Here is a 57,671-nt window from a genome sequence, read left to right as displayed (position 1 = left end):
TGCCCGGCGCAGCACTGCCCAGCGGAAACTGGACAGCAGGCATGACGCCCTGCGCGAGGGGGGCTGCGAACCGGTCTTCTCCGAGAAGATCAGCACGCGGATCAAGGCACGGCAGGAGCTGGCATCTCAGTACCGGCAGGACCGTTTATGGAGTGATCTGTATTCGAGCCGGTCGCGCTGGCGCTGGCTGTAGGCTGCCTTGCGCACGGTCCCGTCGTCTTCGAGCCCGGAGCCGAAGGCGCCGCCCACCATCGCGCTGGAGGTCAGGAACCAGGCCAGCGCCAGGTAGTCGGTGATGCCTGGTCGATGGTTCAGCGTCTCCGCGAGGGAGGCGGGGACCAGCACGAGCGCGCCGACCCCGGTGAGCACCACGAACAGCACCGTGTACAGGCAGAGCACGCCCAGCGTGATGGTGATTAGGGTGGCGGTGTTGTAGAGGTGGGCGCGGGCCTTGGGTACCCTGCCGCCGGGACGCTCCCACAACTCGTGGTCGACGATGATCCACGCGGTGAGGGCGAGGATGGACAGCACCATGATCAGGGACAGCCGCCAGGTGTCCAGCGCGGTGGAGAGCTGCCACGCGGTGTCGTTGATCATGCCGAACGCGGCGGTGGCGAACACGCCTGCCAGCGCCCGCGACAACGAGGTGAACAGCCGCCATGGGTGGTTGGCCCGCACCATGCCGGCGAGCAACCGCGTCCGCCCGCGCAGGCCGGAAATGACGTAGCGATCGGGTGTAGTCCGGTCGGGCTCGGCGTCTCCTTCCACTCTGCGGCCGATCGCGGGGACGCGGTCGCGGCCGGTGGGTGGGAGGACGAGCAGGCCGACGACGTTCACCACGGCCTCCAAGGTCCGGCCGGCCAGGTGAAAGGTGCCGAGGGCGGGCAACGACAGCAGGGCGACGTGGTCGCCGCTGCTGACCTCTGCGCTCACCGCGTCCAAGCCCAGCCGGCGAGGGAGGTCGGTGAGGAATACCGCGATGTCCCAGCCGGTCTCGGGCAGGTGCGGGCGGACAGCGGTGAGCATGGCCGAGATGTCGACCTGCTCCTCCGCCGCCAGGGGAGCGGTGTACGTGCGCACCTGCCAGTCGAAGCTCGGACCGAGCCGCTCCCGCAACCGGCCGGGCAGGTCGCGCGCCACCCTCACGGCCAGTTCGGTGGGTAGGTCAGGATCGGCGACCAGGGCGACACGCATGTCCAGGCCCTACCCTGAGCGGCTGGCTCTGACCAGGGGTTACTGGCTCAGGTCGGTGACGAGGTTGATCGCCACGGCCAAGATGCCGGTGTTGAAGAAGTAGGGCAGCAGAGCGTGCGCGAGGGCGACTTTGCGAATGTGCGTGCTGACCACATGGTTGTCGGTGACGCCGAAGGTCACGCCGATCGTGAACGCGAGGTAAGCGAAGTCGCTGTATGCCGGCGGATCCTCCTGCCCGAAGTCGATGCCGCCGTCTTCGTCCACGTAGTAGAGCCTGGCGTACTTGAAGGCGAACACCGTGTTCACCAGGCTCCACGACACGATGACCGTCACCACGCTCAGGATGACCAGGGCCGTCGTCAGCGGGGTGTGGCTGGCGGTGCGGACCAGGGCGAGCGCGACCGCTCCCAGGCTGGCGACCGCGCCGATCAGCACGCCGGTGTCGGTGGAGCGGGCGTCGCCCTCTTCCGTGGCCAGCCGCTTGGTGTCATGGTGATCCTTCGGCCAGCTGATCAGCCACACCCAGGCCAGGCCTACCGTCGCGGTCACACCCCAGCCGAGCAGCGGCGACAACTCCGGGAACCCCAGCCGCCAAGCACCGGCCGCCGTGACGATCCCGGCCCCCAGAGACGTCAGCACACGCCGCACCGACATGACGCGCTTCCCCGCGCGTCTCCTGGGCACCGATCTCACCGCTCCAGCATCCCAACGGGCGCCCGCAGCCGAGGTACCCCGGCCGGTGTGTCGCCGATCGGGGATCAGGCCGGCGATCAGGGCAAGATCGAGGCCAGGTCCTTCGGCATGGTGGACTTCACGTCCTCCCACTCGCCATCGCTAATGTGCTTCCTGAGCGCTTGCAAAACCTTCTTGACCAGATCCTCCTCGCTCTCCTGGAGCTCGAAGGCCAGTTCACAGGAGACGCGGTCGAGGAACTCCTTGCGATGGGCCTTGACCGGCACGGTGCTCGGCCGCCAGCCGTCGTAGTAGACCCCGCGGATCAGCAGCGGCAATTGGGCGGCGAGCTGGGCGCTCTCGTCCACGGTCAGCCGGTCGCGCAGCGCGTGCAGCACGGCGCGCAAAGCGGCGTAGGACTGGTTGCGGCGCTCAGGCGTCCAGCCGTGCGCCTCCTCGATCTCCCGCAGCACGCGGTTCGTCTTGTCCACCGTACGGTTGAACGGCGCATAACCGGTTTCCGCCATCTCCTTCGCCCCTTCCCTACCTCGGCGGGCACGCCTCTGTTCGAGCTTCGGCGAGGCGGGCGTAGATCACATCCCCCAGCCGGGTAGTCGTCCCCGCCGGGAGCGAAAGATCTTGTCGGACATGGGATTCCCCGTTTCCTGTCGTGGCAGGCGCTCCGTGGGAGGAATCATGCGGGGACGCGATCGGGAATGGCGTCTCGTCGATGGCCTGCTGCAGAAGTTGCGGCGAGGTGGGGGCGGGACGCTGCTGGTGGACGGTGAGCCAGGGTCGGGAAAGAGCCGGCTGCTGGCCGAAGCCGTCGCTGAGGCGTCCGAACGCGGGATCGGGGTCGTGCAAGGCAGGGTGGAGGAGCTGGGCGAGCTCGCCCCGTGCAGCATGTTGCTGGAGGCCCTCGACCTGCGGTCCGAGCCGGGAGACGGCGATGGCTCCGCCCGCTTTGGCCCGCTGGTCCTGGAGCGGCTGCGGGTTGGCCTCGAGTTGCTGGCCACGGGGCCGGTGCTGGCCGTGCTCGACGACCTGCAACGGGCGGACCCGGCGACGCTGAGGATGGTGCACACCCTGCACGACCTGCTGGCCAACCGCCCCATCAGCTGGCTCATGTCCCGCTCGACCGCGCCGATCGCGTGCCAGGCCGTGTCGCTGTTCGACATCTTGGAGCGGGAGGGGGCCGACAGGGTGACGCTTGCGCCGCTGTCACCGGCTGCGGTCGCGGCGCTGACGGCGGACACCCTCGGGAGATCGCCCGACCCGGCGACGCGGGCGCTGGTGGCGGGTGCCGGCGGTAATCCGCTGCTGATCACCGAACTGTTCGCGGGGCTGCGCGAGGAAGGGCTGCTGCGGGACACGGCGCGGGCCCGCGCGCCCGGCCGGCTGCGGATCGTGGTGCGGGGCTGGATCGACACCCTGAGCGCGAAGGCCAGGAGTCTGGTGGAGACGATCGCCGTGCTCGGCCGCTCGTTGTCGCTGGAGCACGCCGCGTCGCTGCTCGACACCACGCCGGCCGCGCTGCTCCCGGTCACGGAGGAGGCCACGGCCGCGGGCATCCTGATCGTGACCGAGAACGGCCTGGCCTTCCGTCACGAACTGGTCGCGGACACCGTCGCCGCGGGCATCCCTCCATCGGTGCGGCAGACCCTGCTCGACCAGTCCGGCGTTCTCATGAGCTCCGAGAGGGTGGGGTCGGCTCGCCTGCTCACCGGCCCGGCCTCCACCGCCATAGACGCGGCGATCGCCAGCGGGCGGCTGCACGAGGCCGAGGAGATGGTGCGGGGCCGCCTCGCCGAGCACGGCTCTGTGTATGGCTCGGCCGAACTGCGCTGCCTGCTGGCGGACACGATGTACCTGACGGGCCGGGGCGACGAGGCGATCCACGAGGCCGAGACGGTGCTGGCGGTCCCGGGTCTGCCCGGCCACGTACGCGAGCGGGCGACCTTGGTCCAGCTGTACGCCATGGCGCGCCTGCGGGACGACGGCACCGCGCGGGCGTACGCGCAGGAGGTCATCGACGGGAAGAACCGCTACGGTCCCGCGGCCAGGAGCGCCGCGCTGGTCGCCCTGGCCACCGCCGAGCGGCACGAGGGCAGGCTTTCCGGCGCGCTGACCCTGGCGGAGAGCGCCGGCCGGCCGGTCGGCGCCGGCTCTCCGAAGGAACGCCGCTACGAGGCATGCCTGACCGCGGCGGGCGTGCTCGTCGACGTCCACCGGCTGGACGAGGCGCGGGCGATGCTCCGCCAGGCGCGCAAGGACATGTTCGGCCACGGCCATCTGGCCTGGGCCGCGGAGGCCTCAGCGCTGGAGGCCCGCCTGGCGCTGCTGGCGGGCCGTTTCGACGACGCGGTCACTGAGGCGAGGCGAGCCCTGGACCTGGCGGGCGCGCTCAACACACCGTTGTCGGTCGCGGCGGCCTGCGCGGTGCTCGCCGCCGTCGCGCTGCGGCGTGGCGACCTGCAGGGAGCGGCGCATCATCTCGGGGAAAAGCCGGAGGGAGCGGCAGAGGCACGCTTGCGGCACGCCCTGCTCTCCGCGCAGGTCGCGGAGGCCCGCGACGGGCCGCGCAGCGCGATGAGCCTGCTCGCCGACCTGTCCCGCCCGCTGCTGCTCACCATCGAACCCGCGGCGGGCCCCTGGATGGCCCGGGTCGCCCTGGCCGCGGACGATCGGGCGGCGGCCGAGTCCGTGGTCGCCGCCGCAGAGGCACTCGGCGGGGCCAACCATGAGTTTTCGGCGTTGTGCGCCGCCGCGGCGCATGCCCGGGGCCTGCTCGACGGGGATCGCGAAGCGCTCGCCCTGGCCGCCGGGCGGGCCGAGGACGTGTGGGCGCGGGCCTCCGCCGAGGAGGACCTCGGCATGGTGCTCGCCGCCGCCGGGCAGCGCGTGGAGGCCATGGAGAGCCTGGAGTGCGCCCTGGGCACGTACGACGACATCGGTTCACTGAGGGACGCCGCGCGCATCCGCCGGAGGCTGCGCGGCATGGGGGTACGCCACCGGCACTGGAGCTACGCCGAACGCCCGGTCTCCGGCTGGGACAGCCTTACCGAGACCGAGCACACCGTCTCGTTGCTCGTGGCGGACGGCTGGACCAACCCACAGATCGCCGAACAGATGTTCATCAGCGTGCACACGGTCGCGTTTCACCTGAGGCAGGTCTTCCGCAAGCTGAGTATCAGATCCAGGGTCGAGCTCGCGCGGCTGGCGGCGGAGAAGACACGGGATGGCTTCGGTCAGCCGCCCGGCGGAAGGCGCGTCTGAGCCGCGCCGGCACGGGCCGCGGCGCGACTACCCGGCTGGGGGATGTGGCCGCGAAAGGCGTAGGCGAGGCTCGAAATGTAGGGAGTATCGTTCGGCCGCCATCCGGAGGTCCAGCCGGCACTGCTCACAGCGCGCCCTTGGGGCGGGGAGATGTTCCGGCCCGTGAGATCGGCGTCCAGCTCTCGGAGCGAGAGCCAACCGTCACCGGGCAGATCGAGGAGCGGGAGCGTAAGCGGTGGCATCGCAAGATGCGCAGGACCGGCCGGTTCGAGTTCCGCACGATGCTCCCCGGGGGAGTCGACGCCGATCGGGTGGAGGCGCACCTGCCGGACGGTGTGCCGACCATCACCTGCCCAAGGCGCGGGCCCGCCGAGCCCCGGCACATCGAGGTCTCAGTCTGAGGGTCTCAGTCTGAGGCGGGAGAGGAGGAGCCGTGTCTGTTGCGCCGATTGGCCCCATTACGACCAACCGCGAACTGATCGGAAGTTACGGCAGCTACGAGGAGGCGCAGGCGGTTGTCGACTACCTGTCCGATCACGGGTTCACCGTAGGCGGAACGCTGATCGTCGGCACCGGCCTGCACTCGCTGGAGCGGGTCATCGCGCGCATGACCCATCTGCGGGCGGCCGGCTGGGGTGCGGCGGGTGGAGCCTGGTTCGGATTCCTCATCGGCTTGTTCTTGGCGATCTTCTCCACCACGGTTGGAGCGGGGTTGCCCCTGATGTTGTGGGGGCTGCTGTGGGGTGCGGTGGCGGGAGCGATCTTCGGCCTGATCTCGCACGCGATGCTGCGCGGTCAGCGGGACTTCATCTCCGAGAGCGCCCTCGTCGCCGACAAGTACGAGGTCCTCGTCGAGTCAGAGCACGCGGCCAAGGCCCGTGAACTGCTCCGAGGAATGACCCGATAGAGCCCGAAAGGGAGTACGAGGGGGAAGCGAGAAATGGCGAAGGCAGTCGGCATCGATCTCGGTACCACCAACTCGGTGATCGCCGCCACGGTGGACGGCCACCCCACGGTGCTGCCCAACGCGGAAGGCTCGCGGACGACGCCGTCCGTGGTGGCGTTCACCGACCAGGGCGAACGGCTGGTCGGCCAGCTGGCCCGCCGCCAGGCCATACTCAACCCGAAAGGAACGATCTATTCCGCCAAACGTTTCATCGGCCGCCGCTACGACGAGATCCAGAGCGAGCAGCACGCCGTCTCCTTCGACGTCGTAGAAGGGCCCCAGGGAGCCGTGCGCTTCCAGGTCGGTGACAAGCAGTATGCGCCGGAGGAGGTCTCGGCCCTCGTCCTGCGCAAACTCGTCGCGGACGCGGCGAAATACCTGGGCGAGAAGGTGACCGAGGCGGTCATCACCGTTCCGGCATACTTCAACGACGCCCAGCGCCAGGCGACCAAGGATGCGGGGCGCATCGCGGGGCTCGAGGTCCTGCGGATCATCAACGAGCCGACGGCGGCGGCGCTCGCGTACGGGCTGGACAAGAAGTCCAACGAGACCGTGCTGGTCTTCGACCTGGGCGGCGGCACCTTCGACGTCAGCATCCTGGACATCGGCGAAGGCGTGGTCGAGGTCCGCGCCACCTCCGGGGACGGGCATCTCGGCGGCGACGACTTCGACCGCCGGATCGTCGACCACCTGGCCGATGAGTTCCAGCGGGACCAGGGCATCGACCTGCGCAACGACCCGCAAGCCCTGCAGCGCCTGTTCGAGGCGGCAGAGAAGGCCAAGGTCGAGCTCTCGGAGGTCACCCAGACCACGATCAGCCTGCCGTTCGTCACGGCGGACGCCTCGGGGCCGAAGCACCTCAACACCACGCTCATGCGCTCCACGTTCGAGCAGATCACGGCCGACCTGGTCGAGCGCTGCGTTACTCCCGTCAAGCAGGCGATGGAGGACGCCAAGCTCAGGCCTGCGGACATCGACGAGGTGATTCTCGTCGGCGGGTCGACCCGGATGCCCGCCGTGCAGAATCTCGTGCGCCGGCTCACCGACGGCAAGGACCCCAATATGACGGTGAACCCGGACGAGGTCGTCGCCATCGGCGCGGCGGTCCAGGCCGGGATCATCAAGGGCGAGGTGCAGGACGTCGTCCTGCTCGACGTCACGCCTCTGTCGCTGGGCGTCGAGACCCTCGGCGGCCTGATGACCAAGGTCATCGAGCGCAACACGACGATCCCGGCGCGCCGTACCGAGGTCTTCAGCACGGCCGAGGACAACCAGAACGCCGTCGACATCGTCATCCTGCAAGGGGAGCGGGAGCGCGCCGCCGACAACCGGGTGCTCGGGCGCTTCCGGCTGGAGAACATCCGGCCGGCGCCGCGGGGGGTGCCGCAGATCGAGGTCACCTTCGACATCGACGCCAACGGCATCCTCAACGTCTCCGCCCGGGACAAGGACACCGGTGCCGAGCAGCGGATCACTATCAGCGAGAGCTCCAACCTGGATAAGCCGGAGATCGAGCGGATGGTCGCCGACGCCGAGCAGCACCGTGCGGAGGACCTTGAACTCCGTGAGACCATCGACGCGCGCAACGAGCTGGACTCGGTCGCCTACCAGGTGGAACGTCGTCTGGAGGAGCTCGGCGACGCGGTGCCCGTGCATGAGAAGGCGCGGGCGGAACAGCTCGTTCAGGACGCCAGGCAGGCGATCAAGGAAGAGGCGCCGGTGGACCGGCTGCGCGCGCTCAGTGGCGAGCTGCAGCAGGTCTATCACGGACTCGGGGCCGCCGCGGGCGGCGGGCCGAGCGTGCCGCCGCAGGGCAGGACGGAACAAGCCCCGGCCGGTGACGAGGACGTGATCGACGCTGAATTCACGACCTCGGAGCCCGAGTGACATGAATGAGCACAGATCCGAGACCCAGGACCAGGCCGGCCCGGCCACCCCGCGGGGCGAGCAGGCATCCGCGGAGACCGCCGCGCCCGCGGAGACCGACGCGAAGCTGGCGGAGCTGGAGGACCGGTGGCTGCGGGCGGTCGCGGAGCTGGACAACCTGCGCAAGCGCATCGCACGCGACGCCGAGCGGATCAGGGCCGAAGAGCGGTCCAAGGTGGCGGCCGAGTGGTTGCCCATCCTGGACAACCTGGAGCTCGCGCTGAGCCACGCGGTCCGCGGCGACGGCGGCGGGGACGCCGTCCTCGAGGGAGTACGAGCGGTACGGGACCAGGCGGTCACCCTGCTCGACAAGCTCGGCTATCCCCGTCACGACGAGAGCGGTGTGCCCTTCGACCCCGCCCGCCACGAGGCGGTGACGACAGTCGAACGGGCAGACGTCGATCCGGGCACCGTGGTGGAGGTGCTCAGGCCCGGCTACGGCGACGGCGAGCGGCAGCTCAGGCCGGCGATCGTGACGGTCGCGAAGAAGGTGGAGTGATGGCCGAACGCCGGGACTTCTACGAGGTGCTCGGCGTCGATCGGAACGCCGACGCCGACGAGATCCAGCGGGCCTACCGCAAGCTCGTGCGCGCCTACCACCCCGATGTCAACAAGGATCCCGGCGCCGAGGACAGGTTCAAGGAGATCTCGGAGGCCTACAGCGTGCTCTCCGACCCCGAGACGCGTCGCCGCTACGACGCGTTCGGACACGATTTCCGCCAGGTGCCGCCCGACGTCGATCCAGCGGACTGGGCCCGCGCACGCAGTCGAGCGGGCGCGGGTGCGCGGGCCGGCGCAGGGGCAGGAGCCGCGGGTGGCCGGTGGCGCTCGACCGGGGCCGCGGGCTTCGGCTACGGCGCGGACGAGGGCATCGACCTGGAGGACCTGCTCGGCGGCATGTTCGGTGGCCGGGGCAGAGGGCAGTGGGGACCGGTGCCCGGCGCCGACCAGGAGGCGGAGCTGACGCTGACCGTGGAGGAGGCGTATCGCGGCGGGCGCCGCAGCATCACGCTGCCCGGAGGCAAGCGGCTGGAGGTCACCATCCCGCCCGGGGTCACGAACGGGCAGCGGATCAGGCTCGCCGGCCAGGGCGGGCACGGCAGTGAGGGAGCCCAGCGAGGCGACCTCCACCTGATCGTGCGGATCGCCGACCATCCCCGCTACCGCCTGGAGGGCCGCGACATCTACGCCCCGCTGCCGCTGACTCCCTGGGAGGCGGCGCTCGGCGCCACGGTCGCCGTCGACACGCCGGGCGGCGAGGCGAAGGTGAAGGTTCCGCCCGGCACATCCACGGGCCGCCGCCTGCGCCTGAAAGGACGTGGCATGCCCCATCCGCGCGGGGCCGCGGGCGACTTCTACGCCGAGGCCCGGATCATGGTGCCGCCCAGGCTTACCGACGAGGAGCGGCGCCTGTTCGAGCAGCTCGCCGCCGTCTCGCACTTCGACCCCAGGAGGCGCTCATGAGCTACGCGCTCGTCCGCCCGGTCCGGCTCGACCTGGACGCCTACGCGCGGGCCACCGGCCTGCACCCGCAGGCCGTGCGCCGGCTGGTGGCGCTCGGCCTGCTGGAGCCGGTCAGGAACGCCAGGGGTGAGCTGTGCTTCACGCCCGCTCAGGTGGCGGCGGCGGCCCGCATCCAGCGGTTGCACGAAGGACTGTCCATCAACTACGCCGCGATCGGCGTGGTGATCGACCTCCTCGACCGGATCGGGGAGCTGGAGGCTGCCCTGCGCGACCTCCCACGACCACGCTAGGGGGGCTGGAGTGGACCCGAACAGGATGACGCAGAAGTCGCAGGAAGCCCTGCACGACGCCCAGACCAAAGCCTTGCGCTTCGGCCACACCGAGGTCGACGGCGAGCATCTCCTGCTGGCCCTGCTCGACCAGCCCGAGGGGCTGGCGCCCAGGCTGCTGGAGCAGGCCGGCGCCGATCCGCGCCGTCTGCACGCCGACCTGGAGGACGAGCTGTCGCGACGGCCCAAGGTCAGCGGCCCGGGCGCCGCGCCCGGCCAGGTGTTCCTCACCCAGCGCCTGTCGCGGCTGCTCGACGCCGCCGACCGGGAGGCACGCCGGCTCAAGGATGAGTACGTCTCCGTCGAGCACCTGCTGCTGGCCCTCATCGAGGAGGGATCCACGACCGCGTCCGGACGTCTCATGCACGGCCAGGGCCTGAGCAGGGATCGATTCCTGGAGGCGCTCACCGCCGTGCGGGGCAATCAGCGCGTCACCTCGGCGATGCCGGAAGTGGCCTACGAGGCGCTGGAGAAGTACGGGCGCGACCTGGTCGCCGACGCCCGGGCGGACAAGCTCGATCCGGTGATCGGCCGTGACGGGGAGATCCGGCGGGTGATCCAGATCCTCTCCCGCAAGACCAAGAACAACCCGGTCCTGATCGGCGATCCCGGAGTCGGCAAGACGGCGGTTGTCGAGGGGCTGGCCCAGCGCATCGTCCGCGGCGATGTCCCCGAGGGACTGCGCGACAAGACCATCTTCAGCCTCGACATGGGCGCGCTCGTGGCCGGTGCCAAGTACCGCGGAGAGTTCGAGGAACGTCTCAAGGCCGTACTGAACGAGGTGAAGGCGGCGGAGGGACGGATCCTGCTGTTCGTGGACGAGCTCCACACCGTGGTCGGAGCCGGGGCGACCGAGGGCGCCATGGACGCCGGCAACATGCTCAAGCCGATGCTGGCACGTGGCGAGCTGCACATGATCGGCGCCACCACGGTGGACGAATACCGCAAGCACATCGAGAAAGACGCCGCCCTGGAACGCAGGTTCCAGCAGGTGCTGATCGACGAGCCCTCGGTCGAGGACACCATCTCGATCCTACGCGGCCTGCGGGAGCGCCTGGAGGTCTTCCACGGCGTGAAGATCCAGGACAGCGCGCTCGTCGCCGCCGTGACGCTGAGCCACCGCTATATCTCTGACCGGTTCCTGCCGGACAAGGCGATCGACCTGGTGGACGAGGCGTGCGCGATGATCCGGACGGAGATCGACTCCATGCCGGCCGAGCTGGACGCCCTGACCAGGCGGGTCCGGCGGCTGGAGATCGAGGAGGCCGCGCTGGACAAGGAGGACGACCCGGCCAGCGGGGAGCGTCTCACCGAGCTGCGCGTGGAGTTGGCGGCCGCGCGGACCGAAGCCGATGCGATGCGGGCTCAGTGGGAGGCCGAGCGCTCGGCCCTGCGCAAGGTCCAGAGCCTGCGGCAGGAGATCGAGGCCGTGCGGCGGGAGGCCGAGCAGGCCGAACGCGACTACGACCTCAACCGCGCCGCCGAGCTGCGCCACGGCAGGCTGCCCGAGCTGGAGCGCCGGCTGCGCGGGGAGGAGGAGCGGCTGGGCACCCGGCAGAACGGCCACCGGCTGCTGCGCGAGGTGGTGACCGAAAGGGAGATCGCGGACATCGTCTCCCGCTGGACCGGCATCCCGGTGGCCCGGCTGCAGGAGGCCGAACGGGACAAGCTGCTCAAGCTCGACCAGATTCTGCACGAGCGCGTCGTCGGACAGGAGGAGGCCGTGCGGCTGGTGGCCGACGCCATCATCCGCGCCCGGTCGGGCATCAAGGACCCCAAGCGTCCCATCGGGTCGTTCCTCTTCCTCGGGCCGACCGGCGTCGGCAAGACCGAGCTGGCCAGGTCCCTCGCGGCGGCCCTGTTCGACACCGAGGACAACATGGTCCGCATCGATATGAGCGAGTACCAGGAACGCCACACGGTCAGCCGTCTCGTCGGCGCGCCTCCCGGTTATGTCGGTTATGAGGAGGGCGGGCAGCTCACGGAGGCGGTGCGGCGCAAGCCGTACTCGGTGGTGCTCTTCGACGAGATCGAGAAGGCCCACGCGGACGTCTTCAACGCGCTGCTGCAGGTCCTGGACGACGGCCGGCTGACCGACGCGCAGGGCCGCACGGTCGACTTCCGCAACACCGTGATCATCATGACCTCGAACATCGGCTCCCAGCACCTACTCGACGGGATCACCTCCGACGGCGAGATCAAGCCCGAGGCTCACGACGGCGTGATGGCGGAGCTGCGCCGGCACTTCCGGCCCGAGTTCCTCAACAGGATCGACGACATCGTGCTGTTCAAGCCGCTGACCGAGGTGGAGATCGAGCGGATCGTCGGCCTGATGTTCACCGACATCAGGCAGCGGCTGGCCGACCGGCGGCTCACCCTGGAGGTCACCGAGGAGGCCCGCAAGCTCATCGCCAACCAGGGGTACGACCCCGTCTACGGGGCCCGGCCGCTGCGCCGGTTCATCGCCCGCGAGGTCGAGACCAGGATCGGCCGGGCACTGCTCACCGGAGAAGTCCCCGACGGCTCGACCATCGTGGTCGGCGCCGACAAGGGCGAGCTGAACGTCACCTTCTACGCCCCGGAGGGCTGACATGCACACCGCGCGCTGCGCCAACTGCGGGAGGCCGAACAAGGTTCCGGAGGCCGCTTCTGGCACGCCCCGCTGCGGCAACTGCCACCAGCCTCTGCCGTGGATCGCCGACGCCGGTGACGACACCTTCGCAGAGGTCGCCGAACGGGCCGACCTGCCAGTACTCGTCGACTTCTGGGCGGAATGGTGCGGGCCGTGCAAGATGGTGACACCCGCGCTCGAACAGGTCGCCCAAGAGATGGCCGGACGCGTGAAGCTCGTCAAGGTCGACGTGGACCGCTCCCCGGCCCTCTCGCAACGCTTCACGATCACGGGCGTCCCGGCGCTCATGATGCTCAACGAGGGCCGCGTCGTGGCTCAACGCGTCGGCGCGGCCCCGGCGCCCCAGCTGCGCGAATGGGTCGAGGACACGCTGAGGACGCCGTCATGACGCAGTCGCCTGCCACCCTGCCCGAGACACCGGACCTGTACGGGGCCTATCCCCGCCTGGACGAGCGGCTGGCCCCCGGCAACCGGAAATCAGCGGGTAAGCGGGTGCCGACCTCCACCACGAAGAAGACGTACAACCGGCGCAGCGTGACGGTGTCCACCGTGAAGAAGTCACAGGCCAGCGCGCTCGCGGCATGGACGCGCAGGAAGTCACGCCAACGGTCATCGGCACGTCGCGGCGCCGGACCGAGCCGCGCTCGTTTCAGGACTCGGCGGATCGTCGCGCTGCTGACTCGGTGGCCCAGATTTCGTAGTTCGCCACGGATACGCTCGTAGCCCCAGCGCGGATTCTCCCGTGCCGGCTTCTGGATCAATGCCACGACCGCCGGATCGGTCGCGGGCCGTCCCATCCTCCGGTTCGGGTAGGTCCAGTGGCGTGCGATCAGATGCCGGTGCCGGCGCAGCAGCGTCAGCCGGCCCACTATGCGGCAGAAGATCATATAGAGGAAACGGAGAGTCACGAGCTGCGAGCATGCCCGACCAGGGCCACTGCTCCGACCAGGAAGCCTAGAGAAACGCGCAGCTCACGACCGTGAACGGAGTATTGACACCCTTCAGGTGTAAGACTTCGGTCCAGTCCTTGCCGTGGAATTCGGTGAGGTGGATCTGCATCGAGCGTAGGTAGCGGAGGGAGAAGCTGACGTCAGCCTGGTCAGCGGCGAAACCGCACGCCGTGCTCGCCGTTCGAATCAGCCGCACGTGGAGGCCCTGATCAGGCTTACTAGAGCTATTTCCGAGGAGCCTCGGCTGCTTCCGTGCGCAAGTGTCTCCCAGCCCTGATCGAGACAAGTGTGATCATCGAGCACCGCAAGGAGTCGAACGTCGCCCTGGAGCACGAGATCCGAGCGCTGCGAAATCGGCTGTTGCAATGATTGCGATCCGGCAGCCCCGACCGGCTGGACCTCGGCGTGCAACTGGCCGCCTTCCGCATCGTGCAGGAGGCCCTGATCAACGCCCTCAAGCACGCCGGCCCGCGCACCACCGTCGACCTGAGCCTGGCTGGCCGACTCCTGCCAGGTCCACATCGTCGTGCACGACAGCGGCCCGCCCGACGACGAACCCGCGCCGGCGGCCAACCGGCCTGAGCGCCGTTTAACAGTCGTCTCAGGTTCGCTCGGTATGAAGTAGGCATCGCCGGGCGACGCGGGTCTCGGCCTCACCGGCATGGCCGAACGCGCCGCGCTCTACGGCGGCACGGTCAGCGCCGGCCCCGCATCGGACGGCGGCTGGACCGTCTACGCGACCCTGAAAGGCAGCCATTCATGATCTCTGTGCTCGTGGTGGACGCCCAGCCGCTGCAGCGCTTCGGGTTTCGCATGCTGCTGGAGAGCACCCCCGACACCGAGATCGTCGGCGAGGCCGAGAACAGCGCCGAGGCTGTTCGGTGGACCACCGAGCTGCATCCCGACGTGGTGCTGATGGATATCCGCATGCCGGGCGTCGACGGGATCGAGGCCACCCGGCGCATCGTCGCCGCCGGTGGGCGTTCGCGGATCCTGGTGCTGACGACGTTTGACGTGGACCGGTACGCGCTCGCCGCGCTGCGGGCCGGGGCGAGCGGTTTCCTGCTGAAGGACACCCGCCCGGAGGAGCTGCTCGCCGGCATCCGGGCCGTCGCCGCCGGGGACGCGGTGATCGCGCCGGCGCTGACTCGGCGGCTGCTCGACGCGTTCGCCGACCGGCTCGGCGATGACCTCTGCGGGCCTGTGCGGGAGGATCCCCGGCTGGACTCCCTGACCGGCCGCGAGCGCGAGATCCTCGTCGCCATCGGCCACGGCCTCACCAACGGCGAGATCGCGCAACGGTTCACGCTGTCGGAGTCGACGGTGAAGACCCACGTCGGGCGGGTCTTCGCCAAGATCGGCGCACGGGACCGGATCCAGGCCGTCATCCTCGCCTACGACCTGAGACTCACCCGGCCGATTTAGCGCTTCATCTCGCGCGTCCGTCGGGGGCGCGACCGTAGTTTCCAGCCGCACCGCACCGCACCGCACCGCACCGCTCCGGGCCGATCCGCTCCGCGTGATCGACCGCTCCGCTGCCGGGTCCGCCCGCAGCCGCCCACGTCACCGCCCGTCCGACCGCCACGACACCGCACGGGTGTGAGTTCAGTGCGGACGTGTGTGAACTCAGAGCTGTTTTTCGGCTTATTGACCTCAGTGAGCTCACACACGTTCGACGCTTCGTCAGGACTTCCGGGGGGAGACCGTCATGATGCCCGTGCACATCTCGTCGCTGGTGCCGTCGCCCCACACCACGTAGCGCGGCGGCAGCTTGCTCAGCTGCGGCAGCCGTTTGCGCAGCTCCACGTCATGCGTACACGTCACCCGCAGCGTGTCCCCCGGAGCGATCTCCACCGGCGACGGCAGCTTCACCAGCCGCTGGTTGTCGAAGTCGAACTGCGGCACGTCCAGCACGACCTTGGCGTTCGGGGTGCCCGGGTTGAGTTCGACCTTGATGGCCCGCCCGAGCAGGTGCATGTGGCCGAAACCAGCGAACAGCGTCATCGGCGCCGGCACCTTGTGGTCGCAGGTCTGAGTGTCACCGGGCTTCGGCGCGCGCTGGCCGCACTCCTCCAGTTGCTCGTCCGCGGTGCCGCCGACCTCTGGCCCGAACCGCTTCGTCACGTCCGCGATCGAGGCCGCCCGGTCACAGAGCGGACCCGACTCGTCGGCGGCGCAGGGCAGGTCGGTCGGCGCGTCGAGCGGCCACGTGACGAATTCCCGGGTCTGCGGCGTGCCGTCCGTCAGCCGCAGCCGCACCGCCGAGCGGTCCGACCCGGCCGGCTTGCCGTCGGTCGCGAGCAGGTTGTAGTGGACCTGGAGGACGATCAGGCTGCCCGGCTCCAGCTTGAAGCCGGCGTCCTGGGTGAACAGCGTCTCCATGGCGCCCGGCGCCCAGGTGTCCACCCACGCCGCTTCCCCCTCTTCGACTTCGGCGCCGTCCACGCCGGTCCCACCGAAACACTGCCAGCCGAGGCCGGGGGTCTTCGCGTCCTGCTCGCGCACCGCGGCAGCGCCGCCTGGCGGCACCGCGTACACGATGGCGTGGTGCGCGATGGCGACGTTCTCCGGCATGACCTGGGTCCCGGTCAGGAACGCCGCCTTGGTCAGGCCCGGATCGATCACCTGGCACCGGTACTCGTCCGTGCCGCCGCCCTCCGGCGGCGCGGGCGTGTAGGCCTCGGCCATCTTCAAGTCGACGAACCGCTCGCCGGCGCGCAGCGGCTGCGGTGGAGCCGATGACCCGCCCGCGTGCGCGCTGTGCGAGCCGGCCGCGGCGGGCGCCGCACTGTTGTCGGCGTCCGACCCGCAGGCGGCGACGACGGCGAACGCCGTCGCCAGCGCCATGGTGGCCGCCCCGAACCTCCGTAGTGGACTCTCAGGTTTCGTCATAGCCCTGAACGCTAGGCCCGATTCCGTCCCGTTTCGTCGTACCACGGTCGTCATCTTCGGGAGGGAGGTGGTACCACGGTACTTCTCTCCGGAGCGCCGTTCGACACCCGCACGAGAATCAAGGCCCGTCGCAACTGGGCCCGAAGTCACGCCCACGAAAGTCCGTCGGCGATGGACGGGAGCCGAACTCAGCTCAGAACCGACTTCTACGCCTGCATGACCGCGCGGGTCGACGCGCTGTTCGAGCTCACCGACGCGGTGCTCTGTACTGATGGGCCGGTACGAACCCTGGTCGGGTTGTCGTTGCCGCCCGAGCACCGGCGCGGGCACGGCGCGTCGTACGACGCGCTGAACAAGGGCTGGATCGAGGTCGAACGGCTCCGTGGCGTCCTTACAGGCTGCCGCTACCGCGGTGTGCGGGAGGGCGGCTGGTCCTGGCCGTGGACGTCAGCGCCCGGCTGCGCCCGGACGCCGCCACCAGCCCCGACAGGTTGTTCTGTCACGTCTATGGCCGCGGCAAGAACCAGGCCCAGCTGATCCCGGGCCGGCCGTACTCGTTCATCGCCGCCCTGGAGCCGAGTTCCGCCTCGCCGGCCCGACGACCTGGCCGACCCCCGGCAGTCACCACGAGCACCGCCACCAGCTGGTACGGCACCGCGAACGTCAGCGCCTGGACCACGTCCACCCGAGGTTGACCCGCCGCGCGGCCTGGATCGACCACGACGGGGACCTGCCCGTACTACCCGGCACCCTGATCCGCCTGCAGGACAGCATCCGGCGGGTGAGCGGCACCGGCGTTACGATCACCACGATGTCGCCGGCGCCCGCTGGATCGACACGGCGCGGCAGGCGACCACGTACCGGGCCGGCCGGGTCCTGCCGGCCGGCGACGCGGCCCCCGTGTACGCGCCGGTCGGCGGCCAGGGCCTCAACGTCGACGCGGCGAACCTCGGCAGGAAGCTCGCGGCCGTGGTACACGGCTGGGTCGGCGAGGACATCCTCGACACGTACACCACCGAACGACATCCGGTCGCGGCGCGCCTGCTGCAGAACACCCGGGCCCAGATCACCCTGATGCGACCCGACCCGCAGACGAGGGCGCTGTGGGAGATGTTCTCCGACCTGATGGACCTCGACGACGCCCACCGGTACGTCGCCGACATGCTCGCCGACATGCTCGCCGACATGCTCGCCGACAGGGACGCTGGCATGGACGTCCGGTACGACCTGGGCGACGACCACCGGCTCGTCGGCACCCTGTGCCCGGACATGAAGCTGACCCGGGAGCGGCCCGACCCGGACGTCGTCACTGCGGTGACCCGGTCGGCGGACCTGCTGCGTGAGGGTCGTGAGCTCCTGCTCGACCTCGTCGACCGCGCGGAGGTCCGCGACGCCGCGGCCGCGTGGACCGGACGGGTCAACACCGTCACCGCCCGCACGGACCGGGTGGACGTCGACGCCTTGCTCATCCGGCCCGACGGCTGTGTCGCCTGGGCCTTGCCTACCGGGCAGGACCTCGACGCCACCACGTTGGTGCGTGCGCTGGGCACCTGGTTCGGCCAACCGGCCTGAGCGCCGTATTAACCATCATCTCAGGTTCGCTCGGTACGAAGTTGGCGTCAGATATGCGGTGTAACACGTATGTAGGAGGCTAGTGAATGGCAGTCAACGCAGCGCCGTCCAGGGAAGTACCGGCCGGTGGCTGCCGTGGTTGGTGATTGGTTTGTAGGTGGTGCTGGCGGTGGTCATGGTGCCGCCGAGCGGAATGTCGAGTTCGGTCACCACCGACGGCGCCGCGGACACCCTGCCGGCCGGCGCCGAGTCCACCAAGGTCGCGGTGCTGGAGGACAGTCTCCCTGGCGGGGACGACAACACGTTCGTCTTCGTGTACCACCGCGCCGGCGGCATGTCCGACGCCGACCGCGCGACGGTCGAGCGCCACTACAACACCCTTGCCAAGCGGTACTCGCCGAAGGTGGTGGCCTCGGCCGGCGAGGACGACGAGGGCCCACAGACGAGACCCTCCACCGACGGCAAGGCGATGATGTTCACCCTCGATGTGAGCACGACCTACGGCGCACCGGAGGCCATCGTCGGCCCGTTGCGTGACACCGCGAAGGACCGCCCCGCCGGCCTGGAACTCGACGTGACCGGCCCGTCCGCGATCGACGGCGACATGGACGCCGTCTTCGACGGCTTCGACCTGCAGGTCTTCCTCACCACCGTCGTCGTCGTCACGCTCCTGCTCATCCTCACCTACCGCAGCCCGGTGTTGTGGCTCATCCCGCTCGTGGCCGTAGGCGCGGCCGCACTGACCGCGATGGCGACCGTCGACCTGCTCGTCAAGGGCTTCGGCATCGTGGTCAACGATCAGAACTCGGCGCTTTCGTCTTCGGCACGATCCTCGGGTTCAAGGGCGTCGACTACAACATCTTCCTGGCCGGCCGGGCCCGGGAGGAGACCGTGCGTCTGGGCACCAGAGAGGGCATGCTCAAAGCCTCTCCGCCACCGGTGGCGTCATCACCTCGGCAGGCCTGGTCCTGGCGGCCACGTTCGCGGTCCTCGCCACGCTTCCGCTGGTGATGCTGATCGAGGTCGGGTTCCTGGTCGCCTTCGGCGTGCTGCTCGACGCCCTGCTGGTGCGGTCGGTCCTGGTGCCCGCCCTCACCCTGCTGATCGGCCGGCGGATGTGGTGGCCGAGCCGGCTGTCCCGACCGGTGGAGCTCCCCGACGGTCAACGGCCGCTCGTGGATGATGAGGAGCCCGCGCTGCAACGGTGAGCGCGGCGGCACGGACGAGATCCGGGACGGGGGCCCAGGCCCGTCCCGGATCTTTTCATGGGCCCGACGGTCGCCGCCCTTTGGTCCTGCGCCGTGCGGCCGGGGCTGGGGTCGGCGCACCGCGGTGTCCTGCCCCGGCGGTGAGCCGCGCGATCGGGGCGGCCGGAAGGTCGACCCGAAGCAGCGCGCCACCGCGTGGGGAGCGGGCGACGGTGGCCCGGCCGCCGTGGGCGTCGACGACCCGCTGCACGATCGACAGCCCCAGACCGGATCCCGGCAACGCCCGGGCGCTGTCGGCACGGTAGAACCGGTCGAACACCCGCGGTACGTCGGCGGCGTCGATGCCCGGCCCGGCGTCGTCGACCTCGAGCACCGCCGACGCGCCCTGGGCACGGAGCCGGACCTGGACCGGCTGGTCCGCGGGGGACCACTTGCCGGCGTTGTCGATGAGGTTGAGCACCGCCCGTTGGAGCGCAGCGGGACGCCCGCTCACCCACACGGAGGTCACGTCGAGCGCGACCTCGATGTCAGGCACGCGGGAACGCGCCTGGGTCGCGGCGGCCACCACCACGTCGGCGAGGTCGAGCAGTTCAGTGCTCTCGTCGCTGACGTCACCGCGCGCCAGGTCGGTCAGCTCGGCGGCAAGGGTGCTCAACTCGGCCACCTGGGCGCCGAGATCGTTGAGCAGCCGGGTCCGGCTCTCCGCCGGCAGTGCGCTGTCCAGGGTGCCGCGCCGATCGAGCCGGATCAGCAGCTCGATATTGAGGCGCAGGCTGGTGAGCGGGGTCTTGAGCTCGTGGGCGGCGTCCTCGGCGAGCAGCCGCTGGGCCCGCCGGGAGTCCCGGAGCGCGGCGAGCATGTTGTTGATCGACTGGATCAGCCGACGGATCTCCCCACCGCCCTCATCCGGGATGTCGGCGTCGAGATCCCGGGTGTGCGCGACACGGACCGCGGCGGCGGTCAGCCGGTCGATCGGTGCCAGCCCGGTCCGCGCCACGGCCCGCCCGACAAGGGCGCCGCTGACCACGCAGAGCAGCCCGATCAGCAGCATGCCCAACCCGAACCGGTTGATCGGGCTGTCGTCGGCGACGCGGGCCACCTGGACCGCGCCGTCGCCCGCTCGCAGCGTGTAGATGAGGTAGCCGTCGTCGTCGCTGTCGCCCGACTCCATCAGGTCGGCCGACGCGCCCCGCGCCACGCGCCCGGCGTGCTCGCTGACCGGGGGCAGCGCGGGTTGGCCGGCCGGCGTCCGGATCGAGCCGTCGGGCAGGATGACCCGCACCAGCCGACCGGATCCGGGATACGGCGGTAGCTGGACCTGCGCCAGACCGGCGCGCTCCGCGTTCGTCGCCAGGACGCGGGAGTCGGCGCGTAGCTGATCCTCCGCGGTGTCCTGCAGTTCCCAGTCCAGTAGCTCGCTGGCCACCTGGAAGGCCACGAACACGCTGACCGCGATGGCTATCGCCGCGATCACCGTCAGCCTGGTCCGCAGGGACCGTCGGCGCCACCAACGGGTCAGCCGGCGCGAGTCCCGGCCGGCGGGCCTGCTCACGGAGGAGTCTCCCGCAACGTGTACCCGAAGCCGCGCAGCGTGTAGATCAATCGCGGCTCACCCTCGGCCTCCATCTTGCGGCGCAGGTAGCTCACGTACACCTGGAGGTTGTTGGAGGTGACGCTCATGTCGAAGCCCCAGATCGCCTCGAACAGCACGTCGCGGGTCAACACCCGGGTCGCGTTGCGCATGAGGACCTGCAGCAGGGAGAACTCGGTCCGGGTCAGGCGGAGCGGCCGCCCGCCCCGCCACGCCTCGAACCTGTCGGGATCGACCCGGACGTCGGCGAACGTCAGGATCTGCGACTCGTCGTCGCCGGGCGCGCGGCGGCGCAGCAGGGCCCGGACCCGGGCCAGCAACTCCTCGGTGGCGAACGGCTTGGGCAGATAGTCGTCGGCACCAGCGTCCAGCCCCGCGACCCGGTCGGAGACCTGATCCCGGGCGGTCAGCATCAGCACCGGCAGATCCCGACCCGCCGCCCGCAACCGCCGGCAGGTCTCCAACCCGCTGAGGCGGGGCATCATCACGTCGAGGATCAGCAGATCCGGCGCGTCGCCACCGACCCCGTCGAGCACGGCGAGACCGTTGGCGACGGTGCTGGTGTCGTAACCCTCGACCTGGAGCACCCGCTCCAGCGACTCACGGATGGCCGCCTCGTCATCCGCGATCATGATCCGCACGCCGGCCCGCCCCTCCAGTCGATGCTTTTGCCGCTCATTATCCTCGATCAACCTGAGGCCAGGATTAGAGCGTCCCCGCTGTGGTGCCCGCGGGCCGTGCTCTTACGGATGCCTAAACTTGCGATTTAACGTCACTCTCGGTGCCCGTTGTCGGTGGTTCCGGTCTTGCAGTAGGGCGGACGCTTGTCTTTCGGCCGGTTCCTTGATCCTTTGGGACGTCCGGGGCCTGGCCGGGTGAGTTTCGGCGAGTCGGCGGGCGTTCCCAGTTTTGCGCGGAGACGGCGAAAGCCGAGGCGGACCCGGTACGGGCTGAGTGGTCTTCCCGGTTCGGGACGTGGCTGCCAGGGGCGGCGTAGGTCATCGACATGAGGGCTGGCCAGCCGCAGTTGGGCGTAGGCGGCCATGATCAGATGCATCCAGCGGTCGGTGGCCTGTGCGCTGGCCAGGTGGGCGCGGGCCATGCCCAGGTAGACCTTGGCGAAGCGGTGAAAGTGTTCTTGATCGAAGCGGCGCAGGTAGGCCTTCCACAGCAGATGGGGGCGCGCTGGCAGGCGCCGACCCGCGGGGCGATCACCCAAGCCCGCCAGCGGCTGGGAACTGAGCCGGTCAAGGACGTGTTCCAGCAGGTCGCCCGGCCTGCGGCGACCGAGTCGACGCCCGGCGCGTGGCTGCACGACCGACGGGTGATGGCGATTGACGGGTTCGTCGTGGACCTGCCCGACACCGAGGCGAACGTCGCCGAGTTCGGCCGTGACAGCGCAGGTGGGTACGAGACCGCCTTCCCGCAGGCTCGGGTGGTTGCCATCAGCGAGTGCGCGAGCCACGCCATGGTGGCTGCTGACGTGGCGGGGCGCTGGGCCGGCGAACAGACCCTCGCCTTCTCCCTGTAGGAGCAGTTGACCGAGGAGATGCTCCTGACCGCCGACCGCGGCTTCTACAGCTTTCCTGCCTGGAACCAGGCCCGGCACAGCGGCGCGCACCTGCTCTGGCGCAGCCAAGCCGGGCTTCGCCCGTATTGGCTGGGTGACCTGGAGGATGGGTCCTGGCTCGCCGTCATTACCAAACCCTCCGGCCTGCGCCGATCGCAAAAGGACCGGCTGCGCGAGGCCGCCCGCCAGGGCCGCGACCTCGACCCCGAGCACGCGGTGATCGTCCGCGTGGTTGACTACACCGTGCCCGACCGCAAGGGGCGAGCACATCCGGCTGATCACCAGCATGCTCGACCCGGCCGACGCCACCGCCGAGGACCTGGCCCGTTGCTACCATGATCGCTAGGAGGCCGAAACCGGCATCGACCAGTTGAAGACGCACCTGCGCGGGCCGGGCCGGATACTGCGCTCACGCATCCCCGAACTGGCTTACCAGGAGATCTGGGCCTCCCTCTTGACCCACTGGGCGTTATGCACGCTGATCTGCACCGCCGCCACCGCGACTGGGATCGACCCCGACCGGATCAAGTTCCTGGGCACCGTCCGCATCGTGCGCCGCTCGGTCACCGACCGTGCGGCCTTTTCCCCCTGAGCCCCCCGACGTCTCCTGGACCCGGGCCCTCCACCAGGTCGCGCACCGACGGAACCTGAACCCACGCCGCCACCACTCCTACCCACGAGCCGTCAAACGCTCCCGCAAGAGCAGCTACCGTGAGCGACGCCCCTCCGACAAGGGCATCCGGTACACAGGACCGCCGACCGTCACGCTCTTGCCCACACCATCGGCCACCCAACGAAAACCATGATCAACTGCTATCTAAACGGCATTGGGCCAGAGGCGGCCGAGATCAGAAAGCAACTATCTGTACGTGATCAAGGGCAGCCCGCCTGCGGCGGGCTGCCGCGCGCCGGGCGGTCACCGGCCGCGCTGCGGCTCTGCGGCCGGTCGCGGCCCGCGCCGCCCACGCGCAAAGAACACCATGGCGGCAGCGGCCAATACGTGTGAGAGGTCATCGCGGGACATCGACGATCGGTTCTCTCCGCCCCGGCTGCCCAGTTGTTCGGCGGCACCCGGAACCCGTCAAGGGCGCCTACGGCGTCGGCTTCGCCGATGCCGCTGCGCGTCACCCTTGACCGAACCCGGGCGCGAGTCGCCGATCTGGGCAGCTATCCGGGGCAGGGGAGGGAGCGGGCAGGGTGGTGCGGGAGTGCGTGCTTCCCCAACTCCTCGGAGTACAATAAGATTGTTGTGCAAGGAGGGGTGAATGGCCTATCGACTGGTGTTGACCACCCAGGCCGCGACTGGCTCCACGAGCTGCGCACCGGCGATCCGGTAACGCGCAGACTGGTCGCCGAGGCCATCGACCGACTCCTGGACGAAGGGCCGGTCCTGGGACGCCCTCTGGTGGATCGAATCAGCGGCTCCCAGGTGCACAACCTCAAGGAGTTGCGGCCCGGATCCAGTGGAGCCAGCGAAGTACGGATCTTGTTCGTCTTCGATCCCCTGCGCAACGCGGTCCTGCTGATCGCGGGCGACAAGTCCGGGCAATGGAACCAGTGGTACCGCCACGCCATCCCGCTGGCCGAGCAATGGTATGAGGCGTATCTGAAGGAGTTGCCATGAGCACCGAGTTTCACTCCTACTCCCGTGAGGAGTTCCTCACCGAGTTCGTCCACCCCGACGACCGCCAGGCGGTGGCCGAGGCGCGCGAGCGCCGCGTGGTCAAGGTGCGCGGGGAGTTCCTGGCCGACATGCGCAAGAAGGTAGGGCTGACCCAATCCGAGGTGGCCCAGACCATGGGGGTGTCTCAGCAGCGCGTCTCGGCCATCGAGAACGGCTCCATCGCCGAGTTGGCCACCCTCGGCCTTTACATCCGCGCCCTGGGCGGAGAACTGAAGGTCATCGCCGACTTCGGAGACACCTGGCAACGTGTCGCCTGATCGGGGCAGCGACCGTCTCATCCCGTTCAGGATCAGCAACCCGGCCCCCGACCTGATCACACGCTGCCTCTGACGTCCACATGCGACTTGACGGCTACGCTGACGGCAACAGGAGTGGACAATCACGGGCCCCGGTGGACGGATGTGGACTCGCGCACCCCCGCTGACCTGCAACGCCGCAGGCCGGCGTGGCCGAGGTCCACACCTACCACGTGCTGTGCGGCGTTCGGGTTTGCCGTGTTCGAGGTACGGGGCGGCCTTGGTCTTGATCATCGTTCGTGGGACGCGCAGCCGGATGTGGCCGTTGACCTTCGGCCGGCATCGGCTGTGCTGAACGGTGATCTCGTAACCGAGGAATCTCGCGGCACTGGTACGGGCCCGCCTTGCTCCGCCGGTCAGCGTTGCCAAGGGAACATGCTCTGGCCTCGGCTGTTCTGGATCGTGACGTTGAAATACAGCCCTTTGTTCCCGCGCGCGTACATGTAGATCCCGGACGGGCGGCGCGAGTGGCCCAGGTAGACCGGACGTACTTCGTAGTAGACCTGCTCGTGGTTCTTCTGCACGGCATTCTTGACCGCGTACTCATAGCGCTTCATCGCCGAGTTGTTCATCCTCTGGTAGATCGTGAACAGATTGCGCGGGTCCCGGCCGTTGCCACCGAGCTGGTTGGCGATGAGATGTCCGCGGGAGAAGGCGTTTCCAGGGTTGATGAACTCCCCGTTGGGACCGGTCGGCCACCCTGACGGATGGATGCTCTTAAGCGCTTTCGAGCCACCCTTCAGGTCCGCGGCGCTACAGAACTGGGCTCGCGCCTGGGTCGTGCGGCCGGCGCTGTCCAGAGGCAGGTACTGCTTGAACGGGCGGCAACCGTCATCGTCGTCGTCTCTGCGTGGGGTCGCAGGAGAGGTGGGGTAGTCCCCGTTCGTCCCAGGGATTGGATAGCGGAACGTGTCACCGATGTCGACAGGGATTTTGATGGGGCGTGGGTCCTGGCCGTTGCCGGCCTGGGCGACTCCCGCCGGTCCAGGCGGCGGGAGCTGACCGATGGACGGGAGCGGGACGGGGATCGCATGCGCGGGCGGTGTGGCGGTGGGGATGGAGATGGGCGTGACGACCGACCCGGCGTCGCGTACGGCGTTGCCATGGAGCAGCCGCAGCGACCGCACGGTGTCGGCGATGACGTTGTGCGTGCCTTTCGTGGCGCGTGGTGGCCGCTTGTAATCCTCGGTGATCTTGTCGCCAGGGTTGGCGTAATCCGGATTGCTCAGGTCGGGATCGAGTCGATAGGGATTTCTCCTGGCCTGCTGCTCCGCGCGCCTACGAGCCTCCTCGGTCCTGCGGCGGGCCTGTGCCGCGAGTTCCTCGGGCGTGGGCCCTGGTCGGCGCGGCGGGCTGCCCGTGCGTGGCGGGCTGCCGCTGCCCGGGGGCCCGCCGGGGTCCGATGGGGGGCGGAACGGTTGTCCGGTGTTGGGATCGATGGGGGTGTACTTCTCGCCTGCGGGAGGCCCGATGTGGACACAGGGGTAGATGAACAGGAAGCCGAACAGCCAGCCGATGCACATGCACGGCGCACTCGCGCTGGGGTCGAGCATGTCGATCGGGGCGCCGTGCCCGTAGGTGTAGCGGTTGGCGTTGATCGACTTGGGCACAGGGTCGGGGTACTGGTCCTCGGGACGACCGAAGGCGGCTGTCTCGGGGTCGTACCAGTTGTCGCCCAGGCGAACGTGGCCGGTGCCGGGGTCGGTCCAGTCGCCGTGGAAACCGGCGTTCGACATGGTCCCGCTCTCGGCGATCATGGCGCCGAACGGATCGTAGGCCGCCGAGCCTGCGGGCTGGGTCAGCGAGCCGTCGGGGGCGATGGCGGCGATGACGTCCTTGCGCCTGTCGGACAGGGCCAGGCGCCGCTCGCCGCCCTTGTCGAAGGACAGCAGGTCGCCCGCCGGGCTGCGGGTGTAGCGGGACGTGTCGTCGGCCGAGGGCTGCTGGGCGGTACCGGCGTAACGTAAGGGAGTGCCGTCGCGGGTGGCTGGGCGATTGAGGCTGTCGTAGGTGTAACGGGACGACGCGGCCGTCGTCTGGCGGTCCAAAGCGTCAGACTCATAGTTCTTCGTCCCGTTCGGGCCGCTCACTGTGGCCAGGGTGCCGCGTGGTGCGTAGGTGTAAGTCGACGTACCGGACGTGCGTAGTCTGTTGCGTTCGTCGAATGTTCTGGTGGTGCCGTCCGCGGCGGTCAGGTTGCCGGAGTCGTCCCAGGCGTACTTCGAGGTCGTCGTGTCCTTCGTCCAGGACGTGATGCGGCCCGCGTAGTCGTAGGTGTAGGAGTTCTGGGCGGCGCCGGCCGTTCCGGTGGTCTTCTTACTGGTGGTCCTGTTGCAGTTGTCGTAGCCGTAGGTGCTGGAGAGGACGTTGTCGTCGGCGGCGTTCTTGAGGTTATCGCTGACCATCCGGCTCATGTCGTCGTAGCCGAACGTGCGGATCCGTCCGCCGCCATAATCCACTCGGGACGTCATCCCGGCGGTGTCGTACCCGATCGTTTGGCTGGCGCCCGTGATGCCGTCGCGCAGTGTGTCCAGGCGGCCGCCGCGGTAGCCGAAGGTGGAGGTTCCGGCCACGTCGGTCTGCTGGATGAGCTGGCCTTCGTCGTTGTAGGCCATGGTGGCCTGGCCCGATGGCCCGGCGGCGGACAGAATCAGGCCGCGGTCGTTATAGGTGTACGTGTCTTCGCCGGCCGCGACCAGGCGGCCGGCCAAGTCGTAGGCGAGGGTGCGTTTGCTCGTCGAGGCGCCGGAGCCCGTCTCCTCCACGAGGCGCTGGGCGGCATCGTAGACGCGCCGTCGGCTGACCCCGCCGGGCGCGAGGAGAGAAATCGGATTGCCGGCCCTGTCGTAGCCGGCCGTCCACGTCCTGTCGGCGGGCGCCGGGTGGGCGGCGGTGGCGGGTTCGATGACCGATTCCGGTAATCCCAGGGAATTGACCGTGTAGGTCGTGGCATTACCGCGGCCGTCGGTATACCGGCTCTGGAAGCCGGCCGCGTCGTATCCGAACGTCGTGGTGATGGAGGCGGTGTCACTGACCTCCTCGATCTGTTCGGTCAGCCGGTTCAGGGCGTCGAAGGCGAAGGTTGTCTTGTGGCATTCCCGGTCGATGGTCACGGTGGGGTTGCCCACGGCGTCGTAGACGAACTCGCGCTTGCGTAGCTCGGCGCCCGAGGGACTGAGGTCGGCCAGGGTGGCCAGTCGCCCGAAACCGTCGAACGTCAGCTTGCTCGTCCGGTTGAGCCCGTCGGTGATGCGGACCTGGCGGCCGAGAGCGTCGTAGCCGTACTCCGTCTTCACGCCGGCGGCGTCCGTCGTCTTGATCCGCTGGTTCACGGTGTCGTAGACGGAGGTCGTTGCCAGGCCGCTGGGCGAAAGGATCTTGGTGGTGTTCCCGGCGTCGTCGTAGGTGTAGCGAGTGACGAGGTCTCGGGCGACCGGCCGGCGCTCGACCTGCGTGGCGGTGATCGGGCGACCCAGGTCGTCATAGGTCGTCTCGGACCGGGCGCCGGTCGGGTCGGTGACGGACAGGACTTCGCCGGTGCGGGCGTAGGTGTAGCGCCATTCGGCTCGCTCACCGTTGGTCGTGGCCGGTCGATCCTCGGCCTGGAGCCGGTTGAGGCGGTCGTAGGTGTACATGGTGGAGTTGCCGAGCGAGTCGATCAGCTCCACGACGTTGCCCAGGCTGTCGTAACGGGTCTCGATGGTGGGAGTGACCGGGGTGGTCGATCCCGGCGGGGTGTAGGAGGGGGACAGGGCCTTCACGGGGCGGCCGAGCCGGTCGTACTCGGTGCGGGTGACGTTGCCGAGCGGGTCCTTGAGCTCGGTCGTGTCGTCGAAGGCGTTGTACCCGGTCAACTCCTGCGGCCTGACCGTCGTCGCCGGGCCGCCTTCGGATTCCGCCGCCACCGGCGGGCCGGTCATCCTGATCGGCCGCCCGATCTCGTCGTAGCCGTAGGTCGTGGTGAACGCGGTGGCGTCGGCGCCGGGCAGGTTGCCGCGCGGGTCGGTGGTGGCGACGGTCAGACCACGCTGGTCGTAGGCGTACGAGCTGGTGAGCGTGGTGGTGCCGGCACTGACCGACTGCTTGATCGCCCGGCCTGGCCCGTCGTAGGTGATGTCGACCGTTTCAGGCGCGGTCGGCAGCGCCCAGCCGACGTTGGACGGCTTGCCCGAGCGGGCCACCTGCGTCACGTTGCCGGCGCCGTCGTAGCGGTAGGTCGTGCGGCGGGCGAGGCCACCGGGGTCGAGCGTCGAGGAGGCCACGCGGCCGGTCGCGTCGTAGGTGTTCGCGACGACCGTGGCGCCGTTGTCCGTGACGTGTTCGGTGGGGTTGCCGGCCCCGTCGTAGGCGTAGGAGGCCATGACGCGGTCGTGCTTGCTGCCGTCGGGGCTCTTGACGTCTTTCTGGGTGACGCTCTTGAGCAGTTCGTCGGTGTAGTACGCGTACGTCACCGTGCGTCCCATGGCATCGGTCTCGCGGGCCAGCCGGCCGGCATGGTCGTAGGCGTAGGAGTTCAGCACCAGGTACGGTCCCGTCTCCGGAGCCCCTTCCGGGTCGCCGTCGAAGTCCCGCAGGCGCACCTCGGCGATCATGCCGCGTGAGGTGTACCGGTATTCGAACCGGTTGTCCTGGGAGTCCACCGTGGCGAGGAGGTTGCCGTGCACGTCGTACTCGTAGGTGTTTTCATGCCCCTCCGCGTCGATGACCCGCTCCACCCGGTTGTGGTCGTCGTAGTCGTAGGCGACGGCCCTCGGCGGTGCGTCCGAGGCGAGATCGGCGAACCTGATCGCGGTGACGTTCCCGTCGGGGTCGTAAGCGGCCGTGACGCGCTGCTGTTGGCGGGCGCCGGTGACGGCGTTCGTGGTGGCGGCGCGCGTGGTCGTGGTGAGCCGGGACAACGCGTCGTAGGTGTACGTGGTCTTCGCGCCGGCCGGGACGCTGTCGGAGACGTCCGTCTCGGAGGTGAGCCGGCCGAGCGTGTCGTAGGTGTAGTGGGTCACCATCCCCGCCGGGCTGGTGAGCTGGGCGAGGTCACCGTTGGCGAAATAGGAGTACTTCGTCACGGCCCCGCGCTCGTCCGTCATCGTCAGCGGCAGGCCGCCGGGCATGGCGCCGCCACCGGGAGCGGGTTCGGAGCCGGTGGTGTAGGCGTACCTGACCTGGCCGCCTTCGGGGTCGGTTCGTAAGAGGAGATTCCCGGAGGCGGTGTAGGAGTACACGGTGCGATAGCGGTTGTCGCTCGTGCCTGTGGAACGGCCATCGCGGACCTCGGTCGGCAGGTCGTTGCGCGGGTCGGCCGGGTTGCTCACCGGCGGATACGTGTAGGAGACCGTCTGGCAGTTCTTGTCGGCCCGGCAGGTGGTCCGGGTGAGGATGTTGCCGCGTTTGTCATAGGTGAGCTTGACCGGCTCGCCGTTCTCATTGGTGATGGTGGTCAGGTAGCCCTGGTCGTCGTAGCCGAAGGTGCGGATCGTCACGCCGTCCAGGACATGGTCGATGAAGTCGGGAGCCTCGCCCTGGTTGCCGGGCAGCGTCGTGCAGAAGGACGGGTCGCCCGGGTCGGGGGAGGTGCAGACGTAGGTCGGTGTGGCCGATGGGAGAGGGGTGGGCGGCTGGTCGGGGTCGGTGACCGTAAGGCCCGTGGGAAGGCCCAGCCGGATGATGCGGCCGGCCAGCGCGTCGTATTCGTAGAGGTAGGGGTACCCGGACGGATCGCGGACTTCGACGGCCCTGCGCAGGTCGGTGTCGCCGCCGTACACGACCGGGCGCTTGAGCTGCCAGGTGCCGCCGTCGGCGTCGGTGTACTCCGAAACTCGGTCCTGCTGGACGTCGTAGCCGACCTCGGCCGCGACCTTGCCGCTCGGTAGTGTCACCTTCGCCAGCGCGCCGGCCGCCGCGAGCCCTTCGCGGTGGTGCGTCGCGACGGAGTCGGGGCCGAGCGGGTGCTGGTAGATCGCCACCTCATCGATGACGCCCGCATACGACCTGCGAGTCTGCGCGCCCCACCCCGGCCAGGACGCGGTCGGGGCCACGGCGGCGGCGCCGATCTGGTTGTGGGTGAGCGTGATGTGATTCGGGGTCTGGCCGGTGAGCGTGCCGACGGTCTTGCCGTCCAGGTAGAGGGTCTGCGTGGAGCCCATGGCGGACAACACGGCGTGGTGCCAGCGGCCGTCGTTGACCGGCGTGGGTGCGGTGATCGGCGTGATGGTGCCGCCGCTCCAGAACCGGCCCCGAAGCAGGCCGTCGGTGCCGACGTACAGGAGGGGCACACCGATGCCCGGCGTGGTGCCGAGGGGTTTGTCCTGGTATCCGACGAGCGGGCCGCCGGAGCCGGTCACGCTGTTCTTGAACCATAGTTCGATGGCCAGATCCCGGGTCTTCTTCACAGTGCCGGGCGGCAGATCCACCTGCGAGGTGGTGCCGTTGAACGACGCGGCGGTGTCACCGGTCCCGGCGAGCGCGCCAGGGGAGGCGAGCGTCACGTTGGCATGGCTGCCCGCGTCCTTGCCGAGGTTGACGGCGACCTCGCTGGCCGCGGTGACTCCCTCGTCCTCACCGAGCCGGTAGTAGGCCTCGGGACGGGAGTCCAGCACCGCGCTGCGGTAGTGAGAACCGGTGGTGTAGTCGTAGACGGTGCAGGCGGCGTCTGGCGCGCAGACTTTGCTGAGCAGGTCGCCGTTGTAGGTGTAGGACCAGGTCAGCGGCTTGCCGTCCACAGAGTCGGTGCTCAGGCTCGCCACGTGCGCGCCCGACCAGGTGAAGGTCAGTGAGCGCCCGCCCGGTCGGCTGGTGGCCTTGGACACTCTGCCGTTGAGGTCGTAGGTGAGAGTGAGGGGCTGGAAGTTCGCGTCGGTGATCTTGGACAGTTTGTCGCTGCCGAATTCGTACGTCGTACCTGACTTGTCGGTCAGTTTCCAACGGCCGGAGGCGTCGGCGGTGAGCGTCGCCTGACGGCCCGGCGGAGGTGCGTAGCCGCCGTCGGGGTTACGGCCATAGCGCACCTGCTGCCCGTCGGCGTAGCTGACCACCACGTTGCCCGAGCCGTCCTGATCGGGCACGACGCGCATGTCGAACTGGGTTGTCCAGCCCGCCCCGAAGATCGTGCTCCTGCGCGGATCGGCGCTGTTGTAGACGCGCGTCACGTTCAGATCGGACGTGGCCGCGTCCACGACATCGGTGGAGTAGTTGCCGGTCTGCGGATCGAATGCGTTGTCCTGCGCGCCCTGTGGCGAGCCCGCCACCCGCGAGGTCAGCTCCGGCTGCGGCACCCAGGTCAGCAGCGTGACCCGGGGGGAGGGCACCTCAGTCGTGCCGTCTTTGACGAACACCCGCCACTGGTAGGTCTTGCTCCAGAAGAGCTTGCCGGTCGGGACCGTCCAGGCGTGCGTCGGGACGTACCCCGAGTCGAAGCAGCCCGTCGTGCCGCCGCTGTCGGTCTTCTCGCAGACCTCGAACTTGTACGACAGCGCCGACCCCGGAGGGGCGTCCAAGTCCACGGCGGTGGCCCACAACTGCGGGGTGAGCGTCGGAGCCTGGTAGCCGTTGGGCGGATATACCTCCTGCAGGACCGGCGGAATGTCGATGATCTTCAGGATCAGCCGGATCGGCGGCACCTGGTGGTCGGTGAAGACCGGCCCGCCGGTGTGCACCATGGTGAAGTCGATGGAGTACGTTCCGGGTTTGAGCGGCTTGATCTCCGCGTCCAGCTTGACCTTGGAGTTTCTCGCGACGTTCTGGGTGAGATTCGCCGAGCGCCGCTGGATGACCAGCTTTCCCTTGGCGTCGTAGACGCGGTAGCCCAGATAGTAGGTCGCCGGGGTCCAGGTCTCCGCGCCGATATTGGTCACGGTGATTTTGATCTTGCCGCTCTGAGCCTGGGTGACCGGCGGATTGGGTACCGCGTTCGTGAGCGCGTAGGTGGCGTTGTACGGGCTGTGCGTCACGAACAGCCGCGGGGGGTTGGCCGTGTCGTGCCCGGTGAACTTCTTGCTGCCCAGCCCGTCGGGGGAGGCATCGCGCGCCGACAGCCCATAGTTCGCCTGCCGGCCGTTCACCCAGCGCTGGATCAGGTCCCGGCCGCCGGTTCCCAGATCGAACACCACGGGCTTGGTCGGGCACTTCGATCGGGTGGCGCCGAGGGCGATGTGTCCGTACGAGAACGACTTGCGCGTCAACGCAGGCCCGACACCGGGGCCCGGATAGGAGTACCCGGAGCCCGCCGTCCACGCCTGCATGACCGGGTGGACGGTGACCGGCCGCGCCCGGCACGTGCCCGAGTCGTAATTGACCATCCACAGGCTGGCACCGAAGATCCGGTGGTACTTGAGCTTCTCGTCCAGCTGAGGGAAGGCCACGTAGGCCGCGGACCGCCTGCCGAGCGCTAGGATCTGGCCGCCGCCGGTGCTGCCGTCGTCGCCGACTGACATGCCGGCCCCGGCGGTCGCGGCCTCCACAGGCGGATCGATCATCACCGGGTACTTCCGGCTCGGGGCCCGCAGCCAGGCGCGGTCCGCGCTCACCTTGAGCGCCTGGGCGCCGCCGACCGTGACGAGCTCGTAGGAGACCCCCGGGGAGCGGGCCGGGACGGTGGCCGAGTCCCGCATGAGGGTGGCGGGCACCACCGCCCGCGTCCGGCCCGCTTCGTCGGTGAAGAGCACGCGCCCGCCGTCCATCCTGGCGGTCAGGTTCCGCGTTCTCAGAGAGAACAGGAACGTGCCCGGTGCGTCGGGCGACCGCAGCACCATGGTCTTCTTCATCCCGCCCGCGGTGACCACGACGTTCAGATCCGTGTCCGTCAACACGCCCGGGTACCGCACGCTGTGCCGCCTGGCCCGGCCCGCGGCGGGCGCGGCACCCAGAAGCCCGTAGGCGATCTCGTGATCGGCGTCCAAGGCGAGCCGTACGACATCACCGGAGCCGGCCCGGGGAGCGAGCCTGATGTCGACCGCGTCCGCCGCGTTCCGCCATCCCCGCCCCGATGCGGCCTGCGCGCCTCCGCCCGCGGGCACCACCCGCGTGTCGATCGGCCGCCAGATCGCGTCAGGACCCTGGTAATGCAGCGGGCGGGAGGAGAACTCGGTGGTTTGCCTGCCATCGGCGTGGGCGAAGGTCCGCGTATAGGCGGTGCGGGCGCCGACCAATTCTCGGCCGGTCCGCGTGCCTGGTCGTTCCTCGGGGACAGGAGCCTGCCCGACGGTCGCTTGATTCGGAGGTGGAGGCGGTTGCGAAGCCCGCGCCAGAGGATACGTGGAGCGCAACGTTCTCGGCCGCGTGTCATTGCGCGCGCCGACCACGTGGCCGAGCCCGGCCGCTGATCCCCACTCCTGGGCCGAGGGCCGTGGGCGCCAAGCCGGAGGGTTCACGACCACGGTGCCGGCCGATACGGCCAGGAGGACGACCAGTATCCACGTGACGGCCTTCGAACGCCGCGTCTCCATGGTCTTCTCCCTAACGAGGAGGCTCGGGGAGTTCCTTGCGGGTGAACGTCACGGCGTCGCCCTGCTCCTGAGCGGCGGCCACCTGCGAGGAGACCTGGTAGACCCGCGTCAGGTTGTCCGCGGTGCGGAACAGGAAGGCCCACGAAGGGCCGTTGGCGTTGGTGAAGGCGAACGCGGTGGGATCGGTCGCGCTCGTGTCGGGATCGAACGTGACCCGCGCCCAGTCCCGCCATGTCCCGGAGCCCTGTACGCTCTCGCCGGTGCTGTAGACGGCCCCGTCCGCGCCACGGGCGACGATCTCGGTCTTGCCGCTCAGCGGGCTGATCAGAGCTGAGGGCTGCCCTGCCGCGGTGAAGCCCGGCACCCGTTCCCAGGCGTCGGGGAACACCCCGGCGTCGTCCTGCCGCTTGGTGAGGACCGTCCCGTCCTCACCGCGGACGAACAGCCGGATCTTGCTGCCGGGATAGACCACGACCGTCGGCGTCACCGTCAGGCCCGGCTGGCCGATGCTCGTGCACCCGGTGACTGAGCCGTTGGCGTAGAGCATGGTCCGCAGCATCCCTGCGGAGTCCACGGCGAAGACCCTGATCCCGCCGCTGACCGTGGCGACCTCTGGCGTGACGCCGCCGAACCCGGCAACGCCGAGGCTGATCCACGAGGTGTACGGCCCGGCCGCCGCGGTTTGCGGCAGTGCCCACAGCACACCACCGGTGTCCACGGCGAAGGCCACCGGCCGGCCGTCCTCCAGCCTGCCGATCGTCGCATGCGAGGCCATGGGGATATCGCCGGGCAGCCACGCCGCCCAACCGGGCGTGTTCTTCGTGGCTTGGGTGATCGTCGAGATCGGGCCGGCGGCGTTGTGGCCGGCGATCTGCGGCCGCCCATCAGCCTGTTCGCCGAGCGCGGGCCGCCCGGTGTAAGCCTCTGTGCCGGAGATCGCCGTCCACTGCACAGAGCCGAAGTTGTCAGGGTCAGGTTGGTGGCCGTGCAGCAGCCGGCCGATGTTGTCGGTGTAGGCGTACGCCAGCGGCCCGACCTGTGCGCCGGGAATGGGCGAGGCCTGCCGGGCGGCCGTGGGCGTGTACGACGCGACCGGCACGGGCGCCGAGGTGGCCGGGGTCAGCCGTGACAACGACACGGCGGTGCCCGAGGTGGGCCGGCCGCTCAGTCCTTCACCCGCGGCGCCGATGACCGCCTCGCCCTTGCCGTCGCCGTTGAAGTCGGCGAGCGCTGCGGCCGAGCCGAAGTTGTCACCGCCCTCGTTGACATCACCGGCGTCGATTTGGGTGATACGGCGGCCGGTCGTGAGGCTGACCGTGGAGTTCGCCCGGCGAGGGCCGCCACGGAACAGGAAGGCCACCCCGGCCCCCGCCGGGCCGTACGACTTGCCCGGCGCGCCGATGATCAGGTCGGCATGCCCATCGCGGTCGGCGTCGCCGCTCGCCAGCGTGGCGCCGAACCTGTCGCCCGCGGCGGCTTCCTCGGCCCCGCCGCTCTCCTGCAGCCAGAACGCCGTGTCCAGCTTGGTGGCGGCGCCCGGAAGTACCACGACCGAGCCGCTCTTCACATCGGTGCCCTGCACCTCACCCGGGACGCCGACGGCGAGGTCGGCGTAGCCGTCCTTGTCGAAGTTGCCGATGACGAGCGTGGCGCCGAAGTTGTCCCCGGCTTCGTTGCCGCCGCCGTTGCCCTCCTGGGTCATTCCGAACCCGGCGGCCTTACCCGAGGCGGCGCCCGGGATGATGTAGATGCCGCCGCTGCCGGCCGGGTCGGAGCCCGGCGCCTCCGCGGGAGCGCCCACGATGAGGTCGGCGTGCCCGCTGCCGGTCACGTTGCCGGCCGCGAGCGACGCTCCGAACCTGTCACCTGCCTCGGTACTCCCGCCGGCGTCCTCCTGCTTGGCCGCCCACCCCTTGACGATGCCGCTCGACGAACCCTTGTACACGTAGATGGAGCCGCCCTTGGCCGTCTCAGCGGCCGGGATCTCGCCCGGCACGCCGATGGCCAGATCGGCATACCCGTCGCCGTTCAGGTCACCGGCCGCCAGCGCGGTGCCGAAGGTGTCGCCGGCCTCGTCGCCGCCGTCACCTGTCGTCTGGTCGAACCAGTTGCCGCCCGACAGCCCACCCGAGCCGCCGGGGAAGACGGCGATCGCGCCGGCTTTGGCGGCCGAACCCACTGCCTCACCCGGCGAGCCCACGGCGAGGTCGGTATGGCCATCCTTGTTGAAGTCACCCGCCGCCAGCGCGGCTCCGAATCGATCACCGGCTTCGACCCCGCCCCCCACACTGGCCTGGGTGAGGCGGATGCCGGGGGTGACCAGGCCGTTCGCCGATCCCTTGAACAGGGTCACGGTGCCGCCTGACACGCCTGACACGGAGTCACCGGGCGCGCCTATGGCCACGTCCGCGAAGCCGTCCCTATTGAAGTCGCCGCTGACGGAGGTCGCACCGAACCTGGCTCCGGCGGTGGCCGTGGCAGGGGTAATCACCTGCCGGGCATACAGGTTGGCGGCGGCACAGGGAGCGGCCGCGTACGCGGTGGAGGGCGCCAGGCCGGTCACCGTTACCGACGCGATCAACGTTAGGGTGCATAACCAACTGAGCAGGCGATTCCTGGCCATTGATGCCGACCTCCGCCTAGACAAGACAGAACGCGGCGAAGCTATCGAAATAAAGCGATCGTGGCGTCAACCCTAGGGTTGAAATCCGCCTAAACTATTGATGTAGCTGGTGTCAACCTGAGTTGTACGTCACACCATTGACGGTGGTGTGGGGTTTGCATATTCGATTCATCCGCTGCACTTGATCGTTTTGCGGCCGGATCGCGCTGCTTGCCTGGTCACAGGCATCCCAGGGCCTGGAGATCTTGGTGCTGCGGCATCAGCCGGCTGCGCTCCGTCGTCAGGTCGCCGCTCCACGGCCGTCGTGGGCGTATTAGTCACATCAGGAAAGTCCTGTTATCGCCTTATCTATTGCTATGTCGGGTGGCGTTCTCGTAATGTCTAAGCTGGCAATGATCATGCGGTCTGGGGAGATCGCTCTTTCTGGGGGCACCTTTATGACGATCATGCTTTCCCGGTTCACGCGCGCCGCGGCTGATGCCGCCCGGCTGACGATCGAGCTGCCGGACTCGGTGGGCGCGCTCGAATGGCACGGACTCACCAAGATGGCAGGGCCGGGTTTCGCCCACGCCTTCACGCTGGTCCAGAAGGGCGGCAACAGCGCCCTGCCCACGCACATCTTCCCGGGTGGCCGGGTCGAGACCTTCCGCCGCCACGGCTACGACCTCACCCTCCACGAGAGCATCGACCGCACGAACAGCTGCCTGGTCTGGGTCGGCCCGTACAACGAGGCCAAGACGTGGTTCGCCGGCCCGGCGCCACGCCGGTCGGTGCTCAACGCGCTCGTCGCGGCGGTCGAGTTCACCGACAGCTCTGAGGGTGCCACGCTCAGGCCGCGCGTACGTGCGGCGACCCAGCAGTTCGCGACCAAGGTCATCGGGCGCAACGACCGGCTCATCGTGATGGCGAGCGACGCCCGTGCCGCCCGCGAGACGCTGCCCGAGTTCCGGGGCGCCGGCCGTGGTGACGCGGAGGTGTGGAAGATCCCGCTCGACCTCGATCCGGAGCAGAAGGCCAGGGTCGGTGGCACGCCGTACGAGCACAAGTACATCTACGCCAACAGCAGCGCGGTCTTCACTGTGCAGTTCACCTTCGACCCGGAGGCGGGCTCCTTCCGCGCGGCCGACGAAGGCTTCGTCGAGGACGTCCTGGCCGGGTTCAAGGTGGCGTGGGCGGCGTGAGCCTGTCGCTGGCCGTCTCGCTGCTCGCACTCCTCGCCTCCCTGTTCACGCTGGTCGCCGTCGGGGCGGTCTACTCCAGGCTGCGCGCGCTGGAGCAGAACGTGCTGAACCCGAACACGGCACGGCTGGACAACGAGAGCACGACGGTCGTTCCCGCGCTCCGGCCGCAGGACGGCGAGGTGGCGTCGGTCGTTCTCCTCATGGACAGCACCTGCGCGGTCTGCCATCAGGCGTGGACGACGCTGCACGAGTCCTCCTGGCCGGGCGTCCGCGTCCTCGGGCTGGTCGTCGAGAAGGAGATGGCCGAGGCGTTCACCACCGGCCAGGTGCTCGCCGACGCAGGCCAGTGGCGCGAATTGTACGAGGGGTACGCACCCTGCCTGTTCGCGATCGATCCTTCGGGGGCGGTCATCGCACGCCGGTTCGTCTACGGCGACACGGACCTGCCCGAGCTGATGAACTCACTTCAAGCTGCGAGGAGCGGCCATGCGCTTTGACGAGATCCCGGCGATCGACGCCATGCCGGAGGGCGCCCAGCCCAGCCGGGTCAGGACCCTGATCGGCGCGTTGCCGTCCAGCCGCCGCACCCTGGCGAAGGGCATGGCCGTCTCGGTGATGGCCGCCGCGCTCGTCCCCTTGGACTGGGCGCTGAACAAGCGGCAGGCCAGGGCGGCCGGGCCGACCTCGGTCTGGGACGAGAACAGTTGCGAGAGGTCCTACCCCGACGGCGGTTACGACGAGGGACGCAACAACTGGTGGGGCGACGGCAAGGCCGTCTGCTTCGGCGGCTGGCGCATGGGCGCCTACCCGTGCAACAGCACGCGCCGCCACTTCGAGGGCAGCCGTACGCACAAGCCCGGCGCCTCCGACCAGGAGAAGTACACCAACGCGGCGCGCATCGACGACAGCTGCGGCACCACCTCGGCCAAGAACGCCTGGCGCTGGAAGTCCGGCGGCCAGCAGTACATCTGCTCCGACGCCTACACCACCGTGACCTGGCGTGACGGCACGCACCACAGCGACCTGACGATTGCGATGTGCTAATGCCGCCCGCCCTTCGCCGGCTGGCCCTCAATCCGCTGACGCTGGCCGTCCCCATCACCCTGGGGACGGTACTGCCGATCACCGTGGGGGGCCCGCTGGCACTCGTCTTCTTCTTCGCGGGGCTCAATGCCGGATACGCGAACTCCGGCAGCACTTGAAGCCACAACTCGGCATTCCTGCTGAGCGCGTCGGTCTGGCGCGGTCGTGGTGCCCTCGCCTACTTCGGCGTGGGATTGTTGCTGGGCGCGCTGACGGTGGCCGCCGTCGGGGTGATTCTGGGCGGCATCGTGCAGGGTCTTCTGCCATTGCCGGTACGGCTGGCGGCGCTCGCCGTGCTGGCAGCCGCCGTACTCCTGCGTGAGGTCGGCCTGATCAAGCTGCCGGTGCCGGAGAACGCCAGGCTCGTGCCCGAGCACGTGCTGCATCGCGGGCGGGTGCTGGGAGGCATCCAGTTCGGCTTCGAGATGGGCACCGGGATGCGGACGTACTCGCCCTCCTCCCTGCCCCACCTCGTGCTGGCCGCGGTGCTGCTCGCACTGCCATGGAACGGCGCGCTGGCGGCCGGGGCGGGCTTCGCGGTCGCTCGCTGGATCATGGCGGCGGCCAGCATCGGCCACAGCGAGGACGGCGGCTGGAGCGATGTCTGGTCGATGAACGCCCGCCTGCTGGCCTCGGCCACGGGGGTCGCCACGGTCGCCGCGCTCGCGTGGGGGCTGTGGCCGTGGTAGAGCGGCTGGTCGTGGTCGCCGACAGTGCCTGCGGGGGCTGCTCGGCGATCGCGGCCGCGCTCGGCGGCGTGCTGGCCGTGACGGTCGTGGTGCGTTCGTGCCGCGACCCGCACCTGGCCGAGGAGTTCCCCGTGCTGGCGGGCCGCCGTCCGTGCGCCCGCCCGCTGGCGCTTTATGAAGACCGGCCGCTGACGGGCTTCCGCTTGCTCTGGCGAGCGGGCAGGCTGGTGGCACCCGGCAGGCGCGCGGCCGCGCTGCGGCTGGTGTTGCGTGTGGTACGGCTGCGAGCGGCGCACCTGCTCGGAGCCTCTCGTCTTCACAGAAGGCAGAGCGGTCATGAGAAGACTTCTCACCCTCACCGTACCGGTGACCCTGCTGACCGTCCTGATGGCCGCGCCCGCCCAGGCCAAGGCCATCTCCCACGGTGAGCTCACCGGCCCCGGCCTGTCCACGCCGATCGTGGTCAAGCCCGGCGGCCAGGCCATGGACAACCGTCTCAATAGCCTGCGCACTGGCACCGCCGCGCACGCAGCGCTCTACCGGGGCCTGCCCCAAGCATTCGGCGCGCGCCCGATGGGCAGGCTCGGTCCCTGCTATCGCCTGGAGTGGTACGGCCCGCCCGGCGACACCCTGGTGCTGACCCAATACGTCTACCCCTACGCCAAGCGTGGCCCGGTGGTCCGCACGCCCCGTCAGAGCGGTGCGGTCCAGCACGGATGGCTCCGCGCACCGTCGTACGTGAAGAGCACCCTCCACACCCTCGGCCTGCCGAAGAAGCCCTCCGCAACCGCCAGATGTCACCTGTAGGTCGCATGCGCGGCCGTCGGTGCGATAGATCACCCTGCTCGGTGTGCCGGCGGAGGTCTCCAGGCAGTAGGGCAGATGCCCAAGCGTGCGGTGACTCTTATCCGCCAACCTCATAAGGCAGAGGATGGTTACCCGATCAAACAGCCACAACCTCTGCCTATCGCTGAACGATGATGGTGTGCCCCGTATAAGGGATCAGCTCGCCGATCACGGGAGCGCCCGGGATCTCGCCGGCGGTGAGCAAGCCTCCCGAAGTTTGCGCGTCGGCCAGCAGCAGCGTCTCCTCCGGAGTGTCGCGGGGGTCGAGGTGCGGGGTGATCCAGTCGAGGTTGCGGCGGGAGCCGCCGGGGACGAAACCCTCCTGCACGGCCTGCGCCGCGCCGTCCAGGATGGGAACGGCAGACGCCTGGATCACGGCGGTCACGCCGGAGGCGCGGGCGAGTTTGTGCAGGTGGCCTAGCAGGCCGAAGCCCGTGATGTCGGTGGCGCACTGGATTCCGGCGGCCAGGGCGGCGCGGGAGGCGGCCGCGTTGAGCTGTGTCATGGTTTCCACGGCGTGCGGGAACACCTCGCCGGTGCGCTTGTGCCGGTTGTTGAGGACGCCCAGGCCAAGTGGCTTGGTCAGGGACAGGGGCTGGCCTGGGCGGCCTGCGTTGTTGCGGAGGAGCCGGTCGGGGTCGGCGACGCCGGTGACGGCCAGACCGTATTTGGGTTCGGCGTCGATGACGCTGTGCCCGCCGGCCAGGTGGCAGCCGGCCAGCGCGACCACGTCCGCGCCGCCTCGCAGTACCTCAGAGGCCAGATCGTAGGGCAACTGGTCGGGTGGCCAGCACAGGAGGTTGAGTGCGACCAGGGGGCGCCCGCCCATGGCGTAGACGTCGGATAGAGCGTTGGCGGCGGCGATGCGGCCCCAGTCGAAGGGGTCGTCGACCACCGGGGTGAAGAAGTCGGCGGTGCTGATGATCGCGGATCCGTCGTGCGTGCGCACCGCGGCGGCGTCGTCGCCGGTTTCGAGACCCACCAGGAGCTCTGCTTCGGGATTCTGGGGGAGTGGCATCTTCGCGTTGGCCAGCAGCGATTCCAGGTCGGCTGCGGGGATCTTGCAGGCGCAGCCGCCGCCCTGGGCGTATTGCGTGAGCCTCTTCATGATCATATTTTAGGGAGATAATGGCCGCTATGGTGGATTCTCTGCGGTCGATTCCTCGCACCGACGACCTGCTGAACGACCCAGGCTAGCGCTCCGGGCTGGGCGTGCTCACCCGCGACAGGCCGCTCGTCGCCGTCGAGGCGGCCTCGGACGAGCAGCGGGAACGCGTCCGCGAGGTGCTCGCGCCCCTCGGCTACCGTCTCGCGGGCCGCTACTGCTGGACGCCGACCTGGCTGTGGGAGCCGCAGTAACGCCGGAAGGCCTCGGTGAGCGGAGCTTCAGTAGCCGAGCTGTTCTGCCAGGTCGCGCACCACGGGCAGGACCCGGTGGATCTCGCGCTCGTGCCTCAGCCACTTGTCCGGGTCGGGCCGCGTCTGGGTCATCACGACGGGCAGCTCCCTGGCGTGCCAGGCGTCGGCGAAGGGCAGCTCGACGGCCTGCGCCACCCGTTCGAGCGTGGCGGCGGGATCGGCCTTGACGTCCTCGTACCGTACGAGCACCCCGTCCCCGGCCAGCTCGCGCGCCGCGCGCAGCACCGCCTGGTTGTTGCTGAGCCAGATGCGCGCGCAGACCTCGGCGAGCGGCAGGTCCACCCAGTCCTGCCAGCCGGGCGGCAGGCTGAGGTTCCACCACTCCTTGCCCCAGGGGAAGGTGTCGGAGTAGCCCTCGATCCGCAGCGGGACCGGCATCCGGCAGGAGAAGAACATGCGGGGTTCAGCCAGGCGTCCATCAGGGAGCCGATGCTGGAGCGGGGGTCGCGGACGACGAAGACGTACTTGGCGTCGGGGAAGATCTAGACGAGTAGATCCGAAGTTTCGCCCTGCCAAAGAGGTGAGGGTGTCCAAGATCAGTTTGTGACGACCGACCTGGACACCCTCTTGACCGCACTGTACGTGAAGATCGACGACGAGATCGGAGGAACGCGGTGGCTGGGTCGCCCACCCTTGCTCAGCGACTCCGAACTGGTCTGCCTGGCGGTGGCGCAGGCACTGCTCGGTTACCACTCCGAGGCCCGCTGGCTGCGCTACGCGCACAAGCACCTGTCCGGCATGTTCCCGTACCTGCCCCAGCGCGCGGGCTACAACAAGCGACTGCGCGCGGCGCTTCCGCTGGTCAAGCGCCTGATCCGGGAGCTGGCCCAGGACAGCGACTTTTGGACCGACACGGTGTGGATCGTCGACTCCACGCCGGTGCCGTGCGGCATGTCGCGCCCCACCGTCCAGCGGTCGAACCTGGCAGGCTGGGCCGGCTACGGCTACTGTGCTTCGCACTCCCGATTCTTCTGGGGCCTGCGCCTGTATCTGGTGTGCACCCCGACCGGCATGCCGATCTTGTGGGCACTGGCCACTCCCAAGCTCGACGAGCGTGAGGTCCTGGCCGCGATGCTCGAGGTCGACGCCGACCTGATCGCCCAGCGCGAGGTATCTTGCTCATCTCCGACAAGGGCTTCGCCTCCAAAGCGTTCGAGCAGGAGCTCGCCGGGCTGGGCATCGAGTTGCTGCGACCTTCGTTCAAACGCGAGAAACGCCGATTCGGCGAGCCGATGCTCAAGAAGGTCCGCCAGCTCATCGAGTCGGTCAACGACACCCTCAAAGGCCAGCTCGACCTGGAACAACACGGCGGGCGTACCTTCGAGGGCGTCGCAATACGGGTGGCCCAGCGCATCCTGGCGATGGCCGCCGGAATCTGGCACAACAACCAGACAGGCGCACCCATCACTCGCTCACTGATCGCCTTCGACCACTGATCACATCGGATCTACTCGTCTAGCGCAGGAACGGGATGCGGAAGCAGGACCGGATGCTCTTGTCGACCAGCGGATAGAGCAGGCGGACAATCACAAGGCGCGATCTTGTCGGCAGGGACGGGTCCCATCAAGCTTCGGGTCAGAGCCATCGTGGCTGCGTTTGACCCGGTACAGGCTGGATCGGCTGGGGGTGCAGGCGCAATCTTCTCTGTGGCGCTCACACCTGCGCTTGCCGATAATTACATGGCCCAGGTCATGCCCTGTGAGGGCGTCGTTTGGCGTGCGCGAGTTCCGGTCATCAGGAGAGCATGGCAGGGGTGGACGGGCCGCCAGCGTGCTTGGTGCGCGGTCGTGAGCTCGGCGTGCAGCGACTTGCCGTCGGGTTGGCCCACAGGGCGGAGCTCTCCGTACGGCGTGAGGGGATCTCGGTCGTCTTGCCGGTGGTCGAGTGCTTCTTTCTTGGCCCGCCCCACCGCCATATTTTGAGGATGGGCAGCCCGCGGGGTGTCTGATCCTTTCGTGAGCGAGGGTGGACGGCGGATTCTGAACAGCGACGCCTGCCGTCACCAGCGGAGGGAACATCGCCGTGGCCGCCGATTTTCGTGCTGTTCCGAAACCGCGTAAAGCGTCTTCCGTAGCACGCTCAGCGTCACCGCTGCACGCACAGGCGGCACTCCGCGTTTACTTGTCGCTGGTGCTCTCACTGGCCTGTTCGCTTTTCGGCTCGCCGGGTCAGAAGCAGGCCGATGGCCATGCCTGTCCCGCAGAGGACGAACGGCCAGCCGTAGGGGCGGCGGGGGGCCCACTGGTCGAAAGTGATCACGATGCCGGCCAGGAAGGCCACCGTGGTGAGGGACCAGCTTGCGATGGAAGTGACGCGATGGGGCCGGTGCGTGGTCAGGCTCCAGGCCAGTATGAGTGCCATGAGCAGGCCGGGCCAGGCGAAGATGAGGTAGCTCCAAGGGGAGATCTCGTCGCCGGAGGTCTGGCCGATGAGGGCATGCCTGAGTGGGCCGTCGAGGAGCAGGTTGAGCAGCGAGGCCGGGAAGGCCAGCACCGTCATCAGGATCCAGCCGTACAGGTAGCCCCCCAGTTGGCCGTTGATCGTCGCCCAGGTCAGGAGGGCGACGGCGGCCACGTATGAGGTGATCGTGAGTGCCACCGGGCCGCGAGTCGATGTCGGGCCGTGGTTAAGGAGGTGGATCATGTGTCCTCTTCATGAGGTGGTGGCTTACAGTGCGCCATCGCCCTTGGCTCGAACGGCCTTGTAGAAGGTGTTGGCGTAGCTCAGGCAGATGGACCGTTTAGACGACTGGGTGCCGCGGAAGGGGTCGGCGACCGTGCCGGTGATGCCGGCGCAGATGCGTTCCTTCATGATGGCCAGGAAGACAGCGTCGACGTGGGTGCGCTGGGAGCGGACCAGGCCGTTCTGCTCGCCGTTCAGTCTGTTGCGGATCAGGCCGTAACCGTAGTCGTGAGAGTCGCATGCGGCGCGGAAGTCCAGCCAGTAGGTGGGCTTGTTGCCGACGATGGGCGCGCTGCAGCCGTCGTTGGTGATGCCCATCACCGATCCGCCGGTCAACGTCCCCTTCCAGAACGGGGTCCGCATGACCTTGCTCGCGCCCTGTCGAACGTCGACGTTGGTCTTGCACATGCCTCGGAGCATGTAATCGGCGGCGTAGGGGGAGGGGCAGGCTCGGGCGCCGAGCCTCATGGTATGCCGTGCCGCGTTCGCCAAAGTGCCGGGAGAGGAGTAGGTGAGGTGCCATGATCCCTCCTCCGCCGTGGTCATCTTCGTGATGTCGCCGCTTCCGGAGTAGGTGTATGCGAACCGACGCCCCGGATCACCGGCCGCGCCTGGCCGACGCAAATCGCGGACCTGGCGCAAGTGTTCAAGGGCGTCATAGCGATAGGTGATCGCGGTCATTGGTGGTGTGTCTCCGGCGGCGTCGTAGTCGATTGAAGCGAGCAGCCCGCTCACCTCGCCGATGGTGGACGGTGTCGCGGTGGTTCTGTGGGCGTAGATCAAGGTCGCCGTGGAGCACAACGCCGAGTCGGGTTTCCGGCAGTCCGCCCCGGGAGTGGCGGGGGAGATCAGGCGATGTACTCGGCCGTGTGCGTCGTAGGTGACGCTCTGGAAGTCGCCGTCTGCCAGGCCCACCGCGACCGGGAGGAATTGGCCGCGCACTTGGGCCCAGGTGATGACCAGGCCGGTCTCGTCGGTGTGCGTGAAGGTGCCGTCGCCGTTTCTCACCATGATGCCGCTGGAGTAGACGAAGGTGCTGGGCCGGGACGGATCGGCGAGATAGCGGTGAGACTCGGCGCCCGAGTTGAGCTCGATGTCCATATAACCGTGGTCGCTGTGGTCATGCAATCGGCTGCCCAGCATGCCGCCTAGCGGCTGCAGTTGCCAGCCGGGTCCCAGGACGCGCTCGTTGGTACGGACGGGGTCTCCGCGTCGACCGGTGCTGTGGTTGCGACTAACCAGCAGGCCGTCCTCGGACAGGTCGATGGCACTGGTCAACCAGCTTCCCGTGGCTGGATCTGCGTATCCCGGCGGTGTGGGTGCGGCCTGGGCCAGGCCGCCGAAGGGAAGCAGGGGAACGATTAAGGGGCTTAGCGCAATCACTTGATTACCCTATGCGTTCACGCGTGGTTGCAGTGAGCGGTGTCTCCGCTCCATGCCGGAACGGTATCCACGTAGCACGGCAAAATCCTGCCTCCATCGTGATCGGCAACTGCGACTGCGTGCGTGATGAGAGTCGGCTGTGTACAGCCTGGCCACGCGAGTCCCGACGTGTCCGTCGACGACGTCTGCTGTCTAGGCGGACCTGCCTCTCGATGAAACTGCATGCCCCGGCCCACGGCTCGTGTCTTTAGGTGGATCGGGCTCCGTGTGCGCAAGTTGATCAGCGATCGAGGTCCTGCGGGTCTGGCGTGGAGAGCACCTCGACGAGCGCAAAATGCTGGGCGCCGCGGCAAGTGGGGCCGTCGGCGAGGCGCGCTGTACGGTTCGATGGTGGGGAACGTCGTAGCGGCCATGGTCCGGGATGTCGCCGTGCTCGGCGAGTGCTCGCGCGCCCCGTCACGTGTCGTTAGTGCCCGGCAGTGCCTGACACGCAAAATGTGTGGAGGCGGCACGAACCACCACCAGGCGGCACCGCGCGACACTAAAAGATCTTGCTTCTAATCCGATTGTTGGAGACTGGAATTCTGCAGGGCGTGCTGTGATCATGGTCTTGACCTGCGAGAGCGGGGGATTGGATGCGTTCTGGGGATTCTTATCCAGCGGCTGTGCGCTCCGTGTGTGCTCGGATGCACCAGCCCTGCACAAGCCATGATCCAATTCGCTGCCCCGTACTCTGCGGCGAGGGCGGCGGCGCCGTAGTCGCCGTGGGAAGACGGTCGGTGCGGGGCCGAGTGCTTAATCCGATTGTCGGCCTTGCAACCAGGCATGATCAAACGGGAACAGAGGCTGGCGGAAACCGAGAAACCCTGGGCCGAACGGGCGGGTGGGACTCGAATCCAGGTCCCGCCGGCGCCCTCCAAGGGGTCGCACCCGATCATGTCGTCCACGCCGGTAGCCTGTCCAAGAGCCTGGCCCCCGGGCTGCGGCTCGGCTGGCTGGTCGTCCCTCCGGCGCTACGCGACGAGCCCGGCCGACGATCCGTGCAGTCTCGTAGGGCGTCAGTGGAGGACGCGGTGGAGGGCGTCGGCGAGCTGAGCCCCAGGGTCGGCCGCAGCGCCCTCGGTGCGCCAGGCCACGTAGCCGTCCGGACGGACCAGGATCGCGGCGGCGTCGCCGTAGCGCTCCCGCCAGGCGTTCTCGAGGTCGATCAGGTCCGCGCCGACGCGGTACGCGCGCAGGCCCTCGACCTTGTCCGCTGCTCTCGCCCAGGCCTCGCCGCTTGCGGGCCCGCACAGCAGGACGAAGGAGTCGTGGAACAGGTCGTGCACGCCGATCCGACGCCCGTCCAGGTCGAGCCATAGGTGCGGGGCTCGGACCCCGGGCTGAGCGGGCTGCTCCACGGTGTCGCCGAACACCGTCTCGTGCTCCGCCCCGAGCGTCGCCGTGGACCGGTATCGCTGGCCCAGGATGCACAGGATCGCGTCCATCGGATCATGCTCGGGAGGGGAGCTCAGCCTAGCCGCCTGGCTGCGTACGGTCAGGTCGGCCAGTTCCAGCGCGACGGGACGACGCTCGGCCTCGTAGGTGTCGAGCAGTGCGTCGGAGGCTCGGCCCGCGAGCACGGCGGCGAGCTTCCACACCAGGTTGTGCGCGTCCTGCACCGCGGAGTTCGCGCCCATGGCGCCTGCGGGCGGCCACACGTGGGCGGCGTCGCCGATGAGGAACACACGGCTGTCGCGGAACCGGCCGGCGACGCCCACCGACTCCGTCCACGCCGCCTTGCTGACGATCTCCACCGGCACGTCGCGCCCGATGAGGGCTTTGGCTGCGGCGGCGCAGCGCTCGTCGGAGAAATCGGCGGGCGACTCCTCGGCGGGGTCGTAGCTCAGGGCCACACCCCAGTGATTCGGCAGGGCATGGGAAATGAACCCGCCTGAGGCTGCGGTGCCGGGGCCGCCGATGATCCAGAACAGTGCTTGCTTGGTGATGATGTCGGACAGATCGGCGCGGATGACGAAGGAGATGTTGTCGCGCAGGCGACGGAAGCCGCCGCGGGGGATACCGAGCCGTTCCCTGATCGTGCCGCTGTAGCCGTCGGCGGCGATCACGTAGCGGGCTCTGAACGTGTGCCGCTCTCCGGTGGCGCGGTCCTCCGCTTCTACCGTGACGCCGTCGGCGTCGGGGGCGATGGCGGTGCACTGGGTGTTGAACAGGAGCTCAGCGCCGCGGTCGCGAGCGGCCGCAGCCAGGATCGGCTCGACCGAGCTCTGGTCGGCCATGCAGAACTCGGCCGCTGTCAGCTCGGGCAGCGCCCTGGGGAAATGCTCGGTGATGATCCACTGCCACTCGTCCGCGAGCGTGGTGCAGCGGGCCACGCCGCCTTCGGTCAAAGCCGTACGGGCGGTTCGGGCCGGAGGTCACTGAAAAGACATCCCATGGCGAGTTGGCGGAGCGCGGTGTGGTGCTGTCGGCGGTTCCCTTCGCGGGCAGGGTGGCGCTACATCGCCGCCGGTGGTGTCGTGGTGCTGACCACCAAGGCCCGCATGGCCGCGATCAGCGATGGGGCGCTGCCCACTCAGGTCGGCGTCATGATCCACGTGCCTTCCAGGAGGAACCCGCTGCCTGACGGTTCGGCCGACGACACATCCATGGGAACCGTGCTTGCTCGGTGCACGCTCACGACGTGCAACGGTCAGAACCGGGCTGGTTTCCCCGGACCGCGAGCATTCCGTCACTTCTGTCCTGCGCGCTGTCGCCGGTCGGGCCACGCCTGCGACCCGTTCGCCTGACTTCGCATCCGCTGGACTGGAATTCCCTTTGGAGGTAAGACCGATCAGGTGGCGAAAAGCTCCACCAGAATGGCGGCGCGCGGCGTGCGTTCCACGTAGATCTCCCGTCCCTGCCGCCGGCGCACGATGAGCCCGGCGGACTCCAGCCGGTCGCAGTGGTAGGTCACCGTGTTGGGCGCGTACTGGAGGCCCCGGGCCAGCGCGCCCATGGTCATGGGCCGCTTCAGACTGAGCAAGATGTCCGAGCGCACGGCCCCCGTGACGAACGCGAGGCCGTCGCCGTCGTGCCGCCCGGCCGCCGCGGAGGCGCGACCATCGGCCAGGCCGGGCAGGGGGTAGCCGGCCCACACGGCGTCCGGGCCGTCCAGGCGAGTTATGAACGCGTTGGGGCCGGCGAGCATCGGCATCAGCACCAGCCCGCGCGACTCGATCGCGAACCTTTCGGGCTCGAAATCGGGGAAGCTGAGCGTACCCTGATCAAAGCGGCAATCCGTGTGCAGGTCGTCGAGCACGACGTGCAGCGATCTTCGCGCGGCGGCCACCGCCACCCGCTCGACCTCACGATCCATCAATGGCCGATATCGCTTCCACACGGGGTTCATCGCCGACCAGACACTCTCCAGGAGCGTGGCGTACTCGTGAAGCCAGCGTTTCGGGTCGTCCACCGCGCCCTGCCAGTGTGGCGCCGGGCGGCCGTGGGTGATCATCTCCAGCTCTGTCAGCAAGGTCTCCGCCGACAGGTCGCGCAGCATCGCCACCTGCGTCGGTACATCCAGGTCCTTGGTGTAATCCCCCGGCAGCACCACATCGGGCAGCACGCTGAACCCGGGCGCGGCCAACGACCTCACCACCATGGTCCGCTGTGCTCTGGCAGCCGATCGCACGAGTCGTCTCCAGCGCTCCGGAGCGCCCCTGGATCGGCCTGACAGCGCATCGGTGATCAACGCCAGCATCGACAGGGCAGGTGACAAGGTCACCGACACGGGCACTCGATCAAGCCGCCCGATCACCAAGCTCGTCCGCATCCCACACCTCACAACGATCGCGTTCGTCGCATGGAGTACGTCGAAGACACATGCGTGCCCAGGACGTGTTCGAGTAGTTCAGATATCCGGCGTGGCGCACCGGCCCATCGCCGTCGCCGGACCCTGGCGGGATCCGGCCTCGACCGCATCGTCCAGCCCTGGACGAGGTCGCGGATCTCGTGGCAGATGGCCCCGCTGCCGGTCAGAGCCCAGCCCGGAGGGCGCAGCGCACGGGAACCTGGGTGACCGTCTCAGCGGCGCCGCCCGGCCAGGCCACGTGCACTCGTCCTCCTTGCCTTCTTCACCCGACGGATTTCCAGAAGTCGCAGCGGTGCTCGCGGGCGAGGTCGGTGTTCTTGATGCCCTCCTGGCCGGGGGCGAGCGCCAGCACCTGTCCGTCGGCCGGCCGGTACTTCGCCCAGCCGGGATCGCCGGAGTGGGCGAAGCGGGTCCAGTAGCCGATCATCTGGTCCGATAGTTGCCGCTGTTCCGGGGAGAGGGCGTGGCCCGCGTACGCGCCGGAGAACAGGTACTGGAGTTCGCCGGCGTGATAGGCGCCGGTGGGATAGTCCTGCGGCGGCGCCTCCTTGAACCACGGCGCGCCGCGGTCGGCGAACTCGTAGGCGTAGGTCGGCACGTGCCGGCTGAGCAGGTCGTTCGTCTCGGCGGCGGGGCAGGCCCAGGCCCAGTCGGTCAGTGTGCCGGCCATCGCCCAGCTCGTCGAGCCCCGGTAGTCGCTCAGTGGGTAGCGGCGGATCACTTTGGCGGTCTGCTTCTCGTTCAGCCCGAGGAACGTGCCGAGCACCGCCGGGTAGTCCTTGGCGGTGAGCGGTCCCGCCTCGGCGTCGAAGCCGACCTGGAAGGTGACGTGCTCGTCACGGGTGATGCCGTGCATGACGGGAACCCGGGCGAACTGTCCGGATTTCAGCCGGCGTACCGGATCGTCCGGCAGTACGCCGCCACCGCCGTAGGCCGGGGCGAGCCCGTGCGGGCCGACCGCTTTCAGCAGCGCGGGCACCGGCTTGGCGCGCAGGCAGGCGGCCGCGGTGCGCGGGTCGCCGCACCCGGCCGCGGTGGCGATCTCGATGGCCTGCCTCTGCGCCTGCGCCCGCGGCTTGGGCCGCCAGGTCTCCGCCTGCGGGCCCGCCGGGCCCGCGGCCCAGGGCCAGCGCAGGGTGCACGGGCCGCTCATCATGATGACGCGGTCGAAGAGTCCGCGTGAGCTGGGCGCCGTCAGGTGTGCGCAGCTGGACATTCCGCCCGCCGACTCACCGAAGATCGTTATGTTGTTCGGGTCGCCGCCGAATCCGGCCGCGTTCGCCCGTACCCATCGCAGGACGGCCTGCTGGTCCTCGATGCCGAAGTTGCCCGATCCGTGTCGTGCCGCGCCGCCGTTGAGCGCGGGGTGCGCCAGGAAGCCGAGCGCGCCCAGCCGGTAGTTGAACGTCACCACGATGACCTCGCCCTGGGTGGCCAGTCGTTGCGCGCCGTAGATGGCTCCGGAGCCGCCCAGGAAACCACCGCCGTGGATCCACACCATGACCGGCAGCCTTCCGGTGATGTGCCGGGGGGTGGTCACATTGAGGTACAGGCAGTCCTCGATGACGCTCGGCTTGTCGCCGATGAAATCCTGGTCCTGAGGGCAGGACGGGCCCGGCCGCGTCGCCTCGCGTACACCCGTCCATGGAGCGGCCGGGCGGGGCGATCCCCACCTCAGGGCGCCCACAGGCGGGGCCGCGTACGGAATGCCCTGGAACAGCCGATGGTCGGCCTTGAGCGTGCCGCGGACCTGCCCTGCTTCGGTACGGACCACCGCCGGGTCGCTCGCGGCCATCGCGGGGGCGGCGGTCGCGGTGAGAGCGACGGCGAGCGCGGACGCCAGAAATCGGAGAATTTTCATGAAGATGCCTCATTTTGGGGTGATGGGTTCACAGGGGTTGGTCAGCCTGCCGGGGAGCTGATCACGTCCATGGGGCCGCGGCGCATGGCCAGCCGTGCCGAGGCCAGCGTGACCGGTGCCACGATCAGGACGACCGCGGCGATCACCGCGAGCAGCACCCAGACCGGGCCCGTCGGCAGGATCGATCCCACGGCGACGGCCATGGGAAGGACGGTGAAGGCCGCGATCACCACGCCCAGGACGATGCTGATCGTCGCGACGAGGGCGCCCTCGATGAGCAGCATCCGCCGTACCTGACGGCGGGTCGCGCCGGCCAGGCGCTGCACGGCGAATTCCCGGCGCCTGGCCAGCACCGACACCGCCAGTGTGTTGACGGCGGCGAGCGCGGCGTAGGCGATGGCCAGCGCGGCGAGCAGGTAGCTGATCCAGGCCTGCACGCCCAGTTGTGCGGAGAACATCGCCGACAGCCCGTCCTGGTCGCCGACGTCGATGCCGGGCCGGGCGCGTGTCGCGCGTTCGAGCGTGGCGGCCAGCGCGTCCGGGTTCGAGGCGGCGCGTACGAGGATCGCCGAAGGCAGCCCCGCCGTCGTGTGCGGAGCGAGCAGCGCGGCGGGCAGCACCACCGCTCCGTAGCCGGCCGGGCTGTCGAGCAGGGCGACGACCTTCACCTCGGAGGCCGCGCCGTCCCCGAGCCGCAGCGTGATCCGATCGCCCAGCTTGATCCCGAGATCGTCCGCCTGCGTCGCGGGCAGGGCGGCGGTGTCACCGCTCAGGTCGCGCAGGGATCCCGAGACCACCGGGGCCGTCAGGAACTCCGCGGCGTCGATGCCCAGCAACGTGCCGGGATCGCTGCCGCGAGAGTCGTAAGGCTTCTCGATCCAGCCCCTGCTCGACACCAGAGCGGAGGCGCCCGCGACCCCCGGCGTCGTGCGGACGTCGGCCAGGAGGCCGGCCGATACGCCGCCGATCTGGGAGGTGATCACGGCGTCCGTCTGGAACTGCCCGGCCTGACTGCGTACGGCGGCGTCGTCGTGCGTCGTCTGCGCGTAGACGTTGCTCAGCGCGATGGCCGTGGCCAGCGTCAGGGGTGTCAGCACGGAGGAGAACTGGACGGCTCTGGAGCGGGTGTTGATGACCGCGAGCATGCCGCCCGTACCCCTGACGGACACCTTGGCGACGATCCGGTTGAGGAGCTCCGGGCCGATCAGGCCGACGGCGACGCCCCCGGTGAGCACCGCCGGGCCGCCCACCGCCGACGCGGTCTCCGGATCCATGAACATCGTCGTGCTCGCCAGGACAACGGTGACTCCGCCCAGGACGAGGGCGAGCAGCCTGCGGGTCGGCCCGACCGTCACCGGTGGGATCGCGGCCTCGGCCAGCGCCTGGATGGGCCGGACCCGGGCGGCCGACAGCGCCGTGATGCCCGCGGCCAGCCAGGGCACCGCCACGGCGACGAGGACTCCGGCGGCGAACGCGATGACGCTCGGGTGGAACCGCAGCTCCGGGGGCACGAGACCGCGCTGCGCGCTGAGGGAGAAGAGCTGTCGCCCGAGCAGCCAGCCCGGCAGGAGCCCGGCGAGGGCTGCGAGCACGGACACGGTCATCGTTTCGCCCACCACCATGCGATGGACCTGTCCCGCGGTGGCGCCACTGGCTCTGAGCAGTGCGAGCTCTCGCAGGCGGACGCGTACGGTCAGGCTGATCGTCGCCGACACCACCAGGGCCATGACCACGATGACCAGGCCGCCGAAAATGCTCGACAGCAGGATCAGGGGGAGCCGGCTCGCGGCGATACCGATGAACTCTGCCATGCCCCGGTCGTTCCCGGTGAGGATCGTCAGGCCGGCGGGAAGCCGCCGCGCCAGTTCGGCGGCGGAGACGCCCGGCGCGGAGATCACGCCGATCGCGTCGGCCTTGCCGGGGTCCGGGGAGAACCGCTGCACGTCAGGGGTGGAGAAGAACAGCGCGGGCGCGTCGACCTGGCGGGATGCCCGCGCGACACCGGCCACGGTGAAGGACCGCGCCTGCCCGCCGACCACGATGTCGACCTTGTCGCCGGGCCGCTTGCCCGCGCTTTCGGCCAGCGTGGCGTCGAGCACCACCTGACCGCTTGTTCGCGGCTCCTCGCCACCGCTCAGCACGTACGGCGTAAGCGCGGCGGACTCCCAGCCATGCCCCGACAGAGGATGGCCCAGCAGCCGCTCGCCCGCGACGACGGCGGCCGGGAACGACACGTCCGGGATCGCCCGGCCGACGCCGGGAACCTGGGCGACCTTGGCGGCCAGTCCCGCGTCGACGCGCGGCCGTTCGGCGTACGGGACCGTCTCCGACTCCTCGTCCGGCAGGTGGAATCCCGCCGATCCCGTGATGACGACGGCGGCCCCGCCCAACCGCTGCGGTGGCGCGTCGAGCCGGATGGCCGACTCGAAGAGGGCGGCACAGGCGATGAGGATCGAGCAGCCCAGCAGCACGGCCGCGAAGGTCGCGAGAGAGGTCGCCGCACGCGAGCGCAGGCTCGCCAGCGAGAGCCGGATCATCGCTGTCCCCGGGACGCGCTGTTGCCCGCCAGGGATCCGAGGTGGGCCAGACGCTCGGCCACTTCCGCGGCCGTGGGCGTGGCGATCTCGGCGACGAATCGGCCGTCGAGGAGGAAGACGACGTTGTCGGCGTAGGAGGCGGCGACCGGGTCGTGGGTCACCATCACGATCGTCTGCCCCTTGTCGGCGAGGTCACGGATCAGCGTGAGCACCTCGGCCGCCGTGTGGCTGTCGAGCGCGCCCGTCGGTTCGTCGGCGAAGAGCACCGACGCGTCGCTCGCCAGCGCCCGGGCGATGGCGACCCGTTGCTGCTGTCCCCCGGACAGCTCGCCGGGGCGGTGCGTGGCGCGCTCTTCGAGGCCCACCCGGCGGATGACCTCCGACACACGGGCCGGGTCGGACCGGCGCCCGGCAAGTAACGCGGGCAGCATGACGTTCTCGCGCACGGTGAGAGCGGGCATGAGGTTGAACGCCTGGAAGACGAAGGCGACGTGGTCGCGGCGAAGAAGCGTCAGGTCGTTCTCGCTCATTCCCGCCAGCGACCGGCCGACCAGGCTGACCGTGCCGGAGGTGGGCTCGTCGAGGCCGGCGGCGCAGTGCAACAGCGTGCTCTTGCCCGAACCGGACGGCCCCATGACCGCGGTGAAGCTGCCCGCCGGGAAGGCGATGGACAACCCGGCCAGCGCCGTCACCGCGGCAGGGCCGCTCCCGTAGGACTTGCGCACCTCATGAAGCTGAATCGGCGTCGTCATCGCAGGTCCCCTGCCACCCATGCCCGGTACTGCCCCTCGGCGAGCGACCACAGCACGCCCACCACCGCGCCGCCGACCACGACGGTCCACAGCCACCACAGCTCGGCGAACCCGCCGCCGAACAGGACGATCATCAGCCAGACGGCGATCTGCACGAGGCACGCCCCCAGCCACACGAGCGTGACCACGCTCAGTAGCCGCGGCAGCGTCGTCGCCTCCGCCCCGGGCAGGCCGGTCAGGGCCACCCGCAGGTCCGCGCGCGTCTTGGCGGTGGCCAGCCGCGCGCGCCGCTCCTCCGCCTGTCCTTCGGTGATCTTCCCGCCGAACTTCGCCCGGTCGATCCAGCCGTCCGCCGCCCGCCGCTCCGCCTGGGTCACAGGCGTCCGCTCCGGGCTGAGCAGGCGCCTCAGCAACATCCCCGCGTTTTCCGAGCCACTCACTTGTAGCCTCCCCGTAGTGATCAACATGAATTAGTGTAAGGCACGAACAGTTTCGATGTCGATAGGGTGATGTTCTGTGGCTGACGACAAGGAACGGGCGGACCTGCCGCCCGGCATCGCACTGGCGTGGGGGCTCACATCGGCCACGCGACGACGCGGCCCCAAACCGGCCCATAGCGTGGAACGGATCGTCGAGGTCGCGATCGAGGTCTCCGACGAGGAAGGCTTCGCCGGGCTGTCGATGCCCAAGATCGCCGCACGCCTCGGCATCACCGCCAACGCCCTCTACCGCTATGTCCGCTCCAAGGAGGAACTGCTCGTCCTGCTCGCCGAAGCCGGCTGGGGCCCGCCCCCGGAATCAGTACGGCAGGCCACGACCTGGCGGGCCGCCGCAACCGGATGGACGCGCGCCATGATCGACCGCTTTCGGATCCATCCGTGGCTGCTGGACCTGCCCGTCCAGACAGCTCCCATGACGCCCCATCTGGTCGACTGGCTAGAGGTCTTCATGGAGGGGATGACCGACTCCGGCCTGAACGACCAGGACACGCTCGGCTGCGCGGTGCTCCTCGACGGGTACGCGCGCAGCATCGCACGCCTGGCCCACACCTTCGGCAATTCCGAGGGGTCGGCGGCGATGGCGGCGGCGATCGGCTTCCTGCGCCCGCTCCTAAGAGAGCGCGGCTTCCCGAGGGCGGCCGCGCTGATGGCCGACACCTCGTACGTGGAGGACGAACTGCCCCCGAGCGACGTCGAGTTCGGGCTGGAACGAATCCTGGCCGGCATCGAGGCCCTGATCGCCGAGCGGAGCGACGCCCTCAGCGGCTGACCTGCGACGAAACGGCACATGAGCCGGCCACCCTGCCGCTACCGCATCGGCCATGCGCGGCCACCGCCCGCGCATGGCCGCTCCCGGCACAGGACGTCGTCCCATCCTCACGGCCCCGGTAGACCGTGACCGGGCGGACTCGCGACGGTGTACCGGCATTTCCGAGCGAAGACGGCGTAATCCGCCGCGAGCCCGGTGTCGTCGAGGGTGAGGTGACACGGCGACAGCCCTCTGGTGTCCGACCCTCTCCCTGAACGGTCAGGGGCGTCTTTGTGCTCAGAGCAGGGCCTCGGCGGTGATGGGCAGTTCACGGACGCGGCGGCCGGTGGCGTGGAAGACCGCGTTGGCGATGGCCGGCGCCGCGCCGATTGCCACGAGCTCTCCCAGGCCTTTGACGCCGATGGGGTCGGCGTTGCGGTCGTCGCCGTCGAGGTAGATCGCCCGCAGGCTGGGAACGTCGGCGTTGACGGGAACGAGGTAGTCGGCGAGGTTGGCGTTGACGATGCGGCCGTCGCGGTGGTCGGTGACCGTGTGTTCCAGCAGGGCCTGGCCGATACCGCCGACCATGCCGCCCAGGGCTTGGCTGTCGGCGAGTTCGGGGTTGATGATGCGGCCCACGTCGTAGACGCCGAGCATCCGCCGTACCCGTACCAGACCCAGTCGGGCGTCGACGGCGACCTCGGCGAACGTCGCGCTGTAGGCGTACAGGGAGAACCGTTCCGGCCCTGTGGGCGGGGTGAAGGATCCGAGTGTCCGGAGGTGGGTGCGTTCGTTGCGGGTCAGGAGTTGCTGGTAGGTCTCGCCGCGTGCGGGGTCGTCGTGGACCTGTAGCCGGCCTGCGCGGACCACGACGGCGCCGGGGTCGATGCCGTGCAGTGGCGATTCCGCATCCTTGACGGCGAGTTCGATGGCTTGCCGCCTTAGCTTGTCGCAGCCGTCCTGGACGGCCGATCCGACGCTGGCCATGGTCCAGGAGCCGCCGTGCGGCGGGGCCGGTGGCATGAGGGAGTCGCCGAGGCGGAACGTCACGTCGCGCATCGTCAGGCCGAGGGCGTCGGCGGCGAGCTGGGTCTGGGAGGTGTAGGTGCCCGGGCCCATGTCACTGGCCGCGGACTGGATCAGCGCGGTGCCGTCGGCGTTCAGCCTGACCGACGCCTGGGCCTCGTTGCGGGCGGTGTTGTAGACGCCGGCGGCCATGCCGGTGCCGATCAGCCAGTCGCCGTCATAGGTGGCGCGCGGCTTGGGGTTGCGCCGGTTCCAGCCGAATTCGCGGGCGCCGACGGCGTAACATTCGCGCAGCTTGCGGGTGGAGAACGGTAGCCCGCTGGACTCGTCGGTGTCGGGCTCGTTGCGCAGCCGCAACTCGATCGGGTCGATGCCCAGTTGGTGGGCGAGTTCGTCCATCGCCGACTCGATGACGTAGGAGGCGGTGGTGTATCCGGGGCCGCGCATGTACAGCGGGGTGTTCACGTCCAGTGGCACTGTCCGGTATGTCTGGCGGACGTTGGGCAGGCTGTACAGCATCTGCCCGGGGGTGAGGACGGACTCCATGAACGTCTCGTAGCTCGACGTTTCGGCGCGTACGTCGTGAATCATCGCGCTCAGGCGCCCGCGCCGGTCGCTGCCCAGGCGCACCGCGTACTCGTAGGCGGGCCTGAAGCCCGTCCCGAAGTACATCTGCCTGCGTGTCAGGGCGAGTTTGACCGGGCGCCCGGTCTGGCGAGCGGCCAGGGCCGCGATGATGACGTGTGGCCAGGTCCGCAGCGCGCTGCCGAACCCGCCGCCGACGAATGGTGAGATGACGCGCACCGACTCCATCGCCAGGCCGAACACCGTGGCGAGTTCCATCTGCGT

Annotated in this window: 46 protein-coding genes and 3 pseudogenes (1 of these 49 only partly in view); 28 read left to right on the top strand and 21 right to left on the bottom strand. The window is 69.3% G+C overall.

All coding sequences use genetic code 11. The features are described from left to right. Window positions 1–126: 126 nt before the first annotated feature. From C4V41_RS31415 to C4V41_RS31405, 3 genes are all read right to left on the bottom strand, one after another. The gene (locus C4V41_RS31415; RefSeq protein WP_103959567.1) at window positions 127–1,194 is read right to left on the bottom strand and encodes a hypothetical protein; all 1,068 of its coding nucleotides are present in this window, start codon (window positions 1,192–1,194) and stop codon (window positions 127–129) included. Window positions 1,195–1,233: 39 nt separating this feature from the next. Then, on the bottom strand, window positions 1,234–1,848 hold the full coding sequence (locus C4V41_RS31410; RefSeq protein ID WP_103959566.1) for a DUF1345 domain-containing protein: 615 nt from the start codon (window positions 1,846–1,848) through the stop codon (window positions 1,234–1,236). Between the two features lie 116 nt (window positions 1,849–1,964). Continuing rightward, window positions 1,965–2,393 (bottom strand): DUF2267 domain-containing protein, encoded by a 429-nt coding sequence (locus C4V41_RS31405; protein WP_103959565.1) that lies wholly within the window; start codon window positions 2,391–2,393, stop codon window positions 1,965–1,967. Window positions 2,394–2,562: 169 nt separating this feature from the next. Here C4V41_RS31405 and C4V41_RS31400 point away from each other — a divergent pair, with 169 nt between their 5' ends. The 9 genes from C4V41_RS31400 to trxA all read left to right on the top strand — a co-directional run bounded on the left by C4V41_RS31400 (window position 2,563) and on the right by trxA (window position 12,827). Next, window positions 2,563–5,142, top strand: a complete 2,580-nt coding sequence (locus C4V41_RS31400; protein ID WP_160150467.1) for an AAA family ATPase — start codon at window positions 2,563–2,565, stop codon at window positions 5,140–5,142. Between the two features lie 137 nt (window positions 5,143–5,279). Further along, window positions 5,280–5,543 (top strand): Hsp20/alpha crystallin family protein, encoded by a 264-nt coding sequence (locus C4V41_RS62120; protein WP_160150466.1) that lies wholly within the window; start codon window positions 5,280–5,282, stop codon window positions 5,541–5,543. Between the two features lie 32 nt (window positions 5,544–5,575). After that, on the top strand, window positions 5,576–6,049 hold the full coding sequence (locus tag C4V41_RS31390) for a general stress protein (RefSeq protein WP_200824348.1): 474 nt from the start codon (window positions 5,576–5,578) through the stop codon (window positions 6,047–6,049). 33 nt (window positions 6,050–6,082) lie between these two features. Further along, window positions 6,083–7,975: a molecular chaperone DnaK gene (dnaK, locus tag C4V41_RS31385; protein ID WP_103959563.1), complete on the top strand. Its 1,893-nt coding sequence runs from the start codon at window positions 6,083–6,085 to the stop codon at window positions 7,973–7,975. A gap of 1 nt (window position 7,976) precedes the next feature. After that, the gene (locus C4V41_RS31380; RefSeq protein WP_103959562.1) at window positions 7,977–8,513 is read left to right on the top strand and encodes a nucleotide exchange factor GrpE; all 537 of its coding nucleotides are present in this window, start codon (window positions 7,977–7,979) and stop codon (window positions 8,511–8,513) included. Further along, window positions 8,513–9,478: a DnaJ C-terminal domain-containing protein gene (locus tag C4V41_RS65910; RefSeq protein WP_103959561.1), complete on the top strand. Its 966-nt coding sequence runs from the start codon at window positions 8,513–8,515 to the stop codon at window positions 9,476–9,478. Before C4V41_RS31380 ends, C4V41_RS65910 begins: the two co-directional genes overlap by 1 nt. Further along, entirely contained in the window at window positions 9,475–9,768 is a 294-nt protein-coding gene (locus C4V41_RS31370; RefSeq protein WP_103959560.1) for a chaperone modulator CbpM, read from the top strand. The genes C4V41_RS65910 and C4V41_RS31370 overlap by 4 nt, the downstream gene beginning before the upstream one ends. Window positions 9,769–9,793: 25 nt before the next feature. Then, window positions 9,794–12,397, top strand: coding sequence for an ATP-dependent chaperone ClpB (clpB, locus tag C4V41_RS31365; protein ID WP_235030485.1), 2,604 nt, complete (start codon window positions 9,794–9,796; stop codon window positions 12,395–12,397). 1 nt (window position 12,398) lies between these two features. Continuing rightward, on the top strand, window positions 12,399–12,827 hold the full coding sequence (gene trxA, locus C4V41_RS31360; RefSeq protein ID WP_103959558.1) for a thioredoxin: 429 nt from the start codon (window positions 12,399–12,401) through the stop codon (window positions 12,825–12,827). A gap of 46 nt (window positions 12,828–12,873) precedes the next feature. On the opposite strand, the gene C4V41_RS31355 is transcribed toward trxA, so the two are convergent. Continuing rightward, on the bottom strand, window positions 12,874–13,347 hold the full coding sequence (locus C4V41_RS31355; RefSeq protein ID WP_146103853.1) for a helix-turn-helix domain-containing protein: 474 nt from the start codon (window positions 13,345–13,347) through the stop codon (window positions 12,874–12,876). A gap of 228 nt (window positions 13,348–13,575) precedes the next feature. Then, the gene (locus C4V41_RS62115; protein WP_160150465.1) at window positions 13,576–13,911 is read right to left on the bottom strand and encodes a hypothetical protein; all 336 of its coding nucleotides are present in this window, start codon (window positions 13,909–13,911) and stop codon (window positions 13,576–13,578) included. A 237-nt stretch (window positions 13,912–14,148) separates the two neighbouring features. Between C4V41_RS62115 and C4V41_RS31340 the strand changes: the two genes are divergently transcribed. Beyond that, window positions 14,149–14,814 carry a response regulator gene (locus tag C4V41_RS31340; protein ID WP_103959554.1) on the top strand — a complete coding sequence of 222 codons (666 nt, stop codon included), beginning with the start codon at window positions 14,149–14,151 and terminating at the stop codon, window positions 14,812–14,814. A 258-nt stretch (window positions 14,815–15,072) separates the two neighbouring features. Here C4V41_RS31340 and C4V41_RS31335 read toward each other — a convergent pair whose 3' ends face one another. Next, window positions 15,073–16,281 carry a monooxygenase gene (locus C4V41_RS31335; RefSeq protein ID WP_235030476.1) on the bottom strand — a complete coding sequence of 403 codons (1,209 nt, stop codon included), beginning with the start codon at window positions 16,279–16,281 and terminating at the stop codon, window positions 15,073–15,075. Between the two features lie 171 nt (window positions 16,282–16,452). On the opposite strand from C4V41_RS31335, the pseudogene C4V41_RS63245 reads away from it, so the two are divergent. The 4 genes and pseudogenes from C4V41_RS63245 (at window position 16,453) to C4V41_RS65905 (ending at window position 19,061) form a co-directional block, all read left to right on the top strand. After that, a pseudogene (locus C4V41_RS63245) lies at window positions 16,453–16,976 on the top strand (transposase). Then, window positions 16,885–17,853: an aromatic-ring hydroxylase C-terminal domain-containing protein gene (locus tag C4V41_RS65465; RefSeq protein WP_200824364.1), complete on the top strand. Its 969-nt coding sequence runs from the start codon at window positions 16,885–16,887 to the stop codon at window positions 17,851–17,853. The pseudogene C4V41_RS63245 and the gene C4V41_RS65465 overlap by 92 nt, the downstream one beginning before the upstream one ends. 175 nt (window positions 17,854–18,028) lie before the next feature. Beyond that, window positions 18,029–18,610: pseudogene (locus C4V41_RS65460) on the top strand (MMPL family transporter); the annotation flags it as partial. A gap of 40 nt (window positions 18,611–18,650) precedes the next feature. Continuing rightward, window positions 18,651–19,061, top strand: coding sequence for an MMPL family transporter (locus C4V41_RS65905; RefSeq protein WP_327537480.1), 411 nt, complete (start codon window positions 18,651–18,653; stop codon window positions 19,059–19,061). A 55-nt stretch (window positions 19,062–19,116) separates the two neighbouring features. Here C4V41_RS65905 and C4V41_RS31315 read toward each other — a convergent pair whose 3' ends face one another. Together C4V41_RS31315 and C4V41_RS31310 are read right to left on the bottom strand one after the other, a co-directional pair. Further along, window positions 19,117–20,613, bottom strand: coding sequence for a HAMP domain-containing sensor histidine kinase (locus C4V41_RS31315; RefSeq protein WP_200824345.1), 1,497 nt, complete (start codon window positions 20,611–20,613; stop codon window positions 19,117–19,119). Then, on the bottom strand, window positions 20,610–21,284 hold the full coding sequence (locus C4V41_RS31310; protein ID WP_200824344.1) for a response regulator transcription factor: 675 nt from the start codon (window positions 21,282–21,284) through the stop codon (window positions 20,610–20,612). Before C4V41_RS31310 ends, C4V41_RS31315 begins: the two co-directional genes overlap by 4 nt. A 374-nt stretch (window positions 21,285–21,658) precedes the next feature. On the opposite strand from C4V41_RS31310, the gene C4V41_RS31305 reads away from it, so the two are divergent. The 5 genes from C4V41_RS31305 (at window position 21,659) to C4V41_RS31285 (ending at window position 24,163) form a co-directional block, all read left to right on the top strand. Then, window positions 21,659–22,183 (top strand): transposase domain-containing protein, encoded by a 525-nt coding sequence (locus tag C4V41_RS31305; protein ID WP_103959551.1) that lies wholly within the window; start codon window positions 21,659–21,661, stop codon window positions 22,181–22,183. Window positions 22,184–22,189: 6 nt separating this feature from the next. Next, window positions 22,190–22,561, top strand: a complete 372-nt coding sequence (locus C4V41_RS31300) for a hypothetical protein (RefSeq protein WP_103959550.1) — start codon at window positions 22,190–22,192, stop codon at window positions 22,559–22,561. Window positions 22,562–22,592: 31 nt separating this feature from the next. Then, the gene (locus C4V41_RS31295) at window positions 22,593–22,814 is read left to right on the top strand and encodes a hypothetical protein (protein WP_103959549.1); all 222 of its coding nucleotides are present in this window, start codon (window positions 22,593–22,595) and stop codon (window positions 22,812–22,814) included. A 669-nt stretch (window positions 22,815–23,483) separates the two neighbouring features. After that, complete coding sequence (locus tag C4V41_RS31290) at window positions 23,484–23,846, top strand: type II toxin-antitoxin system RelE/ParE family toxin (RefSeq protein WP_235030475.1); 363 nt, start codon at window positions 23,484–23,486, stop codon at window positions 23,844–23,846. Then, window positions 23,843–24,163: a helix-turn-helix domain-containing protein gene (locus C4V41_RS31285; RefSeq protein ID WP_103959547.1), complete on the top strand. Its 321-nt coding sequence runs from the start codon at window positions 23,843–23,845 to the stop codon at window positions 24,161–24,163. The genes C4V41_RS31290 and C4V41_RS31285 overlap by 4 nt, the downstream gene beginning before the upstream one ends. 395 nt (window positions 24,164–24,558) lie before the next feature. On the opposite strand, the gene C4V41_RS31275 is transcribed toward C4V41_RS31285, so the two are convergent. Together C4V41_RS31275 and C4V41_RS31270 are read right to left on the bottom strand one after the other, a co-directional pair. Continuing rightward, window positions 24,559–33,342, bottom strand: a complete 8,784-nt coding sequence (locus C4V41_RS31275; protein WP_103959546.1) for a DNA/RNA non-specific endonuclease — start codon at window positions 33,340–33,342, stop codon at window positions 24,559–24,561. A gap of 307 nt (window positions 33,343–33,649) precedes the next feature. Beyond that, the gene (locus C4V41_RS31270) at window positions 33,650–36,220 is read right to left on the bottom strand and encodes an FG-GAP-like repeat-containing protein (RefSeq protein WP_160150464.1); all 2,571 of its coding nucleotides are present in this window, start codon (window positions 36,218–36,220) and stop codon (window positions 33,650–33,652) included. A gap of 479 nt (window positions 36,221–36,699) precedes the next feature. Between C4V41_RS31270 and C4V41_RS31265 the strand changes: the two genes are divergently transcribed. From C4V41_RS31265 to C4V41_RS31245, 6 genes are all read left to right on the top strand, one after another. Next, entirely contained in the window at window positions 36,700–37,443 is a 744-nt protein-coding gene (locus tag C4V41_RS31265; RefSeq protein ID WP_103959544.1) for a hypothetical protein, read from the top strand. After that, window positions 37,431–37,940 (top strand): hypothetical protein, encoded by a 510-nt coding sequence (locus C4V41_RS31260; RefSeq protein WP_103959543.1) that lies wholly within the window; start codon window positions 37,431–37,433, stop codon window positions 37,938–37,940. The genes C4V41_RS31265 and C4V41_RS31260 overlap by 13 nt, the downstream gene beginning before the upstream one ends. Continuing rightward, window positions 37,930–38,487: a hypothetical protein gene (locus C4V41_RS31255; protein WP_103959542.1), complete on the top strand. Its 558-nt coding sequence runs from the start codon at window positions 37,930–37,932 to the stop codon at window positions 38,485–38,487. Before C4V41_RS31260 ends, C4V41_RS31255 begins: the two co-directional genes overlap by 11 nt. Further along, entirely contained in the window at window positions 38,487–38,645 is a 159-nt protein-coding gene (locus C4V41_RS62110) for a hypothetical protein (RefSeq protein WP_160150463.1), read from the top strand. Before C4V41_RS31255 ends, C4V41_RS62110 begins: the two co-directional genes overlap by 1 nt. A 69-nt stretch (window positions 38,646–38,714) precedes the next feature. Next, entirely contained in the window at window positions 38,715–39,215 is a 501-nt protein-coding gene (locus C4V41_RS31250; RefSeq protein ID WP_146103852.1) for a hypothetical protein, read from the top strand. Window positions 39,216–39,551: 336 nt separating this feature from the next. Further along, the gene (locus tag C4V41_RS31245; protein WP_146103851.1) at window positions 39,552–40,022 is read left to right on the top strand and encodes a hypothetical protein; all 471 of its coding nucleotides are present in this window, start codon (window positions 39,552–39,554) and stop codon (window positions 40,020–40,022) included. Window positions 40,023–40,179: 157 nt separating this feature from the next. On the opposite strand, the gene selD is transcribed toward C4V41_RS31245, so the two are convergent. After that, entirely contained in the window at window positions 40,180–41,169 is a 990-nt protein-coding gene (selD, locus tag C4V41_RS31240; protein ID WP_235030474.1) for a selenide, water dikinase SelD, read from the bottom strand. A gap of 104 nt (window positions 41,170–41,273) precedes the next feature. Here selD and C4V41_RS62100 point away from each other — a divergent pair, with 104 nt between their 5' ends. Beyond that, on the top strand, window positions 41,274–41,420 hold the full coding sequence (locus tag C4V41_RS62100) for a hypothetical protein (protein WP_160150461.1): 147 nt from the start codon (window positions 41,274–41,276) through the stop codon (window positions 41,418–41,420). A gap of 27 nt (window positions 41,421–41,447) precedes the next feature. Here C4V41_RS62100 and C4V41_RS31235 read toward each other — a convergent pair whose 3' ends face one another. Beyond that, window positions 41,448–41,858, bottom strand: a complete 411-nt coding sequence (locus C4V41_RS31235; protein WP_146103850.1) for a sulfotransferase family protein — start codon at window positions 41,856–41,858, stop codon at window positions 41,448–41,450. Between the two features lie 165 nt (window positions 41,859–42,023). On the opposite strand from C4V41_RS31235, the pseudogene C4V41_RS31230 reads away from it, so the two are divergent. Then, window positions 42,024–42,916 (top strand): annotated as a pseudogene (locus C4V41_RS31230) (IS982 family transposase). Window positions 42,917–43,616: 700 nt separating this feature from the next. Here the strand turns inward: C4V41_RS31230 and C4V41_RS31220 are convergent. The 8 genes from C4V41_RS31220 to C4V41_RS31180 form a co-directional block, all read right to left on the bottom strand. Next, window positions 43,617–44,123 carry a hypothetical protein gene (locus C4V41_RS31220; RefSeq protein ID WP_103959536.1) on the bottom strand — a complete coding sequence of 169 codons (507 nt, stop codon included), beginning with the start codon at window positions 44,121–44,123 and terminating at the stop codon, window positions 43,617–43,619. A gap of 24 nt (window positions 44,124–44,147) precedes the next feature. Next, complete coding sequence (locus C4V41_RS31215) at window positions 44,148–45,440, bottom strand: phospholipase A2 (RefSeq protein WP_103959535.1); 1,293 nt, start codon at window positions 45,438–45,440, stop codon at window positions 44,148–44,150. Between the two features lie 1,163 nt (window positions 45,441–46,603). Continuing rightward, window positions 46,604–47,920: an FAD-dependent monooxygenase gene (locus tag C4V41_RS31205; RefSeq protein ID WP_235030473.1), complete on the bottom strand. Its 1,317-nt coding sequence runs from the start codon at window positions 47,918–47,920 to the stop codon at window positions 46,604–46,606. 458 nt (window positions 47,921–48,378) lie between these two features. Then, window positions 48,379–49,182 (bottom strand): winged helix-turn-helix domain-containing protein, encoded by an 804-nt coding sequence (locus tag C4V41_RS31200; RefSeq protein WP_160150460.1) that lies wholly within the window; start codon window positions 49,180–49,182, stop codon window positions 48,379–48,381. Window positions 49,183–49,660: 478 nt separating this feature from the next. Then, window positions 49,661–51,259 carry a carboxylesterase/lipase family protein gene (locus C4V41_RS31195; protein WP_200824343.1) on the bottom strand — a complete coding sequence of 533 codons (1,599 nt, stop codon included), beginning with the start codon at window positions 51,257–51,259 and terminating at the stop codon, window positions 49,661–49,663. A 41-nt stretch (window positions 51,260–51,300) separates the two neighbouring features. After that, on the bottom strand, window positions 51,301–53,796 hold the full coding sequence (locus tag C4V41_RS31190; protein WP_103959532.1) for an FtsX-like permease family protein: 2,496 nt from the start codon (window positions 53,794–53,796) through the stop codon (window positions 51,301–51,303). Beyond that, the gene (locus C4V41_RS31185) at window positions 53,793–54,548 is read right to left on the bottom strand and encodes an ABC transporter ATP-binding protein (RefSeq protein ID WP_103959531.1); all 756 of its coding nucleotides are present in this window, start codon (window positions 54,546–54,548) and stop codon (window positions 53,793–53,795) included. Before C4V41_RS31185 ends, C4V41_RS31190 begins: the two co-directional genes overlap by 4 nt. Continuing rightward, window positions 54,545–54,988 (bottom strand): DUF1707 domain-containing protein, encoded by a 444-nt coding sequence (locus tag C4V41_RS31180; RefSeq protein WP_146103849.1) that lies wholly within the window; start codon window positions 54,986–54,988, stop codon window positions 54,545–54,547. Before C4V41_RS31180 ends, C4V41_RS31185 begins: the two co-directional genes overlap by 4 nt. A 76-nt stretch (window positions 54,989–55,064) precedes the next feature. On the opposite strand from C4V41_RS31180, the gene C4V41_RS31175 reads away from it, so the two are divergent. Then, the gene (locus tag C4V41_RS31175; RefSeq protein WP_103959529.1) at window positions 55,065–55,817 is read left to right on the top strand and encodes a TetR/AcrR family transcriptional regulator; all 753 of its coding nucleotides are present in this window, start codon (window positions 55,065–55,067) and stop codon (window positions 55,815–55,817) included. Window positions 55,818–56,093: 276 nt separating this feature from the next. Here C4V41_RS31175 and C4V41_RS31170 read toward each other — a convergent pair whose 3' ends face one another. Continuing rightward, window positions 56,094–57,671, bottom strand: the 3' portion of a protein-coding gene (locus C4V41_RS31170) for a xanthine dehydrogenase family protein molybdopterin-binding subunit (RefSeq protein ID WP_103959528.1). It continues 630 nt past the right edge of the window; only the last 1,578 of its 2,208 coding nucleotides appear in the window; its start codon lies off the right edge, out of view — the gene reads right to left on this strand; the stop codon is at window positions 56,094–56,096.

Source organism: Nonomuraea solani, assembly GCF_900108335.1.
GTDB classification, from domain to species: Bacteria; Actinomycetota; Actinomycetes; order Streptosporangiales; family Streptosporangiaceae; genus Nonomuraea; species Nonomuraea solani.
The sequence above is the reverse complement of the archived record's forward strand: the minus strand, read 5'-3'. Positions and strand labels throughout refer to the sequence as shown.

What these genes read in the sequence shown, in the direction of transcription:
- C4V41_RS31185 (WP_103959531.1), bottom strand. Translation starts at nt 54,548, where the DNA reads ATGACGACGCCGATTCAGCTTCATGAGGTGCGCAAGTCCTACGGGAGC.
- C4V41_RS31235 (WP_146103850.1), bottom strand. Translation starts at nt 41,858, where the DNA reads ATGCCGGTCCCGCTGCGGATCGAGGGCTACTCCGACACCTTCCCCTGG.
- C4V41_RS31340 (WP_103959554.1), top strand. Translation starts at nt 14,149, where the DNA reads ATGATCTCTGTGCTCGTGGTGGACGCCCAGCCGCTGCAGCGCTTCGGG.
- dnaK (WP_103959563.1), top strand. Translation starts at nt 6,083, where the DNA reads ATGGCGAAGGCAGTCGGCATCGATCTCGGTACCACCAACTCGGTGATC.
- C4V41_RS31255 (WP_103959542.1), top strand. Translation starts at nt 37,930, where the DNA reads ATGCGCTTTGACGAGATCCCGGCGATCGACGCCATGCCGGAGGGCGCC.
- C4V41_RS31285 (WP_103959547.1), top strand. Translation starts at nt 23,843, where the DNA reads ATGAGCACCGAGTTTCACTCCTACTCCCGTGAGGAGTTCCTCACCGAG.
- C4V41_RS31220 (WP_103959536.1), bottom strand. Translation starts at nt 44,123, where the DNA reads ATGATCCACCTCCTTAACCACGGCCCGACATCGACTCGCGGCCCGGTG.
- C4V41_RS31335 (WP_235030476.1), bottom strand. Translation starts at nt 16,281, where the DNA reads ATGACGAAACCTGAGAGTCCACTACGGAGGTTCGGGGCGGCCACCATG.
- C4V41_RS31190 (WP_103959532.1), bottom strand. Translation starts at nt 53,796, where the DNA reads ATGATCCGGCTCTCGCTGGCGAGCCTGCGCTCGCGTGCGGCGACCTCT.
- C4V41_RS65910 (WP_103959561.1), top strand. Translation starts at nt 8,513, where the DNA reads ATGGCCGAACGCCGGGACTTCTACGAGGTGCTCGGCGTCGATCGGAAC.
- C4V41_RS62110 (WP_160150463.1), top strand. Translation starts at nt 38,487, where the DNA reads ATGCCGCCCGCCCTTCGCCGGCTGGCCCTCAATCCGCTGACGCTGGCC.
- C4V41_RS31370 (WP_103959560.1), top strand. Translation starts at nt 9,475, where the DNA reads ATGAGCTACGCGCTCGTCCGCCCGGTCCGGCTCGACCTGGACGCCTAC.
- C4V41_RS31415 (WP_103959567.1), bottom strand. Translation starts at nt 1,194, where the DNA reads ATGCGTGTCGCCCTGGTCGCCGATCCTGACCTACCCACCGAACTGGCC.
- C4V41_RS31245 (WP_146103851.1), top strand. Translation starts at nt 39,552, where the DNA reads ATGAGAAGACTTCTCACCCTCACCGTACCGGTGACCCTGCTGACCGTC.
- C4V41_RS31380 (WP_103959562.1), top strand. Translation starts at nt 7,977, where the DNA reads ATGAATGAGCACAGATCCGAGACCCAGGACCAGGCCGGCCCGGCCACC.
- C4V41_RS62115 (WP_160150465.1), bottom strand. Translation starts at nt 13,911, where the DNA reads ATGTGGACCTGGCAGGAGTCGGCCAGCCAGGCTCAGGTCGACGGTGGT.
- trxA (WP_103959558.1), top strand. Translation starts at nt 12,399, where the DNA reads ATGCACACCGCGCGCTGCGCCAACTGCGGGAGGCCGAACAAGGTTCCG.
- C4V41_RS31405 (WP_103959565.1), bottom strand. Translation starts at nt 2,393, where the DNA reads ATGGCGGAAACCGGTTATGCGCCGTTCAACCGTACGGTGGACAAGACG.
- C4V41_RS31265 (WP_103959544.1), top strand. Translation starts at nt 36,700, where the DNA reads ATGACGATCATGCTTTCCCGGTTCACGCGCGCCGCGGCTGATGCCGCC.
- clpB (WP_235030485.1), top strand. Translation starts at nt 9,794, where the DNA reads ATGACGCAGAAGTCGCAGGAAGCCCTGCACGACGCCCAGACCAAAGCC.
- C4V41_RS31410 (WP_103959566.1), bottom strand. Translation starts at nt 1,848, where the DNA reads ATGTCGGTGCGGCGTGTGCTGACGTCTCTGGGGGCCGGGATCGTCACG.
- C4V41_RS31400 (WP_160150467.1), top strand. Translation starts at nt 2,563, where the DNA reads ATGCGGGGACGCGATCGGGAATGGCGTCTCGTCGATGGCCTGCTGCAG.
- C4V41_RS31195 (WP_200824343.1), bottom strand. Translation starts at nt 51,259, where the DNA reads ATGAAAATTCTCCGATTTCTGGCGTCCGCGCTCGCCGTCGCTCTCACC.
- selD (WP_235030474.1), bottom strand. Translation starts at nt 41,169, where the DNA reads ATGAAGAGGCTCACGCAATACGCCCAGGGCGGCGGCTGCGCCTGCAAG.
- C4V41_RS31310 (WP_200824344.1), bottom strand. Translation starts at nt 21,284, where the DNA reads ATGATCGCGGATGACGAGGCGGCCATCCGTGAGTCGCTGGAGCGGGTG.
- C4V41_RS31305 (WP_103959551.1), top strand. Translation starts at nt 21,659, where the DNA reads ATGAGGGCTGGCCAGCCGCAGTTGGGCGTAGGCGGCCATGATCAGATG.